Raw genomic sequence first — 56,571 nt, 5'->3', positions numbered from 1 at the left:
CGCGGACTCCTCCGCCTCCCCGAGGGCCTGTTCCGCCTCGGCCACGGCGGCCTCGGCCTGCCTGATCCGTTCGGCGTACCGGGCGTCCAGCGCGGCCGTCCGCTCGGCGTCCGCGCGTTCGGCCTCGTCCCACTGCGCGGCGTGCTCCCGGGACTGTTCGGCGAGCACGCCGGTGGCGCGTTCCCGCGCCTCGCGCAGCACCGCGAGGGTCTCGGCGCGCCCGGCCTTCACCGCGCGCCGGGCGCCGACGCGAATGGCGTCGGCCTCGGCCTGCGCGGCCAGGAGCGTCCTGCGGGCGTGTTCGTCGGCCTCCGCGCGGAGCGCGTCCGCCGCCTCCTGCGTCTCCCGGCGCAGCCGCCCGGCGCGCGCCTGGGCCCGCTCGACCTCCTCCTGGGCCTCGCGCCGGGTACGTTCCCGCAGGTCCGCCGCCTCCTCCAGCACCAGCCGGTACAGGCGCCGGGCGCGGTCCCCGAGCGTCTCGTACGTCGGCGGAGCGAGCTGGGCGACGGCCTCGCGCAACTCCACGACCTCCGCCTCCATGTCCTTGGCGAGCACGGTCAGCCGGGCGGCACGCTCCCAGGCGGCGTCCCGGTCGTCGGACAGCGCCTCCAGAAACGCGTCGACCTGGTCGGGGCGGTAGCCACGCCCCCGGACGGTCACGAAGCCGTGCGTCGGCACCGATGCGCTGCTCACCCTGGGGACCCCTCTCCAACGGACTAAACGGACCGGACATACACGACATAATGATTTCGCGCATATCTTGATGGATCGGACGTGGGCAGTCATAACGCGACACTCCGCAGTGACGTCACGGCCACCCCGGAAACACGTCGGGGCCTTTCCGGGTGGGCGGGGGGGGGGCCCGGGGAGTTTCGGGGGGGGTTTCCCCCCGGAGGAATCTCTCCGGTGTGGTTCCACAAAACCCCCCCCACCCCCCCCCCCCCCCCCCCCCCCCCCCCCCCGACGGCGTTGCAGCGGGTGCTCTCCATCGGGAGCGCTGCATCGGGTGCGTTACAACAACCCGTCCCACATCTGCTCCAGCAGCACCGACCACCAGCTCTCCGGCGAACCGAGCGCCGCCGGGTCGAGGGCGGCCAGCTGCGCCTGGAAGTCGACGGTCCAGCGGCCCGCCTGCTCCTGGTTCAGCCCGTACCTGAGGCGCCACATCCGGCCCAGCAGCGCCAGGCACCGCGCGAACTCCGGCAGCCCGGTGTTCACGAACTGCGGCGGCACCGGCGCACCGCCCGGCCCCGCCTCCACCGGCACGGCCACGATGTTCGCGGTCCCGTACTGCACACAGATCGCCTTGCCGAAGTCGGTCCCCATGACGAGGTACGACCCCGCGTCCGCCGCCGGCTGCACCCCGCGCTCCGCCGCCAGCTCCGCCAGCGTCGGCACCGGGCGGCCCGGCTGCGCCTGCGCCCAGAAGAAGGGGCCCATGTCCAGCGGCAGCCCCGCGACGACCAGGGTGTGCGCCACGATCGGCGGCACCCCCTGCCGGGACACCGCCTGCTGGTCGAACCGGAAGACCCCCGGCCCGAACGCCGCGGCCAGCTCCTGCGCGATGCCCTCCGGCGGGACGGGCGGCGCGGGCTGCACCGGCGGCAACGGCGCCCGCACCGGCGCGGGCCGCGCGGGACCGTCCGCCACCTGGTGCAACTCACCCTGATGCGCCAGCAACTGCTGCATGCCCTGCTGCCGGCTCGCGTGGTCCGTGCCGTACGGCGCGATGCTCGTGATCCGCGCCTGCGGCCACTGCTCGCGGATCATCCGCGCGCAGTAGGCACCCGGCAGAGCGCACGACTCCAGCTCCGTGTGCAGCTCCAGCACCTGGTCCGGCGGCACGTTCATGGCCCGCAGCTCGTGGAAGATCTGCCACTCCGGGTGCGGCGTGCCCGGCGCCGAACGCCGGATCAGCTGCTGCTCGGAGCCGTCCTGGGCGCGGTAGCGCAACACGGCCTGGTAACCGGGCCCGACCGTCGGCTGCCCCTGCTGCGGGTACCCGTACGCCGATCCCGGCCCGGGCACCGGCCCACCCGCCGGCGGCGGCATCGCGCCGGGCGGCATCGGGGGCTGGACGCCGGGGGCACCGGGAGCACCCGGGGCCGCGGGGGCGCCGGGCGCGCCGGGGGGCATACCAGGGGCGCCCGGCATACCGAGCGCGCCGGGGGCGGGCGGCGGGGGCGGAGGTGCACCGGGACCGGCCACCGGGGGAGCGGCCAGCATGGTCTCGGCGTGGTGAACGGCACCGCGACCACCGCCGGGGGCGCCGGGGGCACCGGGGGCGGCGGGGGCGGCGGGGGCGGCGGGAGCGCCGGGGGCGGCCGGGGGCTGCGGCGCACCAGGGGCACCGGGGGCAGCCGGGGGCTGCGGCGCGCCCGGAACACCGGGAGCAGCGGGAGGCTGCGGCGCACCCGGCCCACCCGGAGCCTGCGGCGCACCCCCGCCCAGCTGGCTCGGATCAGCCAGCACCGTGGCCGCATGGTGCACGTTGCCCGGGGGCGCTGCAGGCGGCTGGGGGGCGCCCGGAGTGTTCGGCGCGCCGGGCGCCTGCGCTCCCTCCGCGCTCCCCGGACCGGCGGGCGTACCCGTACCGCCCTGGTCCTCAGACCCCTCCGGCCCGAGCGACGACATGAGCTGGGTCGGCACGTAGCCACCCGCGGGCGCACCCGGCGCGGGCGGCGGCGTCGCACTCCCCGGGCGCGCACCCGGCGTACCCGGGGCCCCCGGCGGAGGAGGCGGCGCACCCACTCCACCGCGCGCCTTCTTCGGCGGCGGCGCGGCCTTGCTCGTCGCGGCGTCCGCGATGTCCCCGGCGTTCGGCGCGAGCCGACGCCCGGGCGCACCCGGCCCCGCCGGCGGCGGCGTGTCCGACGCACCGCCCGGCGCCTGCGGATAGCCGTACGACGCGGCACCCGGCGGCGGAGGCGGCGTACTCCCGTGCGGAGCACCCTGCGGCGGAGGCGGCGTACTCCCCTGCGAAGCACCGTGCGCCGAAGGCGGCGGCGTACTCCCCTGCGGATAGCCGTACGACGCGGCACCCGGCGGCGGAGGCGGCGGCGTGCTGCCCTGCGGAGCACCCTGCGGCGGAGGCGGCGGCGTGCTGCCCTGCGGAGCACCCTGCGGCGGAGCGTACGGCGGCACGCCCTGCGGAGGGGTGCCCGGAGCCGCGGGTGCCTGCGGATGGCCGTACGGGGGCGTACCGGGCACCGGCGGGGGCGTGCCGCCCTGGCCGGCGCCCGGCGCGCCCGGCAGGTCGAGCGCGGGCGCGACCGCCGTCGGCGGCAGCTGGCTGCCGCCCGACATCAATGCCGTCGGCGCGTCCGGCGCCACTGCCGGCGGGCGCGGCGCCGCGTCGTCCACCTCGCTCAGCGGCGGTGCGAACACCGTCGCGGGCAGCGGCACGGAACGGTCCTCGTCGCCGGTCTCCGCGTTGGTGTCGGTACCGGCCCAGGGCGTCGCCCCCGCGGGCACGTCCGCCGGAGGAGCCGCCCCCGACGGACCGGCCTGCGTCTGCGCCAGACCGCCCGCGCCCGGAGAAGCCGCGCCCGGAGCCGACCCCCCATCAGAAACCGAAGCCGCCGCGCCCGGAACCGGGGCCGAAGCCCCCGCTCCCGTGCCCGCCTCCGTGCTCTCCGGCCGCCGCTCCCCGATCCCCAGCTTGTCCGCCGCCTCCTGCAACCACTCCGGTGGAGTCAGCAGGAACGACGTCTGGTTCAGGTCCAGGCGAGCCGCCGCGGGCGCCGGAACCGCGTCCTGCGGCTCCTCCGCACGGCCGTACTCCTCCTCGTACCGGCGGATCACCTCTCCCACCGGCAGCGCGGGCCACAGCGTCGCCTCCCCGCTGTCCCGGGCGATGACCAGCCGCTGGCCGCCCGCGTCCGAACGCGGGCCCTCCGCCCGGTCCTCGCCCCACACCACGAACCCGAGCTCGAACTCCCGCACCCGCACCTCGCGATGCTGGTACGCGGGCACATCGCCGTTGATCCACTCCTCGGCGCGCTCCTGCGCCTGCGCGTAGGTCACCATCGCCAGCTCACTCCCCCACCGGGCCGGAAGACGCCGAACCGGAAGTCACCGGGACGACACGGGCGAAACCGCCGTCCACCATCAGCTGCGCCACCGTGTCCAGCTCCGGCGGACTGCCGGCCAGCCGGGACAGGAAGACGTCGAAGTCGTCACCGCACGGCAGCAGCAGACGCTCCACCCGCTCCGCCGGCGACCACGACGGGTCCACGTCCCGCACATCGTCGTACGCGCAGAACCACACCGAACCCGGCCGCTCGCCCTTCACCCTCACCGCGAGCAGCCCGCCCTGCACGAAGGCCACCGCCAGGTAATCCTTCGTCAGGTGGTCACGCAGACACTTGTTCACATACACCAGGTCGTTGACCGCGGCCTCGTCCCGCACCGTGAAGAACGGCTGGTCCACCAGCAGACCCAGCTCGGCGTCCAGCGCCGTACCCACCGGCGCGCAGCCGCCCGCCGCCTTCAGGAACGAACGGTACGCACCCGGCAGCCGGTACCCGAGGTCCTCCTCGACCCCCTGCACCTGCGCCTCCGTCACCGCCACACCCGACTTCGGCAGCCCGAAGTGCGCCGGCCGCGACTCCTGCAACGGCCGCGTACCCCGCTTGCCGTGGTCCACCGGCGCCGTCGCCACCCCGCCGTGATGCCGCAGCAGCGCCTTCACCTCGACCGGGATCAGCTCCAGCCGCCGCGTCCCCGCCACGTGATGCCACGTCCAGCCGTGCGGCGTCGCCACGTCCGGCACCGTGTCCCACAACTCGTGCCCCGCCGCCGCCAAGGCCGCGTTCGCCGACACGTAGTCCGTCAGCCGCAACTCGTCGACGCCGAAGCCCTCCGGCGGCTCGGCGATCTCCACCGCCACGCGCGCGTACGGCGAGAAATCCGGGTAACCCCGCTCATCGACCCGTACCCCTCTCGGGTGACGTGCCGCCCGGACCGGATCCGGAAAGTGCACGACCTGCCCGGCATAGGCCGAGTTCGGCGGCGCGGCTTGTCCCCCAGCGTGGCCGCTGGGCGGTGCCCCCAGCCCGAGCCGACCTGTCGTCATGGCGGTTGCCCCCTGCGGCGTTGTCTTGGGCCTGAACGGCGGTGTCGATCGCGGATGGCGACAGCCTATGCGGTACGCGCACCCCGGTCACCGGCCCACCACAACCCCGCGCACCCCACAGGCCCACCCCCGTGACCAGCCGTCACCCCACCGTCACGCCACGCCCTGAACGGGCGTGTCGCACCGCCCCAGCTTCCGCACCAGCCACGGCATTTGGCACCCTGTGTCCTTCGGGGGGATGCCCGGGGAGGGAACAACGATCATGAACGCCTTGCAGACCGGAGGTACCGACGTGCGGGCCGGCGACCCTCGCATCAACTGGAGCGGCACCGACACACCCCCCGCCCCCGCCCTCCGTCACCGCCGCGACGGCATCCTGCCCACCGTGGCCGCCGCCCTCTCCGTCCGCGGCGCCACCCTCACCGGCACCGCCGCCCGCAGCGACCAGCCCCCCGCCCTGCACCCCCTCGTCCAGGACTTCCTGGACACCCTCACCAGCGCCCAACGCGACCGCTTCACCGGCCGCTGCGCCGAAACCATCCTCATCTCCCGGCACATCGCCACCGCCGACGCCGCCCGCAGCAAACGCGCCGCCCGCAGACCCATGACCAACGGCGAAGCCCGCAAAGCCCTCAAGCACGCCAAGCTCACCGCCCGCCGCATACGCGAGGACGGCGACCCCCTCCACGGCAGCTTCGCCACCCCCTGCCGCGCCTGCACCGCCCTCAGCGCCCACTTCGGCGTCCGCATCGTCGACCCCACCGCACCCGACGCCTGAACCACCACCCCCCGCACGACCCCGCCGGCACGACGATCGAAGGGCAGATGCACCCCGACCGCACCTCGTCCCCCAAGCTCTCCACTCCGTTCGAGCAGGGGGCACCCCTATCCCGCTTCCCCGTCCCCGTCGACGCCGCCCTGCGCGCCGCCGGCTGGCAACCCGGACGCTGGGACATAAAGCAGGCGGAGATCTGGGCCGACGCCCTCCGCGCCCACACCTCACCCGCCGGACACCGGCACACCGTCTTCCCCGCCGCGGTCGAAGCCTGGGCCGAATTCGGCGGCCTCACCATCACCCCCGGCGGTCCCGGCCGCCAGATCGCCCCGGCCGCTCTCCACCTCGACCCCCTGCACGGCCTCCACCTCGCCCGCACCCTCGGCGACCTCGGCCGCGCCCTCGGCACGGAACTGTGCCCCCTCGGCGAGGAGACCGACACCGCCGCCCTCCTCGCCATCGACGCCGAAGGCCGCGTCTACACCATCGACCACACCGGCGACTGGTACCTCGGCCCCGACATCGACCACGCCCTCGCCACCCTGATCACCGGCATCCCCCCCGTACGCCTCACCGCCGGCTGAACCGGACAGCGGGCGCCTACGCCGCCGGGATCACCGCCGACACCCGAAAACCCCCGGCATCCGTCGGCCCCGACACGAACACACCGCCCAGCGCCACGACCCGCTCACGCATCCCCACCAGGCCGTTCCCACCCGACGGCAACCCCGCCGCCGACGCCGACGCAGGCTCCGGCGGCGGCTCGTTCTCCACCTGCATCGCGATCTCCGACACCCGGTGCGCGAGCCGCACGTGCGTCTTCGCCCCCGCCGCGTGCTTGTGGACGTTCGTCAGCGCCTCCTGCACCACCCGGTACGCCGTCTGCTCGACCTCCGCCGCGTACGACCGCACCTCCCCCTCGACCGACAGATCCACCACCATCCCCGCGGCAGCCGACTGTCCGATCAGTTCCTCCAGCTCCGACAGACACGGCCCCTCCGCCGCACCCGCCTCCTCGGCGGCCCGCGACGCCGCCTCCGCGGCCGCCGCCGCAGCCGCCTCTCCGACTGCCGCCAACGGCACCCCCACAGCGCGCCGGCCCGCGTCCTCCCCGGCCCGCAGCACCCCGAGCATCTCCCGCAACTCGGTCAGCGCCTGCCGCCCCATGTCCCCCACCAGGGCCGCGTTCCGCACCGCTTTCTCAGGATCCTTCCGTGCCACCGCCTGCAGGGCAGCGGCATGCACCACCATCAGACTCACCCGGTGCGCGACCACGTCGTGCATCTCCCGGGCGATCCGCGTCCGCTCCTCGTTACGCGCCCACTCGGCCCGCTCCTCCGCCCGCTCCGCGAGCAGCTGGAGCTCCCGCTCCAGACTGTCCGCCCGCTCCCGCAGGCTCTCCATCAACCGCCGCCGCGCCCCCACGTACAGACCCAGCAGCACGGGCGGAGCCGTCAGCCCCAACGCCGTCGTCACCGCCGCGAACGGCACGAACCAGTCACCCAGCGTCAGATCCCCGCGCGCCATGTCCTGCCGGACCCGCACGAACGTCACCACCGCCGTCCCCAGCAGCGACATCCCCGCCAGCGCACCGATGATCCGCCGTGGCACCTCCGCCGCCGCCAGCGTGTACAGACCGACCACGCCCATGAGGAAACCCATCTCGGCGGGCGTGACCGCGATCGACACCAGCACCACCGCGATCGGCCACTTCCGGCGCACCAACAGCACCGCACCCGCGACCAGACCGAACACGATCCCCACCGACGCCGGGATCCCCGCCTCCCGGGCGAACGGAATGCCCTCCGCCGCACACTCCACGGCGGACACCAGCGCGAGCGCCCCGTCGAACACCGCACTACGCCGCCGCGGCCACCACCAAGGGCCGGTCAGCCCCCTGGCGTGGTCTTCCCCCGTCGTGGTCATACCTCCAGCCTACGGGCGAGGGGTACGGCTCTTCCGGTGACTTTACGGGGGGACCTGTCAGGGCCGCCCGGCCATCTCCGTCACCAAAGCGCCGACTTGTACCGTCGCATGGGAGGCGCTCGGTACGGCATAGTGTTGGGTGCCGACTCGGCGACCTAACCGAATGTCCGGTTCAGCCGAGTTTCATCCCCCATGGTGTAACCAGGCAGCACTGAGGGTTTTGGTCCCTTAAGTTCAGGTTCGAATCCTGATGGGGGAGCTGCTCGCTCACGGGCCCTGACACCACCCGTCAGGGCCCGCACTCATATCCCCCCGAACCCGCCCCGGTATCCTGCGGCTGTCACCCCCACCCTCCACAGCCGAAGGGCAACCCCGTGAGCGCCATCCGCCCGGCCGCCGTCGTCGTTCTCGCAGCGGGTGAGGGCACCCGTATGAAGTCGGCCACACCGAAAGTCCTGCACGAGATCTGCGGCCGCTCCCTCGTCGGCCATGTGCTGGCCGCCGCCCGAGAGTTGGACCCGCAGAACCTGGTCGTCGTGGTCGGCCACGCCCGTGAGCAGGTCAGCGCGCATCTCGCCGAGATCGACCCGGACACCAGGACGGCGGTCCAGGCGGAGCAGAACGGCACCGGGCACGCCGTACGGATGGGCCTGGAGGAGCTGGGCGGGGCCGTGGACGGGACCGTCGTGGTCGTGTGCGGGGACACCCCGCTGCTGACCGCCGACACGCTGAAGCAGCTCGCCGGGACACACAGCGCCGACGGCAACGCCGTGACCGTGCTCACGGCCGAGGTGCCGGACGCGACCGGTTACGGCCGGATCGTGCGGGACGAGGCGACGGGTGCCGTCACCGCGATCGTGGAGCACAAGGACGCGTCCGAGGCGCAGCGGGAGATCCGGGAGATCAACTCCGGGGTGTTCGCGTTCGACGGCGCGCTGCTCGCGGACGCGCTGAAGAAGGTGCGGACGGACAACAGCCAGGGTGAGGAGTACCTCACGGACGTCCTCGGGATCCTGCGGGAGGCCGGCCACCGGGTGGGCGCCTCCGTGGCCGCCGACCACCGCGAGATCGCCGGGATCAACAACCGGGTGCAGCTGGCCGAGGCCCGGCGGATCCTCAACGAGCGGCTGCTGAACCGGGCCATGCTGGACGGCGTCACGATCGTCGACCCGGCGACCACGTGGGTCGATGTGACCGTGACCTTCGAGCAGGACGCCGTCGTGTACCCCGGCACGCAGCTCATGGGGTCCACGCACCTGGGCGAGGGTGCCGAGGTCGGGCCCAACAGCCGGCTGACCGACACGAAGGTGGGCGCGGGGGCCCGGGTGGACAACACGGTGTCGGACGGGGCGGTCGTGGGCCCGCAGGCGTCCGTGGGGCCGTACGCGTATCTGCGGCCCGGGACCCGGCTCGGCACCAAGGGCAAGATCGGGACGTACGTCGAGACGAAGAACGCGTCGATCGGTGAGGGCACGAAGGTGCCGCATCTGTCGTACGTGGGGGATGCGACGATCGGTGACTACACGAACATCGGCGCGGCGAGCGTGTTCGTGAACTATGACGGGGAGCACAAGCACCACACCACCGTCGGGTCGCACTGCAAGACGGGTTCGGACAACATGTTTGTGGCTCCTGTCACGGTCGGGGACGGTGCCTACACCGCCGCCGGGTCCGTGATCACGAAGGATGTGCCGCCCGGTTCGCTGGCCGTGGCCCGTGGCCAGCAGCGGAATATCGAGGGTTGGGTGGCTCGCAAGCGTCCGGGGAGCGCGGCGGCGAAGGCGGCCGAGGCGGCGTCCCGGCAGGGTGAGAGCGAGGACTGACGGGAAACGGGTGCGCCAAACACGGCGTACCGTGATAAGTGCACATCCGCACGTGTGCACCCGCACCCTTACCAGCTGATACGGCCTCTCATGCCCAGTCGGGAGGTCGCCGAGCAGCCGGCTGGCTGAGACAACCTCTGAGGAGACAGTGCTGTGACCGGGATCAAGACGACCGGCGAGAAGAAGTTGATGTTCTTCTCCGGCCGCGCCCACCCCGAGCTTGCCGAGGAGGTCGCCCAGCAGCTGGGTGTCGGGGTCGTCCCGACGAAGGCCTTCGACTTCGCGAACGGTGAGATCTACGTCCGTTACCAGGAGTCGGCGCGTGGTGCGGACTGTTTCGTGATCCAGAGCCACACGGCTCCGATCAACCAGTGGATCATGGAGCAGCTGATCATGATCGACGCGCTGAAGCGTGCGTCGGCCCGTTCCATCACGGTGATCGTGCCGTTCTACGGTTACGCGCGGCAGGACAAGAAGCACCGGGGTCGTGAACCGATCTCGGCGCGTCTGATCGCGGATCTGATGAAGACGGCGGGTGCGGACCGCATCCTGACCGTGGATCTGCACACGGATCAGATCCAGGGCTTCTTCGACGGTCCGGTGGACCACCTGTTCGCGCTGCCGCTGCTGGCGGACTACGTGGGCAAGAAGGTGGACCGGGACAAGCTGACGGTCGTGTCTCCGGACGCGGGCCGGGTGCGGGTGGCGGACCGGTGGTGCGACCGGCTCGGCGCGCCGCTGGCGATCGTGCACAAGCGCCGTGACAAAGACGTGGCGAACCAGGTGACGGTCCACGAGGTCGTGGGTGAGGTCAAGGGCCGCGTGTGTGTCCTGGTCGACGACATGATCGACACGGGTGGCACGATCTGCGCCGCTGCCGACGCGCTGTTCGCGCACGGCGCCGAGGACGTCATCGTCACCGCGACGCACGGTGTGCTGTCGGGACCGGCGGCCGACCGGCTGAAGAACTCGCGGGTGAGTGAGTTCGTGTTCACCAACACGCTGCCGACGCCGGCGGAGCTGGGCCGGGATCTGGACAAGATCACGGTGCTGTCGATCGCTCCGACGATCGCGAGCGCGGTGCGTGAGGTGTTCGAGGATGGTTCGGTGACCAGCCTCTTCGACGAGCAGTGAGGTTTCTGCAGCTCCTTCCGCACCCCCTGCTGTGATCGTTTTGGGTACGGCCTCCCCCTCCGAGTAGACTGCTGCAGTTGCTCGGCGAGGGAGGCCGTACTCGTGTACGGCGGTCCGTTATCGACGCGCTCTTCGTAGCAGGCCGTTCGTGGCCGGGTGACCACGTCCGTTCCGAGATCCTACGAGGAGTGATCCATATGTCCGAGGTGAAGCTCAGCGCCGAGACCCGCACCGAGTTCGGCAAGGGTGCGGCCCGCCGCATCCGCCGTGACAACAAGGTGCCGGTCGTTCTGTACGGCCACGGCTCCGACCCGCTGCACCTGACCCTGCCGGGCCACGACCTGCTGCTGGCGCTGCGTACGCCGAACGTCCTGATCTCCCTGGACATCGACGGCAAGGCCAACGAGCTGGCGATCCCGAAGGCCGTGCAGCGTGACCCGCTGAAGGGCTTCCTGGAGCACGTCGACCTGCTGCTGGTCAAGCGGGGCGAGAAGGTCAACGTCGACATCCCGGTGCACACCGAGGGCGAGCTGGCCCCGGGTGGCAACCTGCTGGAGCACGTCCTGGACGCGCTGCCGGTGGAGACCGAGGCCACGCACATCCCCGAGTCGGTCACCGTCTCCGTCGAGGGCCTGGAGGCCGGTGCCTCCATCCTCGCCAAGGACATCACCCTCCCGTCCGGCACCACGCTGGCCGTCGAGGAGGACGCGGTCGTCCTTCAGGTCCTGGCCGCGCAGGCCGAGGAGACTGAGGGTGAGGCCGCCGAGGGCGAAGAGGCCGCCGAGGCCTGATCCTCGCCGTCGTCATCATCCGGTCAGCCGCTGCTTCCCTCGCCGGGGGCAGCGGCTGGCGCGTATCAAGGAGACATGGACGTGACCACCCCCGCCAGTGATCCCTGGCTCATCGTCGGGCTCGGTAATCCCGGGCCGGAGTACGCCATGAACCGGCACAACGTCGGCTTCATGGTGGCGGACCTGCTCGCGGACCGGATCGGGGGGAAGTTCAAGCGGGCGGGCAAGGCCCAGGCGCAGGTGCTGGAGGGGCGGATCGGTCCGGCGGGGCCGGGGAGCCGCCGGGTGATCCTGGCGAAGCCGATGTCGTACATGAACCTGTCCGGCGGCCCGGTGAACGCGCTGAGGGACTTCTACAAGGTTCCGGTGGCGAACATCGTGGCGGTCCATGACGAGCTGGACATCGACTACGGCACGCTGCGGCTGAAGCTGGGCGGCGGTGACAACGGGCACAACGGTCTGAAGTCGATGACGAAGGCGATGGGGCCGGACTACCACCGGGTGCGCTTCGGGATCGGCCGGCCGCCGGGGCGGATGCAGGTGGCCGACTTCGTGCTGAAGGACTTCTCGTCGGCGGAGCGCAAGGAGCTGGACTACTTCGTGGACCGTGCGGCGGACGCGGTGGAGTCCTTGGTGACGGAGGGTCTGGAGCGGGCGCAGAGCGCGTACAACTCCTGACTTGTCCGGGCTTGGCGTCCGCGGAGTTGACCGGCCGTAGGGGTATGGCCAATGATCCCGGCCATGCCTGCCACAGCCAGTACCGCTCGTCAGGCGTCCGTGTCCGCGTTGCGGTTCGGGCGGGTCGCGACGATGGGCGCGCTCGCCGTGCTGATCCTGTTCGCCGGGGTGTGGGGTTCCTGGGGGACCGCCCAGCACGTGATGCTGACCAAGGGACGCGAACGGGGCACGGTCCGCGTGACGCAGTGCGCGGGGCGCGTGTGCAGCGGCCCGTTCACGCCCGCGTCCGCGGGGGCGCGGCCACGCGCGCGCGTGGAGATCGCGCAGTCCGTCGCGGTGCGGACGGGGACGACGTACGACGTGGTGCTGAAGCCGGATTCCGGGGACGCGGTGCGGTCGGGTCCGGCGGGGATCCTGTACGCCTGGGTGCCGCTGGGCGGGGCGCTGCTGCTGGCCGCTGTGGTGGTCGCGGGCGGGATGCGGCTGGTCCGGCCGGCGTGGGTGCTGGGGCTGTCGGGCGCGGGGCTGCTGACGGCGGCGTTCGTGGCCCTGCAGTGAGCTGAGGCGGAAAAGGGGCGCCCCCGGGGTCGTACGACCTCGGGGGCGCCCTTGTGTGTCCGTGCGGGGTCAGCCGGTGTTGCGCAGGCCGGCTGCCACGCCGTTGACGGTGAGGAGCAGGGCGCGGGAGAGCAGCGGGTCGGGGTTCACGCCGGCCGCGGCGGCGTCGCGCTGCCGCTTGAGCAGGGCGACCTGGAGGTAGGAGATCGGGTCCAGGTAGGCGTCGCGGATGGCGAAGGTCTGCTTGAGGACGGGCTGGGCGTCCAGCAGTTCCTCTTCGCCGGTGACCCGGAGGACCTCGCGGACGGTCAGCTCGTGTTCGGCCTTGATGGTGTCGAAGACGTGCTTGAGTTCGTCCGGGACGAGGGTGTCGACGTAGTGCTGGGCGATCCGCAGGTCCGTCTTGGCGAGGGTCATCTCGACGTTGGAGATGAAGTTGCGGAAGAAGTGCCACTGCTGGTGCATCTCGTCGAGGACGGTGTCCAGGCCGGCCTCGCGCAGGGCCTTCAGGCCGGAGCCGACGCCGAACCAGCCGGGGACGATCTGCCGGGACTGGGTCCAGCCGAACACCCACGGGATGGCCCGCAGTCCGTCGAGCGAGACGCCCGAGCCGGGGCGGCGCGAGGGCCGCGAGCCCAGGTGCAGGTCGGCGAGCTGGTCGACGGGGGTGGAGGCGAGGAAGTACGTCGGCAGGTCGGGGTCCTCGACCAGGCGGCGGTAGGCGGCGTGGGCGGCGTCGGAGACGACGTCCATGGCCGCGTCCCAGCGGGCGAGGGCCTCGTCGGACTGGCGGGGGGCGGTGTGCAGGGCGGAGGCCTGCAGGGTGGCCGCCACCGTCAGTTCCAGGTTCTCCCGGGCCAGCGACGGGATGAGGTACTTGTCGGAGATGACCTCGCCCTGCTCGGTGACCTTGATCTCGCCCTCCAGGGTGCCCCAGGGCTGGGCGAGGATGGCGTCGTGGGAGGGGCCGCCGCCGCGGCCGACGGTGCCGCCGCGGCCGTGGAAGAGGCGCAGGCGGACGCCGTAGCGGTGGGCGACGTCGCGCAGCCGGCGCTGGGCGCGGTGGATCTCCCACTGGCTGGTGGTGATACCGCCGAACTTGGAGGAGTCGGAGTAACCGAGCATGACCTCCTGGACGTCGCCACGCAGCGCGACCAGGCGCCGGTACGACGGGTCGGAGAGCATGTCCTCCAGGATCGTGTCGGCGGCCTTCAGCTCGTCCGTCGTCTCCAGCAGCGGGACGATGCCGATCTTGGCCCAGCCGGCGTGCAGGTCGATGAGGCCGGCCTCGCGGGCGAGGACGGTCGCGGCGAAGACGTCGTCTGCGCCCTGGCACATCGAGATGATGTAGGACTCGATGACCTCGGGGCCGAAGACCTCCAGGGCCTTCTTGACCGTCTGGAAGACGCCGAGGGTCTTCTGCCCGGCGGCGTCGACGGGCGCCGGGGTGGGGGCGAGGGGGCGCCGGGAGCGGAGTTCCTTGGCGAGGAGCTTGGCCCGGTACTCGCGGGGCATGTCGGCGTAGCGCCAGGACTCCTCGCCGAGCCGGTCGAAGAGCTGACCGAGGGCGTGGTGGTGGGCGTCGGCGTGTTCGCGGACGTCCATGGTGGCGAGCTGGAGACCGAAGGCCGCGAGGGTGCGGATGGTGCGGGCGAGACGGCCGTCGGCGAAGAGGCCGCCGCGGTGTTCGCGCAGCGAGGCCTGGATGATCCGCAGGTCGTGCAGCAGTTCGCTGGTGCCGAGGTAGTCGCGGCCGTCCTCGTGCGGGGTGCCCTTGGCGAGGCGCTGCTTGGTGTTCTCCAGCTTCTGCCGGATGCAGGTGGCCTTGAGCCGGTAGGGCTCCTCGGCGTTGAGGCGCTTGTAGCGGGGGCTGATCTCGGGGAGCCGGTCCAGGTCGGCCTGGAGGGAGTCGAGCAGCTCCTGGGTGGCGCCGGTGTAGCGGATGGAGTTGGACAGCAGGCCGCGCAGCTCGTCGATCGTCTCCAGGGCGTCGTTGATGCCGTGCTCGTGCTGGAGGATCAGGACGTCCCAGGTCACCTGGGGGGTGACGTTGGGGTTGCCGTCGCGGTCGCCGCCGATCCAGGTGCCGAAGGTGAGGGGGCGGGTTTCGTCGGGCAGCTTGACGCCGACGCGCTCCAGTTCCGCGGTGAGGTCCTCCAGGACGTCACCGACCGCGCCGGCGTGCAGCTCGTCGAGGTAGTAGATGGCGTTGCGGGCCTCGTCGGCCGGTTCGGGCCGTACGACGCGCAGCTCGTCGGTCTGCCAGACGAGGTCGATGTTCTCGGCGAGGCGGACGTCGTGGCGGCGCCGGTCGGAGTCGAGGACGGGCTCTTCCAGGAGCGCGGCGATGCGCCGGAGCTTGTTGAGGACGGACCGGCGTGCGGCCTCGGTGGGGTGTGCGGTGAAGACCGGGCGGACGTTCAGGTGCCGCACGGTCTGCTTCAGGTGCTCGGGGTCGGCGTCCTTGAGCCGGTCGGCGGTGCGGGAGAGCAGACCGCCCTCGGCGGCGCGCCGGGCGCGCAGCTCCCGCCCGCGGTGCACCTGTTCGGTGATGTTGGCAAGGTGGAAGTACGTGGAGAACGCGCGGACCAGCTTGGCCGCGGTCTCCAGTTCGGTGCCGCGCAGCAGCTCGGCGGCGGCCTCGCCGTCCTCGCGGGTGAGGCGGCGGACCTTCTCGACCAGTTCGAGGAGTTCCGGGCCTTCCTGCCGGACGAGGGTCTCCCCGAGGAGATCACCCAGCCGGCGGATGTCGGCACGCAGCTCGCTGCTGGTCGTGGTGGTCTGGTCGTCGGCACTGCTCACAGGTGCGGCTCCTTGCAGTGTTGAAGCTCGTCTGGGAGGGGAACCCGGCCGGCTGCCAGCGGCGGGACGCCGCATACGGGCCGGTGCGTCCGGGAAGGAAACTTCAGCGGACCGCGCTGTCCGACCGAGTCCAAGGATAGGTGGCCATGTGGACGCGCAGGGTCTGGGGCTCTTGCCGCCACACATGGCGCTGCCATACTTACGACGCCGTAGGTTACGGAACCGTAGGGAAAGTACCGTCGAGTCCCGCTCGGTCCCGGAGGCCCGGCAACTGCCTCGACCATCGACCCCACAGGGGACGCGCATGACCTCAAGTTCCGATGTGATCGAAGAAGCCCGTAAGGCCACCGACACACCCCCTCCCTCCGCCACGCTGGGCGGCGAGCAGAAGCGTTCGATCGAACAGATCACGCTGCTCCTGTTCATCACCGTGCCGTTCCTGGCGCTGGTGGCGGCGGTGCCGCTGGCCTGGGGCTGGGGGGTGAGCTGGCTCGATCTGGGCCTGCTGGTGTTCTTCTACTTCCTGGGGTGCCACGGCATCACGATCGGTTTCCACCGGTACTTCACCCATGGTTCGTTCAAGGCCAAGCGGCCCCTGCGGATCGCGCTGGCGATCATGGGGTCGCTGGCGGTCGAGGGCCCCCTGGTGCGCTGGGTGGCCGATCACCGCAAGCATCACAAGTTCTCCGACGCGGAGGGTGACCCGCACTCGCCCTGGCGGTTCGGCGAGACTGTTCCGGCGCTGATGAAGGGCCTGTGGTGGGCGCACATCGGCTGGATGTTCGACGAGGAGCAGACCCCGCAGGACAAGTACGCGCCGGATCTGATCAAGGACAAGGCGATCCGGACGATCTCCCGCCAGTTCGTGCTGTGGACCTTCGTGTCCCTGACCCTGCCCCCGCTGATCGGGGGCCTGGTGACGATGTCCTGGTGGGGCGCGTTCACCGCGTTCTTCTGGGGTTCACTCGTGAGGGTGGCACTGCTGCACCATGTGACCTGGTCGATCAACTCGATCTGTCACGCGGTCGGCAAGCGGCCGTTCAAGTCGCGGGACCGCTCGGGCAACGTGTGGTGGCTGGCGGTCCTGTCCTGCGGGGAGTCCTGGCACAACCTGCACCACGCCGACCCGACCTCGGCCCGGCACGGCGTGATGCGCGGCCAGATCGACTCCTCCGCGCGGTTCATCCGCATCTTCGAGGTGCTCGGCTGGGCGTACGACGTGCGCTGGCCGTCACGCTCGCGTATCGATTCGCGCCGTAACACCGGCGGCGAGGGCTCCCGGCGCGGGAAGGAGACCGCGAAGGCGGCATGATTGACGCCGTGGCGACCGACTCCAGCAGCACCTCAGGCAACGACAAGCAGCGGCGGACCCGCCGGACCCGTATGACCGGTGCCGAGCGCCGCCAGCAGTTGCTGGAGATCGGTCGCACCCTCTTCGCGGCGAAAGGTTTCGAGGGCACCTCGGTGGAGGAGATCGCGGCGAAGGCCGGGGTGTCCAAGCCGGTGGTGTACGAGCACTTCGGCGGCAAGGAGGGGCTGTACGCGGTGGTGGTGGACCGCGAGATGCGGCGCCTGCTGGACATGGTGACCAGCTCCCTGACCGCCGGGCACCCCCGCGAGCTGTGCGAACAGGCGGCCTTCGCGCTGCTGGACTACATCGAGGAGTACACGGACGGCTTCCGCATCCTGGTCCGTGACTCCCCCATCCCGCAGTCCACGGGGTCCTTCGCCTCTCTGATCTCCGACATCGCCACGCAGGTCGAGGACATCCTGGGCCGCGAGTTCAAGTCCCGCGGCTTCGACCCCAAACTGGCCCCGCTCTACGCCCAGGCCCTGGTCGGCATGGTCGCCCTGACCGGCCAGTGGTGGCTGGACGTACGCCGCCCGAAGAAGGCGGAGGTCGCGGCCCACCTGGTGAACCTGGCCTGGCACGGGCTGGACGGGCTGGAGCCGAAGCCCCGGCTGATAGGCCACCGCAAGGCGTAGGGCGCAGGTCAGCGGGGCTGGAGGAACTCCAGGCGGTTGCCGACGGGGTCCTCGCAGTGGAAGCGCCGGTGCCCGGGAAGACGATCGTCCCAGCTGACCGGGGCCCCATGGGCGGCCAGCCGGGCCGCGTAGGCCTCGATGTCCGTGACCCGCACCCCCGGGTGGGCCTTCTTCGCGGGACGGAAGTCCTGTTCGATGCCCAGGTGGAGCTGGACGAACCCCGCTTCGAACCAGCAGCCGCCGCGCGCCGCGAGCGCCGGCGGTCGGGGGATCTCGGTCATGCCGAGGACACCGACGTAGAACGACCGCAGCTCGGGCTCCGAACCGGGCGGGGCGGCCAGCTGGACGTGGTCGACGGCGACCAGCATGTCCCTCACGCCCCCTTCACCGCGACGGCGAACAGCCGGCGGAAGGGGAGGACGGTCCCGTACGGCGCGCTCGGGTACGCCTCCCGCAGCAGGTCCCGGTATGCGGCGAGAAACGCGTCGCCGGCCTCGGGGTCGTCGGCGAGGGTGGTCAGGACGGGGCGCAGGCCGGTGCCCTTGGCCCAGTCGAGGACCGGGTCCTCTCCCCGCAGGACGTGGAAGTAGGTCGTCTGCCACACGTCGGCCGTGCAGCCGAGGCGGGTGAGGCGGTCCAGGTAGGCGCCGGGGGTGTGGACGGAGTCGGTGCGGCGCAGGACGCCGGCGAGGCGGTCGCGCCAGCGGGGGGTGTCGGCGAGGTCCCGCATCAGGGCGTGCAGCGGTGCGTCGATGTTGTCGGGGACCTGGAAGGCGAGGGTGCCGCCGGGTTCCAGGGCGGCTATCCAGTCCGGGAAGCGGTCGGTGTGGCCCGGCACCCACTGGAGGGTGGCGTTGGAGACGATCAGGTCGTACGGCTCGGTGGGCGTCCAGGTGCGGATGTCGGCGTGGGCGAAGTCCAGGCGGCCGCCGGCCGTGGGGCCCTCGTGGTCGACGTGGGCCTTGTCGAGCATCTCGGGCGAGTTGTCGTAGCCGGTGATGTGGGCGGTGGGCCAGCGGTCGGCGAGCAGGGCGGTGACGTTGCCGGGGCCGCAGCCGAGGTCGGCGATGCGGGGGCGGTCGCCGGGGAGCGCCGGGATCCGGGCGAGGAGGTCGGCGAAGGGCCGGGCCCGGTGCCCGGCGTGGCGGAGGTACTGGGCGGGGTCCCAGCTGGGCGTCGTCATGCCTTCCACTCTCCCCGCCCATTTATCTCGCCGTCAAGAGACTCGACATCAAGAGACTTCACGTCGACACAACCACTACACTGATCTCCATGGAGGACGAGGTCGATCGGCTGGTCGCAGCGTGGCGCCGGGAGCGTCCGGACCTCGACGTGGAGCCGCTGGAAGTGCTGAGCCGGGTGAGCCGACTCGCCCGGCACCTGGACCGCGCCCGCCGGCTCGCCTTCTCCGAGCACCAGCTGGAGCCCTGGGAGTTCGACGTGCTGACCGCGCTCCGGCGCGCGGGCACGCCGTACCAGCTCTCCCCGGGCCAGCTGCTCACGCAGACCCTGGTCACCTCGGGCACCATGACCAACCGCATCGACCGGCTGGCGAAGAAGGGCCTGGTGGAGCGGCTGCCCGACCCGAGCGACCGGCGGGGCGTGCTGGTCCGGCTGACCGACGAGGGCCGGGACCGCGCGGACCAGGCGCTGGCGGGGCTGCTGGAGCAGGAGCGGGCGATCCTCGGCGAACTCTCCCGCGCCCAGCGCGCCGAACTCGCCGGCCTGCTACGCCAGCTGACCGCCCCGTTCGACAACATCCCCGGTTAGGGGCCTGCCGGGCGGATCCTGCCAGAGACGCGGGGCCTGGCACGCACATCTGCGGCGTTGTCGTCACTCGCCGACGCTCCGCGTCGACTCCCTCCTCCGCCTTGCAGCTGCACGCACCAGACCCCGCTCACGTGAGTCGATCAGGCACTGTTCGTTTCCTCCGGCATGATCCGCCCGGCAGACCCCAGATCCGCCGGGCCCACGCCCGCGCGCCGGGCCAGGGCGACGGCGGCCAGGGTGGAGTGGACGCCCAGCTTGCCGAGGACGTTCTGCATGTGGGTGCGGACGGTGTGCGGGGAGAGGAACAGCCGCTCGGCGACGGCCTTGCGGCCGAGCCCGGCGACCATGCAGCGCAGCACCTCCCGTTCCCTCGGGGTGAGGGACTCCACCAGCCGCTCGCTCTCGGTGCGGTGCTTGCGGGCCGCCGTCAGCTCCTTCAGCACCCCGGTGAGCAGGGCCGGCGGCAGATGGGTCTCGTCGCGCAGCACCCCCCGGATCACCGTCAGCAGCCGGGACAGCGAGCAGTCCTTGGCGACCCAGCCGGAGGCCCCGGCCTGCAGCGCGAGAGCCGCGCGGCGCGGGTCGTCCTTCTCGGCGAGGACGACGATCCGTACGGCGGGCTGGGCGGCGCGGACCCCGGCGACCAGCGAGATGCCGTCGACCAGGCCCTCCTCGTCGCCCTCCTGCACGGGTACGGCCGGGCGGACGCCGGGCAGCCGGCCGCCCAGGTCGGCATCGACCAGCAGCACGTCGTAGCGTCTGCCCTCGCCGGCCGCGCGCTCCAGGCAGCGCAGCGCGGCCGGGCCGCTGCCGGCCGCGGCGACGTCGACGTCGGGCTCGGCGGCGAGCGCGGCGGCGAGCGACTCGGCGAAGATGCGGTGGTCGTCCACGACCAGGACTCGGATGCGAACCACGTAACCCCCTTCCCCAGGCTCCGCGTGGAGCAGGGGATACCAAGGTCCGGAAAGCTCCGGAATAGGCCGGCCCGGAATAACCCGGATATGGATCCGGAGAACGACGACCAACACGGGTACGACACCCGCGGACAAGGACGCGCGCCGCACGGCCGCCGCCGTTGCGGAGACTGCTACCCCCACCGCGGGTGCCGTACCCGCCTGTCTCGCCCCCTGAGGCGGCACCGGCCCCCACCGGTGCTGTTCCACAGAGTACGGATGGGAGCACGCAGCGGAAGGAGATTTGCAGAACTGGCCGTCCGGCGCGTTTATGGTGTGCCGCATGTTTCGTATTGAGGCGGAAGTCGACAAAGATCGACGGGATCTGCTGCACTCGCGGCTGCGGGACACCAACACGGCGGCCTCCCCGGTGCTCGCCGCCCTGCGCGGCACACCCGGCGAACGCGAGGTCCCCCTCCACGTCTGGGCCCTGGACTCCTCCGGCGGCCTGGCGGGCGGCCTGGTCGGCCACACCTGGACGACCTGGCTGCACGTCACCTACCTGTGGGTCGACGCCGTCCACCGCGGCGCCGGCCTGGGCGCGCGCCTCCTCGCCGAGGCCGAGCGCATCGCCGCCACCGACCGCGGCTGCACGGCGTCCCGCCTGGAGACCTGGGACTTCCAGGCCCCGGAGTTCTACAAGAAGCAGGGCTACGAGGTGGTGTGCGTGATCCCCGACTACCCGCCGGGGATCACGGAGTACACACTGACGAAGCGGCTGGTCTGACGCGACCTCAGAGCAGCCGGCGGGCGCCCGCCGCGGGGACCGCCTCGAAGACGCGCGGTGCCGTGTAGGCCGCCGCCGCGAAGGCCTCCTCGACCGCCTTGGTGAGGGTGTCGACGTCCGTCGCCTCCGCCAGGACGATCGCCGAGCCGCCGAAGCCGCCGCCGGTCATGCGGGCGCCCAGGGCGCCGGCGGCGAGGGCGGTGTCCACGACCAGGTCCAGCTCCGGGCAGGAGATGCGGAAGTCGTCGCGGAGGGAGGCGTGGCCCTCGGTGAGGACCGGGCCGATGGCGCGGGTGTCGCCGGCGCGGAGCAGGGCGACGGTGCGCTCGACCCGTTCGTCCTCCGTCACCACGTGCCGGACCAGACGGATCACCTCCTCCTCGTCGCCGAGGCGGGCGAGGGCCGCGTCCAGTTCGCCGTACGGGATGTCCCGCAGGGCATCGACGCCGAGCAGGGCCGCGCCCTTCTCGCAGCCGGCCCGGCGCTTGCCGTACTCGCCGCCGCTGTGGGCGTGCTTGACCTGGGTGTCCACGACCAGCAGCCGCAGGCCCTCGGCCGCGAGGTCGAAGGGGATCTGCTGCTGGGACAGGTCACGGGTGTCCAGGAACAGCGCGTGGCCCTGCTCGCAGCAGGCCGACGCGGTCTGGTCCATGATCCCGGTCGGCGCGCCGACGTAGACGTTCTCGGCGCGCTGGCACAGGCGGGCCAGCTTCCACCGCCGCAGGCCCAGGTCGTACAGGTCGTTCAGCGCCAGGGCGATCACGACCTCCAGGGCGGCCGAGGAGGAGAGGCCGGCGCCCGTCGGGACCGTCGAGGACAGGTGCACGTCCGCGCCGGTGATCTCGTGGCCCGCCTCGCGCAGGGCCCAGACCACGCCCGCCGGGTACGCCGTCCAGTGCTGGTCGGTTCCGGGCGCGAGGGCGTCCAGGCGCAGCTCGACGACCCCGCCCTCGATGTCCGCCGAGTGCAGGCGCAGCACGCCGTCGGTGCGGCGGGAGACCGCCGCGAGCGCCTGGTGCGGCAGCGCGAACGGCATGACGAAGCCGTCGTTGTAGTCGGTGTGCTCGCCGATCAGGTTGACCCGGCCCGGCGCCGCCCACACGCCCTCCGGCTCCGCCCCGTACAGCTCGGCGAAGCGGTCCGCGACCTGCTGTGCCCCCACTAGTGCTCCCTTGTGATGCTCTGCGCGAACTCCCACGCGTCCGCGACGATGCCCGCGAGATCCGCGCGGGTCGGGTTCCAGCCCAGTTTCTCGCGGGCGGTGTCCGCGGAGGCGACCAGGACGGCCGGGTCGCCACCCCGGCGCGGGGCGACCACCTCGGGGATCGGGTGGCCGGTGACCTCGCGGACGGTCTCGATGACCTCCCGGACGGAGAAGCCGTTGCCGTTGCCGAGGTTGCAGATCAGGTGCTCGCCCGGCCGGGCGGCGGTCAGCGCCAGCAGATGGGCGTCGGCCAGGTCGGCGACGTGGATGTAGTCGCGGACGCAGGTGCCGTCGGGGGTCGGGTAGTCGTCGCCGTAGACGGAGATGGCGTCGCGGCGGCCCTGGGCGACCTGGAGGACCAGGGGGATGAGGTGCGACTCGGGGTCGTGGCGCTCGCCGTACGCGCCGTAGGCGCCGGCGACGTTGAAGTAGCGCAGGGAGACCGCGGCCAGGCCGTGGGCGACCGCCTCGCTGGTGATCATGTGGTCGACGGCGAGCTTGGAGGCGCCGTAGGGGCTGGTGGGCCGCGTCGGGGCGGTCTCCGGGATCGGGGTCCGCTCCGGCTCGCCGTAGGTGGCCGCGGTGGAGGAGAACACCAGCTTGCGGACGCCGGCCTCGCGCATCGCGGCGAGCAGCGCCATGCTGCCGCCGACGTTGTTCTCCCAGTACTTCTCCGGCTTCACCACCGACTCGCCGACCTGCGAGAACGCGGCGAAGTGCAGCACGCCGTCGAAGGAGGGGTCGAGCCACTTGGCGGCGTCGCGGATGTCGCCCTCGATGAACGCGGCACCGGCGGGCACGCCCGCGCGGAAGCCGGTGGAGAGGTTGTCGAGGACGGTGACCTCGTGGCCCGCCTCCAGCAGGTGCTGGGCCACCACACTGCCGACGTATCCGGCCCCACCCGTCACCAGGTACTTCATGAACTCGCTACCTCTCGCAGTCGCTCGGCCGCGCGCTCCGGCGGCACGTCGTTGATGAACACGTTCATGCCGGACTCGGAACCCGCGAGAAACTTCAGCTTGCCGGAAGTGCGGCGGATGGTGAAAAGCTCTAGGTGGAGCGCGAAGTCGTCGCGCGTCACGCCGTCGAACTCGTCCAGCGCGCCGAACGGGGCCTGGTGCCAGGCCGCGATGTACGGCGTCGGAGGTTCCACCTCGCCGAAGATCCGGTCGAAGCGCCTCAAGAGTTCCAGATAGACCTGGGCGAACTCTGTGCGTGCCGCCTCGTCCAGCGCGAGCAGATCGGGCACGCGGCGCTTCGGGTACAGGTGGACCTCGTACGGCCAGTGCGCCGCGTACGGCACGAAGGCCGCCCAGTGTTCACCCTCAAGGACGACCCGCTCACCGGCGAGTTCCCGCGCGAGGACCGCGTCGAACAGGTTCTCCCCGCCGGTGGCCTCCTTGTGGGCGGCGAGCGAGCGGAGCATCAGCGCGGTGCGCGGGGTGGTGAAGGGGTAGGCGTAGATCTGTCCGTGCGGGTGGCCGAGGGTCACGCCGATCTCGGCACCGCGGTTCTCGAAACAGAACACCTGCTCGACGGAGGGCAGATGCGACAGCTCCGACGTGCGGTCCGTCCACGCGTCCAGCACCAGCCGCGTCTGGTCCTCGGTGAGGTCCGCGAAGGAGGCGTCGTGGTCGGAGGTGAAGCAGACGACCTCGCAGCGGCCGGAGTCGCCGGCGAGGGAGGGGAACCGGTTCTCGAAGACGACGACGTCGTACGAGGAGTCGGGGATCTCGCTGAGCCGGTCGCCGTGCGTGGGGCACAGGGGGCACTCGTCGGCCGGCGGGTGGTAGGTGCGGCCCTGGCGGTGGGAGGCGACGGCGACCGAGTCGCCGAGCAGCGGGTCGCGGCGGATCTCGGAGGTGGTGACCGTACGGTCCAGCGGGCGCCGGTCGACCGCGTCGCGCACGGTGTCGTCCCGCAGGTCGTAGTAGATCAGCTCACGACCGTCGGCCAGCCGGGTCGAGGTCTTCTTCACGCCGGACTCCTTGTTCGGGCCCTGGGTGTGTCCGCACGGCCCACACCCCATCACTCAACACAATCAAACATAACAGACCACAACTCGACAACGCCTCCGTCGATCACAATCAAACAAAGAACACCAGCAGAAGTGTTCAATTAACGAACACGGCGGCGTAGGTTCCGCTCTGGATCAGTTCGCGCAACGAAGCGAGTTCTCATGCAAACCCCCACATACGCCCCCACCTATCTGGCGGCGGAGCTACGACTCCCCACCAACTGGCTGGACTACACGATCCTGGCGATCTACTTCGTCGTCGTCCTCGGCATCGGCTTCGCCGCCCGCCGGTCGGTCAAGACGAGCCTCGACTTCTTTCTCTCCGGACGCTCGCTGCCCGCCTGGATCACCGGCCTCGCCTTCATCTCGGCGAACCTGGCGGCCACCGAGATCCTCGGCATGGCCGCGAACAGCGCCCAGTACGGCGCCTACACCGTCCACTGGTACTGGATCGGCGCCATCCCCGCCATGGTCTTCCTCGGCCTGGTGATGATGCCCTTCTACTACGGCAGCAAGGTCCGCTCGGTCCCCGAGTTCCTGCTGCTGCGCTTCGACCGGGCCGCCCACCTGCTCAGTTCGATCCTGTTCGCGTTCGCCGCGATCCTCATCGCGGGCGTCAACCTCTACGCCCTCGCGATCGTCGTCGAGGCCCTGCTCGGCTGGCCGCAGTGGGTCGCCATCGTCGTCGCCGGCGCCTTCGTCCTCGCGTACATCACCCTGGGCGGTCTGTCCTCGGCGATCTACAACGAGGTCCTCCAGTTCTTCGTGATCCTCGCCGCGCTCATCCCGATCACCGTCCTCGGCCTGAAGAAGGTCGGCGGCTGGGGCGGGCTGACCGACAAGCTCACCGCGACCCACGGCGCCGACTTCACCACGGCCTGGGGCGGCACCGGCATCGGCCACGCCAACCCCCTCGGCGCCAACTGGCTCACCATCGTCCTCGGCCTCGGCTTCGTGCTCTCCTTCGGCTACTGGACCACCAACTTCGCCGAGGTGCAGCGCGCCCTGTCCGCGAAGAACCTCTCCGCCGGCCAGCGCACCCCGCTGATCGCCGCCTACCCGAAGATCTTCATCGTCTTCCTGGTGATGATCCCGGGCCTGGTCGCCGCCGCGCTGATCCCCAAGTTCGGCACCGCCGGGTCCGGCTACCAGTACAACGACGCCATCCCCTTCCTGATGCAGGAACTGCTGCCCAACGGTGTGCTCGGCATCGCCGTCACCGGTCTGCTGGCGGCCTTCATGGCGGGCATGGCGGCGAACGTGTCGTCGTTCAACACGGTGTTCACCAACGACATCTGGGCCAAGTACGTGGTGCGGGGGCGTGAGGACGGCTACTACGTCCGCTTCGGGCGCCTGATCACCGCGATCGGCGTCTGCGCCTCCATCGGTACGGCGTTCCTGGCGTCCTCGTTCTCGAACATCATGAGCTACCTGCAGACGCTGTTCTCCTTCTTCAACGTGCCGATGTTCGTCGTGTTCATCGTCGGCATGTTCTGGAAGCGGGCGTCCGCGGCGTCCGGGTTCTGGGGCCTGCTCGCCGGCACCACCGCCGCGATGATCAACTACTTCGTCTTCTACAAGGAGGGCATCATCTCGATCCCCTCCGACCAGGGCGCCAACTTCGTCTCCGCGATCGCCGGCTTCGTCGCCGGCGCGGTGGTGATGGTCGCGGTGTCCCTGTTCACCAAGCCGAAGCCGGCTCAGGAGCTGCAGGGCCTCGTCTACGGCACCCGCTCCCCCGGCATGTCCGAACCGCCCGCCGAAGGCGACGACGCGTGGTACCGCAAGCCGGCCCTGCTGGGCTGGGGCGCGGTCGTTCTCGCCGCCGCCTGCTACATCCCGTTCTCGTTCTGACGCGGGAGGATCGAGGAAACCATGACCGAGCATCCTGAGCGCCCCGACCGTCACCACTACACCGAGGAGGAGGTGGCGCGGGAGGTCGCCGAACTGGAGACCAAGTCCGCGACGGCGGCCCGGATCTTCGACCTGCGCCGCATCATCGGCGGACTGTTCGTGGTCTACGGCGTCATCGTCACGATCACCGGGATCACCGACTCCCAGGCCGCGATCGACAAGGCCGAGGGCGTCAACATCAACCTGTGGACCGGGATCGGCATGCTGCTCCTGGGCATCTTCTTCCTGGCCTGGCTGAAGCTCCGCCCCACGCCTCCGCCGCTTCCTCCGGAGGGCCTGCCGGAGGAACGAGAGGGGGCCTGACGCTCCGTTCCCGACTGAGGGCACGCGGGGGACATACGGCCGTACGTCGGCTGCGGGCGCGCGGGGGCTGGTCGCGCAGTTCCCCGCGCCCCTTCGGGGCGCTCCCCGCCGGCCGTAGCCTGGGGGCAGCCGTACCCGCGTAGCCCGCCCGTACCCGCCCCGCCCCAGCGCAGGGCGTCTAATCGGGGACCGTGCCCGGCAGGGGGCCCGCGCGGTCCAGTAGGCCGGTCCTCGCGGCCAGCGCCGCCGCCTCCAGCCGGGACCCCACCCCCAGCTTCATCAGCACGCGTTGGACATGCGTACGGGCCGTGCTCGGGGCGATGCCCATGCCCGCCGCGATCCGCCGCGTGTCCTCCCCGTCCGCCACCCGGACCAGCACCTCCACCTCCCGCGGCGTCAGCATCTCCAGCAGCCGCTGGGCCTCGTCGTCGGGCTGGGCGGCCGGGTTCAGCAGTTCACTGAACGCGCCCTGGAGCAGCAGCGGAGCCACCGCCGCCTCCCCGGCCCGGGCCTTCATGATGGCCCGCTCGACCCCCTCGATCCGCTCGTCGTGCCGCACGTACCCCGACGCCCCCGCGGCGAAGGCCGCCGCGATCCCGCGCGGCGACGGCACCGGGCCCAGCACCAGCACCGCCACCTGCGGACGCTCCCGCTTGATCTTCACCACCGGGTCGAAGACCCCCGGCTCGGCCGGCGCCGCCGTACCCAGCAGGCACACCTCGGGCGCCCGCGAGATCACCAGGTCCGCCGCACCCGCCGCCGGCGCCGCCGCGGCGACCACCCGGTGCCCGCGCAGCTTGAGCGCCGACGCCAGCGCCTCCGCGAGCAGCCGATGGTCGTCCACGACCATGAGCCGCACTCCCATACCCCAACCCCCCAGTCCCCCCGGCACCCCCGCCCTTCATGCCCCCGGAAGCTACACGCTTGTTCGACGTCGCGCTGCCCCTCTTCATGAGAAGTGCCCCGGATCGATGAAATCCGGGGCACTTCTCGGCAAGTCACCCATTCGAGCGAGACCGGCGAACGGCGGGGCCGAAGGGTCAGCCGTCCGTGCCGAAGGCCATCACCAGGTACTCCTTGCTGTAGGAGGACATGCCCCGCTCCTTGGCCCACACGGCGGACATGTACAGCCGGCCCTTGCCGAAGAGCAGCTCCGCGTACTCCGGCAGCAGGTTGGTCTCCGAGTCCCGCACGCTCTTCGTGGACGGGTTCTCCAGCAGCGTGGTCGCCTTGAACGAACCGCCGTCGATGCTGACGACCTGGCCGCCCTTGTTGTAGGGCGGCGCCTTGTAGGCGAGCAGGTTGCGTCCGTCCAGGCGCAGCGGGGAGAGGGTGTAGCCGTCCCCGGCCTCGGCGCGCTGGCCGGTCGGCTTGCCGGTCTTCAGGTCGAAGGCGACGATCTCGTTGGTCTTGGAGAACTCGCCCGAGCCGTCGTGCGACTCGGTCATCAGGTACAGCCTGCCGTTGCCCGCGACGACCTGCTTGCAGGCCTCGATCCGGGTGATGCCGTCGCAGCGGCCGCCGTAGGTGTCGCCGGGCGCGGAGATGCGGGCGAGCAGCTTGCCGGTCTTGTTGTCGATGGAGAAGTAGTCCGAGACACCGCTGCCGTCACCCGCGCTCTGGCCGACGTCGGCCGCGACCACCAGCGGGTCGGTGGAGACGATGGAGGGGTAGTCGACGCCGTCCGGCATCCGGTACTCGGAGATCACCTTGCCGTTGGCCGGGTCGATGGTCTGGATGTTCAGCTGCGGGCTGTCGTACTCACCGCACTTGCGCACCGCGACCAGCCGGGTGCCGCCGCCGTACCCCACGTCACGGCAGGTGTCGTCCGGCTTGGGCTGCCACAGCGCCTTGCCGGAGCTGATGTCGAACGCGGCGCCGCCGTCGGAGCTGCCGACCGCGACGGTGTGCTGGGCGACCGTCACGTTCTGGTAGGTGATCGGGAAGTCACCGGACTCGACGGTCTTCGTCCACAGCTTCTTGCCCGCGGTGAGGTCGATCGCCGCGATCTGGCTGCAGCCCGCGGAGGAGCCCTTCGCGGGCATCTTGGGCTGGAAGGTGATCGCGGTCAGGCCGTCGGAGGTGACGTGGCGGCTGCCCGCGCAGATCGGACCGGGCAGCTTGAGCGTCCACAGCTCGGTGCCCTTGGCCGGGTCGTAGCCGACGATCTCCGCGATGCCGCTCTTGGCGTAGACGGTGTCCGTCAGCCAGGAGCCCACGGTGCTGACCGTGTCGTCCGCCTTGGGCAGCGGCACCTCGAAGAGCACCTTGGCGGCCGGGTCGGACGGCGCCTTCTCCTTGCCGCCACCGCCGCCGGTGCCCCCGGAGCCGTCCTTGCCGCCCGTGCCGCCGCTGGAGGAGGCGGTGTTGTGCTGCTTGTCGTCGTCCCCGGAGGACTTGGCGTACCAGATGCCGCCGCCGATGATCAGCGCTATGGCGACGACCGCCGCGACGACGATGAACAGCACGGTGTTGTTCCGCCCGCCGCCGCCCGGCACCGGCTGGGGCGCCATCGGCATGGTCGGCGGCTGCCCCTGGCCCGGATAGCCGTACCCCGGCTGCCCGCCCGGCATGGGCTGCGTGGGCTGGGCGTAGGGGTTGGGCGGCTGGGCACCGTAGGCCGGGGGCTGCCCGGCGGGGTGGGCCGGCGGCTGCGGGGCGTACGGGTTCTGCTGCGCGCCCGGGTAGCCGTAAGCGGGCTGCGGCGGCTGGGCGGGCGGCTGCGGGGGCGGGACCGGCGGGTAGCCGTACCCCGGCTGCGGCGGCTGGCCGGCCGGCGGGTTCGGCGGCTGGTGCGGCGGCTGACTCGGGGGCTGGTTCGGTGGCGGCGGGGGCGGCTGGGTCATGGTTCGGGTACCTCGGGGACGCTCGGAAGGCCGTACGGCGACGGGGGACTCGGGAGGGACGGGCTCGGGACCGGCAGGGGCGCCGGGCTCAGTTGCCGAAGGCCATCATGAGCTTCTCCTTCGAGTCGTCGTCCCCGGACAGCCGGCCGGAGGAGATGAAGAGCCGCCCGCCGGTCCAGTCGACGACCCCGTCGTAGAAGGTGTTCTCCACCTCGGCGGCGCCCTGCGGGTTCTGCAGCAGCCGGGTCGTCTTGTGGGAGGAGCCGGTGACCGGGATCGACACCACCTGGCCGCCCGTGTCGTACGACGGCTGCACGTACGCGATGAGCTTGCCGTCCTCGACCTTCACCGGCGACATCGGCTCGTCCGCCGGGGAGTCGACCCGCCACTTCGCCTTGCCGTCGGCCAGGCTGATCGCGACGATCTCGTTGGCGCTGATGGTGGAGTCGGTGGGCAGGTACAGCATGTTCGCGTCGACCGCGACACCCTGGCAGCCCTGCAACTCCCGCTCCAGGACGGCCCAGCCGCACCGCGGGGCGAACTTCTCGTTCACCTTGACCTCGGAGCGGAACTTGCCGTCCTTGGTGAAGGTGGAGATGTTCCAGGTCTTCTTGTCCCGGTTGGTCAGGTAGACCACGAGCGGGTCGACCGAATACGTCCGGGTGACCTCCCAGCCCTTCTTGACGGTCTGGGTCCAGCGCACCTTGCCGGTGGCCGGGTCGAGTTCCTGGATCTCCTCGTGCTCCTTGGCGGTGCCGGCGCCGCAGGAGGCGACCTGGATCAGCCGGCTGGTGCCGCCCGCGAAGGCGACCGGGAAGCAGGCCGCGCCGTACTTCTTCTTGTCGTAGAGCTTCTTGCCGGTGCCGAGGTCGTACGCCGTGCCCGACTGCGAGCGGCCCACCATCAACGTCTTCCCGCTGACCGTGAGTTCGACGGAGAGCGCGCTGTCGAACAGCCCGCCGTCGGCGACCTCGGCGGTCCAGCCCTTCTCGCCGGTGCGCAGGTCCAGCTGCTGGAGCTGGTTGCACTTGGCGCGGTCGCCGCCGCCGTTCATGTACGCCACGACGACCTTGTCGTCGGCGGACTTCTGCGGGGTGACCGCGCAGATCTTCTGCGGGAAGGTCAGCGGACCCCAGGCGGTGCCGCCGTCGGCGGCGCGGAAGGCGAAGACCTGCTTGTACGCCGCCTTCACCGCCGTGTCGCCGCTGATCCACATGCCGGGCGCGTCGGCGCCGGAGGCCGGGGCGTCCGGTGCCGGCTTGTACCAGAGCACCTTCGCCTCGCCGGCCTGGCGGCCCTTGTTGAGGTTCTCCGGGTCCGCGCCGCCGGACGTGGTCGGCGAGGAGGTGGCGGAGTGCTTGGGGTCGTCGCTGTGCTGGGCGACGGGCTTCTTCTTGCCACCGCCGTCGTCGTCGCCGCCGGACACCGCGAACACCGTGCCGCCGATGACCAGCAGCGCGGCCACCGCGGAACCGATGATCAGCGCCGTCTTCTTCCGGGAGCCCCCGGGGGCCGGGGCGGGACCGCCGGGCACGGTGCCGGGCATGCCCGGGTACGGCGGCTGCGGGTGGCCGTAACCGGGCTGCGGGGCGCCGTACGGGCCCGGCTGCTGCTGGGGTTGCTGCGGATAGCCGTAGGGACCCGGGGCGGCGCCGTAGGGACCCGGCTGCTGGGGCTGTTGTGGGTAGCCGTAGCCCGGCTGGGGCGGCTGCGGGGGTGTGGCCGGCGGCTGGGGCGCGCCGAAACCTCCCTGCGCCGGCGGGACCTGGGGGGCGGCGCCGAAACCGCCCTGCGCCGGTGGCGTCTGCGGGGCCGGGCCGAAACCTCCGCCCTGCGGCGGCTGGTCCTGCGGTGCTCCGAACCCGCCCTGCGGCGGCTGGTCGGGCGGCTGAGTCATCAGCGCTCTTCCCCCTCGTTCACTGATTTTTAGCCACGCCCTGAGGTTCGTGACGGACCCAAGGTCGCTTACAGACAGTTCTCAGACGGCTCTTTCTATCACCCGGCACAGACAGCACACGGGGCCGCGTCCTCCCCTGTTCCCAAGGGAGGACCGGCCCGTGATGCCGTTGTTATGCGCCTTCACGCCCCCTTCACGCGACGCGCGTCAGGCGTCCTCCGCCAGTTCCAGCCAGCGCAGCTCCAGTTCCTCGCGTTCCCCGGCGAGATCCCGCAGCTGGGCGTCCAGTTCGGCCACCTTCGCGAAGTCGGTGGCGTTGTCGGCGATCTGGGCGTGCAGCTTGGACTCCTTCTCGGAGATCTTGTCCAACTGGCGCTCGATCTTCTGGAGTTCCTTCTTCGCGGCGCGCTGGTCGGCGGCGCTCTTCTCGGTGGTGGCCGGCTTGGGTGCGGCGGCGGTCTGCGCGGCGACCGCCTCCTCCATGCGCCGGCGCCGCTCCAGGTACTCGTCGATGCCGCGCGGCAGCATCCGCAGGGCGCCGTCGCCGAGCAGGGCGAACACCCGGTCCGTGGTGCGCTCCACGAAGAACCGGTCGTGGGAGATGACGATCATCGAGCCGGGCCAGCCGTCGAGGACGTCCTCCAGCTGGGTCAGGGTCTCGATGTCGAGGTCGTTGGTGGGCTCGTCCAGGAAGAGGACGTTGGGCTCGTCCATGAGCAGCCGCAGCAACTGAAGCCGACGCCGCTCACCACCGGAGAGGTCACCGACCGGCGTCCACTGCTTCTCCTTGCTGAAGCCGAACGTCTCGCACAGCTGCCCGGCCGTCATCTCGCGCCCCTTGCCGAGGTCGACGCGCTCCCGGACCCGCTGGACGGCCTCCAGCACCCGCCAGGTCGGGTCGAGTTCGGCGACCTCCTGGGAGAGATAGGCCAGCTTGACGGTCTTGCCGACGGTGATACGGCCACCGGCGGGCTGCTCCTCGCCCTCGGTCCGCGCGGCCTCGGCCATGGCCCGCAGCAGCGAGGTCTTCCCGGCCCCGTTGACCCCGACCAGACCGATCCGGTCCCCCGGCCCGAGCTGCCAGGTGACGTGCTTGAGCAGCACCTTCGGCCCGGCCTGCACGGTGACGTCCTCCAGGTCGAAGACGGTCCTGCCGAGCCGCGAGGAGGCGAACTTCATCAGCTCGCTGCTGTCCCGGGGCGGCGGCACGTCCGCGATCAGCTCGTTGGCGGCCTCGACCCGGAAGCGCGGCTTCGACGTACGCGCGGGCGCGCCGCGCCGCAGCCAGGCCAGTTCCTTCCGGATCAGGTTCTGCCGCTTGGCCTCCTCGGTCGCGGCGATCCGCTCCCGCTCCGCGCGCGCGAAGACGTAGTCGGAGTAACCGCCCTCGTACTCGTACACATCGCCGCGCTGCACGTCCCACATGCGCGTGCACACCTGGTCCAGGAACCACCGGTCGTGCGTCACGCACACCAGCGCCGAGCGCCGGTTCCGCAGGTGCTCCGCCAGCCAGGCGATGCCCTCGACGTCGAGGTGGTTGGTGGGCTCGTCCAGGACGATCAGGTCCTGCTCCTCGATGAGCAGCTTGGCCAGCGCGATCCGGCGCCGCTCACCGCCGGAGAGCGGCCCGATGACGGTGTCCAGACCCTTCGGGAAGCCCGGCAGGTCCAGCCCGCCGAACAGTCCGGTCAGTACGTCCCTGACCTTGGCGTTGCCGGCCCACTCGTGGTCGGCCATGTCACCGATCACCTCGTGACGCACGGTGGCGGCCGGGTCGAGGGAGTCGTGCTGCGTCAGCACGCCGAGGCGCAGCCCGCCGGAGTGCGTCACCCGCCCGGTGTCGGCCTCCTCCAGCTTGGCGAGCATCCGGATGAGGGTGGTCTTGCCGTCGCCGTTGCGTCCGACGACCCCGATCCGGTCCCCTTCCGACACGCCGAGCGAGACGCCGTCCAGCAGGGCACGGGTGCCGTACACCTTGCTGACGTTCTCGACATTGACCAGGTTGACGGCCATTTCACTCCTGTGCGCGGGGTCGGTCAGCCTTCTAGCGTAGGCCCTCGGGGACGAGGGGCGGGGCGCGAGGGGCTTGTCACTCTTTGTGATGACGTGATCGGGAACGGGCCGCTACCGTGGAGGGCAGGCAGCAGGATCCCGTCCATGGGAGGAACCATGACCGCCGAGTCCGTGAAGCACCACCACCACTGGCCGGTGCCCCCGCCGGACGGCTACACCGTGGACGACCTGTTCACGCTGCCGGATCTCCCGCCGCACACCGAGCTGATCGACGGGAGCCTGGTCTTCGTGAGTCCGCAGCGTCACTTCCACTACGCCGCGATCCACCTGCTGGCGAACGGACTGCGCAGCACCCTGCCGTCCGGCTTGAAGGTCGCATGTGAGATGACGGTCGTACTTGACCCGCGTAACGGTCCGGAACCGGACATCTCCGTGGTCCGCAAAGAAGCCTTCACCGGCCAACGTCAGACCTACTTCGCAGCGCCCGATGTCCTGCTCGCCGTCGAGGTGGTCTCACCGGACTCCGAAGCCCGCGACCGCAACTCCAAGCCGCAGAAGTACGCCGCAGCAGGCATCCCCCACTTCTGGCTGGTCGAAATGACAGGCCAGGACGACCACATGGCGGTCCAGGTGTACGAACGTGGCGAGGCCACCGGCATCTACGCGCTGACCGGCATCTACCACGACCACCTCAAGACCAGCGTGCCCTACGACATCGACATCGACCTGAACGCCATCGACCGGTACTGAGCCCGTCAGAGCACCGTCGCCCCCGCCACCGGCCCCGCCGCCACCCGCACCGCCCTGCACGTCCCCGACACCCTCAGGGCCCCGGCCACCTTCTCCGCCGCCTCGGCATCCCGCGCGAGGAACGCCGTCGTAGGCCCGGAACCGGAGACCAGCGCGGCCAGCGCACCCGCCCCCCGACCCGCATCCAGCGTGTCCGCCAGCTCGGGGAACAGGGACAGCGCCGCAGGCTGAAGGTCGTTCGAGACGGCCGCCGCCAGCCCCTCCACGTCCCCCTTCGCCAGCGCCTCCAGCAACTCCTCCGAAGCCACCGGCTCCGGAACCTCCCGTCCTTCCGCCAGCCGGTCGAACTCCCGGAACACCGCCGGGGTCGACAGTCCCCGCCCGGCCATCGCGAACACCCAGTGGAAGGCGCCGCCGGCCTCCAGGGCGGTCAGCTGCTCACCGCGCCCGATGCCGAGGGCCGCGCCGCCGACCAGGCTGAACGGAACGTCGCTGCCCAGCTCGGCGCAGATCGCGAGCAGCTCGGCCCGCGAGGCACCCGTACCCCACAGCCGGTCGCAGGCGAGCAGCGCGCCCGCGCCGTCCGCGCTGCCGCCCGCCATGCCGCCGGCGACCGGGATGTCCTTGGCGATGTGGATGTGGACGTTCGGCTCGATTCCCCGGCGCGCGGCGAGGGCGATCGCGGCGCGGGCCGCGAGGTTGGTGCGGTCCAGGGGGACCTGGCCGGCGTCCGGGCCGTCACAGGTGACGCGGAGTTGGTCGGCCGGGGTCACCGTGACCTCGTCGTACAGGCCGACGGCGAGGAAGACGTTGGCTAGGTCGTGGAAGCCGTCGGGGCGGGCGGCGCCCACCGCGAGCTGGACGTTGACCTTGGCCGGTACCCGTACCGTGACGCTCACGCGCCCGCCTCCTTGTGCTCCGCGATCCGCGCGAACTCCTCCACCGTCAGCGCCTCCCCGCGCGCCTGCGGGGAGACCCCGGCCGCGACCAGGGCCGCCTCGGCCGCCGCCGCGGACCCGGCCCAGCCGGCGAGGGCGGCCCGCAGGGTCTTGCGGCGCTGGGCGAAGGCCGCGTCGATCACGGCGAAGACCTGCTCCTTGGTGGCGGTGGTCTTGATCGGCTCGGTCCGCCGGACCAGCGAGACCAGGCCGCTGTCGACGTTCGGCGCGGGCCAGAAGACGTTGCGGCCGATGGCTCCGGCCCGCTTCACGTCGGCGTACCAGTTGGCCTTCACGGACGGCACGCCGTACACCTTGTTGCCGGGTGTGGCGGCGAGCCGGTCGGCGACCTCGGACTGCACCATGACCAGCGTCCGCTCGATGCTCGGGAAGGTGTCGAGCATGTGCAGCAGGACGGGGACGGCGACGTTGTAGGGCAGGTTCGCGACCAGGGCCGTCGGCGCGGGGCCGGGCAGCTCGGTGACGTGCATCGCGTCGGAGTGGACCAGCGCGAAGCGGCCGGCGCGGTCGGGCATGCGCGCGGTGATGGTGGCGGGGAGGGCCGCCGCGAGTACGTCGTCGATCTCGACGGCGGTGACCCGGTCGGCGACCTCCAGCAGCGCGAGGGTGAGCGAGCCGAGGCCGGGGCCGACCTCCACGACGACGTCGTCCGGGCGGACCTCGGCGGTACGGACGATACGGCGGACCGTGTTCGCGTCGATCACGAAGTTCTGGCCGCGTTGCTTGGTGGGGCGGACACCGAGCGCTGCCGCCAGCTCACGGATGTCGGCCGGCCCGAGAAGGGCGTCGGGGGTGGGGCTGCTCACGGGACAAGGGTACGGGGGCGGACGGAGCGCGCTTGCCAGGTGCCTGGAGGCCTACCCGCGCAGCCTCGCACCGCAGTGCGGCCAAGGGCTCGTCCCCCTGCGTACGTACAGCTTCTTCGCGCGGTACGTCTGTTCCTCCGCCGACGCGTCCTGGGGGCGCCCCTTGCCGCCGAGGCTGTGCCAGGTGCGGGTGTCGAACTGGTAGAGCCCGCCGTACGTGCCGGAGGGGTCGACCGCGTGCGGCCGGCCCCCCGACTCGCACACGGCGAGCGCGTGCCAGTCCAGGTGGTCCGCGCCGGACACGGAGTCGGGCCGCGGCTTGGTGCCCACCCGCACCACCTGCTTGCGCGGCAGGCGCACCACCTCGGATCTCTCCAGGCGTGGCTTCTGCCGGACGCCGTTGACGGTGCGCAGCAGGTACGTGGTGCGCCGCAGCCCGGGCTGGCCGGGCCGGTCGACGACCTCGGTGCCCTTGAGGAGCGAGGGATCCTCGGTGCGCTCGACCCGGAACGGGATGTGCTCCTCGCGGACCTCGTGGGTACGGGTCACCCGCAGCACGGTCACCGTCTGCCCGTCGCGCGGGAAGCTGTCCGGCGGGACGGAGGTGGTGTCCTGGCCGCGCAGGGTGATCCCGGCCTCCTCGACCGCCTCCCGGACGGTGGCCGCGTTGGTGCGGATGGTGCGGGTCCGGCCGTCCGCCATGACCGTGACCGCGCGCTCGGTGCGCACGTCGAGCGCGAGCCCGGCGCGTCCGATGCGCTGGGAGCGCGAGGCCGACAGGTACGCGCCCTCGGCGCGCACCCCGAGTTCGTCCAGCGCGCCTTCCACCGTGTGCGCCGTCGTCCACACCTCGTGCCGCCGGCCGTCCAGCGTGAGCCGTACGGGGCGCCCGTACCGCACCGCGACCTCGTCGCCGCTGGCGAGCGCCGTGCCGGGGGCGGGGGCGATCATGTCGTGCGTCCCGACGCGCACACCCTCCTCGGCGAGGAGTTCGTTCACGTCGTCGGCGAAGGTGTGCAGGCTGCGCTGCCTGCCGTCGACGCTCAGCTCGATCGCCTTGTCCTCGGCGACGAAGGCGGTGGTGCCGCCGGCCAGGAAGGCCACGACCAGCGCCTGCGGCAGCAGCCGGCGCATGGGGGACTCCGGGCGCTCGGAGTCGCGGGCCCGGCGCCGGCGTGCGGCCCGCCTGTCGGCCTCGGCGGGCGGCTCGGCCTGCGGGACGGCCGGCTCCGCCTCCGGGACCACCGGCTGCGGTGCGCCGGCCGTCTGCCGGGGCAGCGGCGTCATCGGCTCGGTGACGAAGTACGCCTCGGCCTCGTAGGCGGGCCGGTAGGTGTCCTTGCCGAGGCCGTACGGCAGTGTCTCCGCGGTGTGGACGGAGGCCTCGGGACCGTAGGGGTCGTACGTCTCGTAACTCGACTTGCTCACGCCGACACGCTCCAGGGGGCCACAGGGGGTCCGGTTCGGGCCCCCAGAACCTAGCGGAGGGTCGGTCACTCTCCAAAGCGGCTCGACTACGTACTGTTGCGCCCCGAACGGGTGATCAGTAGTCGAAGGCGCGGGCGGTGTTCGCCGCGAGGGCCGTGGCCAGCGCGTCCTCGTCGATGCCGCGCACGGCGGCCATCGCGCGCACCGTGACGGGGATCAGATAGGGCGCGTTGGGGCGCCCGCGGTACGGCGCCGGGGTGAGGAAGGGCGCGTCGGTCTCCACGAGGACCAGCTCCAGCGGGGCGACGGCGAGGGCGTCCCGCAGGTTCTGGGCGTTCTTGAAGGTGACGTTGCCGGCGAAGGACATGAAGTAGCCCTCGCGGGCGCAGATCCGGGCCATCTCGGCGTCGCCGGAGTAGCAGTGGAAGACGGTGCGCTCGGGGGCGCCCTCCTCCTTCAGGACCCTGAGGACGTCGGCGTGGGCGTCGCGGTCGTGGATGACGAGCGCCTTGCCGTGCCGCTTGGCGATCTCGATGTGGGCGCGGAAGGACCGCTCCTGGGCGGCCTTGCCCTCGGGGCCGGTGCGGAAGTGGTCCAGGCCGGTCTCGCCGACGCCCTTCACCTGCGGCAGCGCGGCCAGCCGTTCGATCTCGGCGAGGGCCTCGTCCAGCGCCGCGTCGCCGCCCGCCGGCCGGGCACCCTGCCGGGACCAGCCGTCGGGGTCGCCGTGGACGATGCGCGGGGCCTCGTTGGGGTGGAGGGCGACGGCGGCGTGCACGCTCGCGTGGGCGGCGGCGATCTCGGCGGCCCACTGCGAGCCCTTGATGTCGCAGCCGACCTGGACGACGGTCGTCACGCCCACGGAGGCGGCCTTCGCCAGGCCCTCCTCGACCGTGCCGGACTGCATGTCGAGGTGGGTGTGGGAGTCGGCGACGGGCACCTGGAGGGGCGCCGGGAGCGGCGGGGCCGCCTTCTTGTCGTCGTGCTTCTTGTCGTCGTGTTCGGAGCTGGGGCCGGCGTTCGAGGGCATGCCCCGATCCTACGAAAGGGGCGTGCCCGCGCCGTCCGCCGCCCGGCTCAGCCGGTCCTGCGCTGGAAGGGGTGCAGGAGGTCGGAGAGGTGCCAGTGGCGCGGCTCCTCGGCCCGCCCCGGTACCTGCGGCAGCCGGCCCGGGCCGGCCGGCGGCACCCGGTGGTGCTGCCGCCCGGCCGCGTCGCGCACCGAGGAGACCTGGCCCGCGCGCATGATCCGCACGACGTGGCCGTCACAGTTCTGGCAGGTGGGCCGGCTGAGCGGCGACGGCACCACCCGGCCGTCGGCCACGTACAGCACGAACTCCTCCCCCTCGGCGTTCGTGTGGTGCTCTATCTCGTACGACTGCTCCCAGCCGTGCCCGCAGCGCATGCAGGCGAACGAATACGACTCGTGAACGACGGCCGTGGCCGTACCGCGGAGCCCGGTCTGCCCAGCTATGTCACTCATGCCAGCTCCCTGTTGCACGGGTGCGTCCCTCTTGGACGGGTGCGTCCCTTCGACCAGTGGACGCCTCCGCCGGCGTGAATGCATCAGGCCTGTCGAGTGTTGGAGCCGTTTTGGACATCGCTTGCCGAACCGACTCGAATGAGACGGCTGGGCTTTGCCATCGACGCCGGCCTTTTGCCCTCCCATGGGGCGCGCGCTCAGCCGAGACGGTCCCCGCTCAGGAGGGGGTGGGCGCCTGGCTCGGATCCGCCTTCTTGGCCTGGACCACGGCGTCGAACACGACCCGCTTCGGCAGCCCCGCCTCCACCGCCACCGCCGCGATCGCCTCCTTGCGGCGCTCGCCGGCCTCCTCCCGCACCCGTACCCGGCGGACCAGCTCCCCGGCGTCGAGTTCCTCCGGCCCGGTCTCGGGCGCGCCCTCGACCACGACGGTGATCTCCCCGCGCACGCCCTCGGCGGCCCACCGCGCCAGCTCGGCCAGCGGACCGCGCCGTACCTCCTCGTAGGTCTTGGTCAGCTCGCGGCAGACGGCGGCGCGCCGGTCCGCGCCGAAGACCTCGGCCATCGCGGCGAGGGTGTCGTCGAGCCGGTGCGGGGCCTCGAAGTAGACGAGGGTGCGCCGCTCGCCCGCGACCTCGCGCAGCCGGGACAGCCGCTCGCCGGCCTTGCGGGGCAGGAAGCCCTCGAAGCAGAACCGGTCGACGGGCAGCCCGGACAGGGCGAGCGCGGTGAGCACGGCGGACGGCCCCGGCACGGCGGTGACCTTGATGTCCCGCTCCACGGCGGCGGCGACCAGCCGGTAGCCGGGGTCGGAGACGGAGGGCATGCCAGCGTCGGTCACCAGCAGCACGCGCGCACCGCCGAGCAGCTCCTCGACCAGTTCCGGTGTCCGGGCGGACTCGTTTCCCTCGAAGTACGACACCACGCGGCCCTGGGGGGTGACGCCCAGCGCCTGGGTGAGCCGGCGCAGCCGCCGGGTGTCCTCGGCCGCGACGACGTCGGCGCCGGCCAGCTCCTCGGCGAGCCGGGGCGGCGCGTCCGCGATGTCACCGATGGGGGTACCTGCCAGGACAAGGGTTCCAGTCACACCCCCATCCTCCCAGGAGTTCCGGTGCCGCTTCCGGGCGCCCGCGAGCGGGGGGAATCCGACTGTCTCCCGACCGGTACCGCACATGCACGGGACTCGCACAGGCCGGTTCCCTACGATGGCGCGGTGACCAGTACCGCGTCCTCCATGGACCTCCGGCAGGACCAGGCACCGCACGACCGGCGGCCGTCGTGGCAGCAGCGGCTGCGCCGATTCGGGTACGCGCCGGCCTCGGACGCCCCCGCGGGTGACGTCCGCGACCGGCTGGTGCCGCCGTACGCCGAGCCGAGCCCCCGGCTGTGGCGGGTGCTCGGCGTGCCGCCGGTCCTCGCCGAGCGGCTCACCCGCTGGTCCGGCTGGGTCGGGCCGCTGCTGGTGACGCTGCTGGCGGGCGTGCTGCGGTTCTGGAACCTGGGCAGTCCGCGCGCGGTGATATTCGACGAGACGTACTACGCCAAGGACGCGTGGGCGCTGGTCCACCGCGGTTTCGAGGTCAGCTGGGACCAGTACGGCAAGAACGCCAACGACATGGTGCTCCAGCAGGGCGGGCACCTGGGGGTCCCGACGGACCCGGCGTACGTGGTGCACCCGCCGGTCGGCAAGTACGTGATCGGGCTCGGCGAGCTGGTCTTCGGGTTCGACCCGTTCGGCTGGCGGTTCATGACGGCGCTGCTCGGCACGCTGAGCGTGCTGCTGGTGTGCCGGATCGGCCGCCGGATGTTCCGCTCGACGTTCCTCGGCTGCCTCGCGGGCGCGCTGATGGCGGTGGACGGACTGCACTTCGTGATGAGCCGGACCTCGCTGCTCGACGGTGTGCTGATGTTCTTCGTGGTGGCCGCCTTCGGCTGTCTGGTCGTGGACCGGGACCGGGCGCGGGAGCGGCTGGCCGCCGCGCTGCCGGTGGGGCCGGACGGCCGGGTGCGGCCGGACGGGCAGGTCGCGGACGCCTTCCGCTTCGGGTGGCGGCCCTGGCGCTGGACGGCCGGCGTGATGCTGGGCCTGGCCGTGGGCACGAAGTGGAACGGCCTGTACATTCTCGCCGCGTTCTGTGTGATGACGGTCCTGTGGGACGTCGGCACCCGCAAGGTGGCCGGCGCGTACCACCCGTACCTCGCGGTCCTGAAGTACGACACGGGTGCCGCGTTCGTGGCGACCATCCCGGTGGCGCTGGTGGTCTACGTCGCCTCCTGGACCGGCTGGATCCTCTCCCCGGCCGACGGCACGGGCGGCTACTACCGCAACTGGGCGGCCACCGACGGCAAGGGCGGCACCTGGGCGTTCCTGCCGGACTGGCTGCGCAGCCTGTGGCACTACGAGCACGAGGTGTACAAGTTCCACGTCCACCTCGACCAGCCGCACACGTACCAGTCCAACCCGTGGAGCTGGATCGTGCTGGGCCGCCCCGTCTCGTACTTCTACGAGTCCCCCTCCCCCGGCGCCGACGGCTGCCCGGCGGACGCGGGCCAGAAGTGCGCCCGGGAGGTGCTGGCGATCGGCACGCCGCTGCTGTGGTGGGCGGCCTGCTTCGCGATCGGCTACGTGCTGTGGCGCTGGGCGTTCCGCCGCGACTGGCGGGCCGGCGCGATCGCCTGCGGCATCGCGGCGGGCTACCTCCCCTGGTTCCTCTACCAGGAGCGCACGATCTTCCTCTTCTACGCGGTCGTCTTCCTGCCGTTCCTGTGCCTGGCGGTCGCGATGATGATCGGCGCGATCGTGGGCCCACCGAGATCCAGCGACACCCGCCGCGTGATCGGCGCGACGGCGGCGGGCGTACTGGTCCTGCTGATCGCCTGGAACTTCATCTACTTCTGGCCGCTGTACACGGGCCAGGCCATCCCGATCGACTCCTGGCGGTCGCGGATGTGGCTGGACACCTGGGTGTAGCGGGCACAGCCGCACACGCCAGGTTTCGCCACCCGGACTCAACGCTTCATCTCCGTTCGGACAACAATCGGCAACTCCGGTCACAAGTGCCCCGCAACCGCTTACAGTGCTCCCTGCACCTGTTTTGAACGTGTTCAACAGGTCGAACGGGAGGGGAAGTCCGCGTCATGCGCAACGGGGTCAAGGCGGCCGTCGTCGGGGGTGTGTGCGTCACGCTGCTCGGCGGGGCCGGATACGGGGTGTACACCATCGCGTCCGCGCTGGACGGTGACGCCGGCACGGGGGGCGTGGCGTCCGTGAAGACCGGCCCGCCCAGCGGCTCCGAGGTGAAGGAGGCGACCGGCGCGTTCTTCGCCGCCTGGGAGAAGGGCGACACGGTCTCGGCGGCCTCGTGGACGAACTACCCGCAGGCCGCGCAGCAGTTGCTGACGGCCTTCGCCGACGACGCGCACATCGGCAAGGTGCGGATCACGCCCGGCAGACCGGCCGGCGACACGGTGCCGTTCACGGTGCGGGCGACGGTGTCGTACGACGGCGTCTCCCGGCCGTTGTCGTACCGCAGCACGCTGACCGTCGTACGCGGCGAGACCTCGCACCGCCCGCTGGTCGACTGGCAGCCCTCCGTCGTGCACCCCCGCCTGCGCAAGGGGGACACGCTCAGCACCGGTGAGTCCAGCGCGCCGGAGATCGAGGCCGTGGACCGTGACGGGAAGGTGCTCACCCGGGTGACGTACCCGTCCCTCGGTCCGGTCCTGGACGAGCTGCGCAGACGGTACGGCGACAAGACCGGCGGCCGGCCGGGAGTCGAACTCGTGGTCCGGCACCAGGCGGCGGCGGACGGCAGCCAGCCCGCGGACACCCCGCTGCTCACCCTCGCCAAGGGCAGGCCCGGCAAGCTCCCGACGACGCTCAGCGCGAGCGTGCAGGCGGCGGCCGAGGCGGCCGTGGAGAAGTACCCCGAGTCCTCCGTCGTGGCCCTCAAGCCCAGCACCGGCGAGATCCTGGCCGTCGCCAACAACCGCAAGGACGGCTTCGACGCGGCCCTCCTCGGCGAACGCGCCCCCGGCTCCACCATGAAGATCATCAGCGCGGCGACCCTCATCGACAACGGCCTGACCACGGCGAACGGCCCGGCGCCCTGTCCGCCGTCGGCCGTCTGGCAGAGCCAGACCTTCCAGAACCTCAAGGGGCTGGCGCCGAACGAGCACGCCACCCTCGCTGACAGCTTCGCCCGCTCCTGCAACACGGCGTTCGTGAAGTTCGCGGACGAGGTGAAGGCCGACTCCCTCACCCGGGAGGCCCAGGACCGGTTCGGGCTCGGGCGGAACAACTGGCAGGTCGGCGTGCCTACCTTCGACGGCCGGGTCCCCGCCTCCGGCGGCCCGGACACCGCGGCCAACCTGATCGGCCAGGGCCAGGTCCAGATGAGCCCGCTGAACATGGCGTCCGTGACGGCGACCGCGAAGACCGGCACCTTCCGCCAGCCGCTGATCGTGCCGCTGAAGCTGGACGGCCGGACCCCCGCACGCGCGCGTGGCCTGTCCTCGGGCACGACCCAGCAGCTGCGCGCCCTGATGAGCCGCACCGCGCGCAGCGGCACCGCGGCGGGCCTGCTGGGCTCGATGAGCGGGGACGTCGGCGCGAAGACCGGCTCAGCGGAGGCCGACGGGGTGGCCGGGTCGGACAGCTGGTTCGCCGGGTACCGGGGCGACATGGCAGCGGCGGCCATGGTCCAGGACGGCGGGCACGGGGTCGACGCCGCCGGGCCGATTGTCGCAAGCCTGCTACGGATCGCCGGCTGAGATCACCCGCGGAGGCGGGGACTTTAAGGTGAGTGCCGTCGTTGGGGAAGTGTGAGGGCTGCGGGGACCCTGGGGAAAGGTGCGGAGGAACTGAGGCTGTGGGGAAGAGAAGGCGCGTCGCCGAGCGACGGAAGACCCGCCCCGCCGTGCTCGGCGGGATGATCGCCGTGGTGGTCGGCGGCGCCGGGCTCGGCGTCTACGCGCTGTACGGCGGGGCCGCGGCCGACGAGCGGACCGCCGCCACGGCCGACCACCAGGCCGTCCGGACCGGCCCGCTCACCGCGGCCGAGGTCCGCACCGCATCCACCCGTTTCCTCACCGCCTGGCAGCAGGGCCGGGTCACCGAGGCGGCCGCCGCCACCGACGACCCGTCCGCCGCCGGCAAGCTCCTGACCGGTTACGCCAAGGACGCCCACCTGAAGGACGTCACGCTCACCCCGGGCAGGGCGAAGGGCGCCACGGTCCCGTTCTCCGTGAAGGCGACGGTGTCCTACCGGAAGCTCAGCAAGCCGCTGGGGTACGGCAGTTCCCTCACCGTCGTGCGCCGGGCGAGCGACGGCAGGCCGCTGGTCGACTGGCGCTCCGCCGTGGTCCACCCGGACCTCCGGGACGGCGACACGCTCGTGACCGGCGAGTCCGGCACCCCGCCGGTCAAGGCGCTGGACCGGGACGGCGGCGAGATCACGGCCGCCAGGTATCCGTCCCTGGGCACGGTGCTGGACGGCCTGCGGGAGAAGTACGGCAAGAAGGCGGGCGGCACGGCGGGCGTCGAGCTGCGCGTGGTGCGCGGCAAGGCGGCCAAGGCCGCGAAGCTGTCCGACAAGACCCTGGTGGAGCTGAGCAAGGGGACGCCGGGCACGGTGCGGACGACGCTCAGTCCCACCCTGCAGACGGCGGCCGAGCAGCAGGTGGACAAGCGCGCGCGTGCCTCGGTGGTCGTGCTGCGGCCCTCGACCGGTGAGATCCTCGCGGTCGCCAACAGCGGGCACGGCTTCAACACCGCCTTCCAGGGCTCCCTCGCGCCCGGCTCCACGATGAAGGTCATCACCTCCTCGCTGCTGATCGAGAAGGGCCTCGCCTCGGCGGACAAGGGGCATCCCTGTCCGAAGACCTCCAAGTACGGCGGCTGGACGTTCCACAACGACGACGACTTCGAGATCAAGGGCGGCACGTTCAAGGCGAGCTTCGCCCGGTCCTGCAACACCGCCTTCATCAGCCAGGCGAAGAAGCTGGAGAACGACGACCTGACCAAGCAGGCCCAGCAGGTCTTCGGGCTGTCCATGAACAACTGGTCGATCGGTGTGCCCACCTTCGACGGCTCGGTGCCGGTGCAGTCGGCGGCGCAGATGGCGGCCTCGCTGATCGGGCAGGGCGGGGTGCGCATGAACCCGCTGAACATGGCCTCGGTCGCGGCGACCGTGCAGTCCGGCGGCTTCCACCAGCCGTACCTGGTGTCCCCGTCGGTGGACCACCGCACGCTGGCCACCGCCTCGCGCACCATGTCGGCCGGGACGCTGTCCCAGCTGCGCGAGCTGATGCGGTACACGGCCGCCTACGGCACCGCCGCCGAGGCGATGTCGGGGCTCGGACCGGACTACGGCGCGAAGACCGGCTCGGCGGAGGTCGACGGGCAGAAGAAGCCGAACGGCTGGTTCACCGCCTACAAGGGCGACCTGGCCGCCGCGGGCGTGGTCCAGGCGGGCGGTCACGGCGGCGACACGGCCGGGCCGATCGTGGCGAAGCTGCTGAAGCTCGGGAGCTGACCGGCTCCCGGCGGGGTCAGCCTCGTACGGGCTTGGCGGGGTCAGCCTCGTACGGGCCTGGCGGTGTAGGTGCGGCGCAGGAACCGGAGCAGCGTCTTCGACTCGAACTGCACCACTTCGACGCCGTGGTCGGTGTGGAACTCGACCACGGCCTGGACGCGCCCGCAGGGCCACACCCGGACGTCGCCGCTCTCGGCCGGCGCCAGCAGCCCCCGTTCCAGGAGCGCGCGCGAGAAGGTCCACTCGTGCGGTCCGGGCAGGCCCACACGGACCGACCGGGGATCGGTGTCGGGGTCGTACCGCAACACGACGGGTACGGCCCCGGGGTCCTCCTCGTCCGTGACGATATGAGCGCGCGCGTACTGCTCGACTACAGACATCGGACCGCCCTCTCACGCACCGTGACGTATATGAAAGCTGTGCATCCGCTTTCCATCCAGAGTCGCACACTTTCCGGTTCGCGCCCCGGTGAGAGACGAGACCCTGTCTCTCTTGCAAGGAGTTCGCAACAAGGGCCTAAAATCGTCGGGTGCATGTACCTGACGGATTCATCGACGCCCCGACCTCGGCGGTCACCGGAGTGGTAGCCGCCGGCGCCCTCGCGGTCAGCCTGCGCGGCGCCCGCCGTGAACTCGACGAGCGGACGGCCCCGCTGGCCGGCCTGGTGGCGGCGTTCATCTTCGCCGTACAGATGCTCAACTTCCCCGTGGCCGCCGGAACCAGCGGCCACCTCCTCGGCGGGGCCCTGGCCGCGATACTCGTCGGGCCCTGTACGGCCGTGCTGTGCGTGTCGGTCGTGCTGCTCATGCAGGGTGTGCTGTTCGCCGACGGCGGGCTGACCGCGCTCGGCGTGAACATCACCGACATGGCGATCGTCACCACGATCGTCTCGTACGCCGTCTTCCGCGCACTGCTCGCCGTGCTGCCCCGCAAGCGGCGCTCGGTGACCGTCGCCTCCTTCGTCGCGGCGCTGGTGTCCGTGCCGGCCGCCGCGGTCGCCTTCACCCTGATCTACGCGGTCGGCGGCACCACCGACGTCTCCATCGGCAAGGTCGCGACCGCGATGATCGGCGTGCATGTGCTGATCGGCATCGGCGAGGCGGTCATCACCGCGCTCACCGTCGGCGCCGTCATCGCCGTACGCCCGGACCTGGTGCACGGCGCGCGCGGCCTGCGCCAGCGGCTCCAGTTGCGGGTGAACGGCGCACTGGTGGACGCCCCGGCTCCCACGGCGCCCGTGGCGGCGCGCACCTCGCGGCGCACGCTGTGGGTGACCGGCCTGGTCACCTCGCTCGTCCTCGCCGGCTTCGTCAGCTTCTACGCCTCCGCGGACCCCGACGGCCTGGAGAAGGTCGCGCACGACAAGGGGATCGACAAGAAGGCGAAGGAGCACGCCGCGTCGGACTCGCCGCTGGCCGACTACGGCGTCAAGGACATCTCCGACGCCCGGCTGTCCGGCGGCCTCGCGGGCGTGATCGGCGTCGGTGTCACGGTCGTCGCGGGCAGCGCGGTGTTCTGGGCCCTGCGCAGGCGCCGCAGCGACGACGTCTCTCCCGTGAACACCGGCGTCTGACGTGGGAGCGGGACACGCGCACCGGCTGTACCGGCACGGACACTCGCCCGTGCACGGCCTGCCGCCGCACACCAAGCTCGCCGCCGCGTTCCTCTTCGTGGTGGTCGTGGTGTCGACCCCGCGGGAGGCGATGTGGGCGTTCGCGGTCTACGCCGTACTGCTCGCCTGTGTGGCGTACCACGCGCGCGTGCCCGCGGGCTTCCTGCTCAGGAGGCTGCTGATCGAGGTGCCGTTCGTCGCGTTCGCGGTGCTCATGCCGTTCGTGGCGGAGGGCGAGCGGGTGCACGTGCTCGGGCTCTCGCTCAGTGTGAACGGGCTGTGGGGCGCCTGGAACGTGCTCGCCAAGGGCACCCTCGGCGTCGCCGCCTCCGTGCTGCTGGCCGCCACCACCGAGCTGCGTGAACTCCTGCTCGGGCTGCAGCGGCTGAAGCTGCCGCCGCTGCTCGTGCAGATCGCGTCCTTCATGATCCGCTACGGCGACGTCATCACCGACGAGATGCGCCGGATGCGGATCGCCCGGGAGTCGCGCGGCTTCGAGGCGAAGGGCGTACGGCACTGGGGCGTGCTCGCCAAGTCCGCCGGCGCGCTGTTCATCCGCTCCTACGAGCGCGGGGAGCGGGTGCACCTGGCCATGGTGAGCCGGGGGTACGCCGGTGCGATGCCGGTCATCGACGAGGTGACCGCGTCCGGCGCGCAGTGGCGGCACGCCCTGGCCCTCCCCTGCGCCGCCCTCGTCGTCTGCCTGCTGGGATGGATGCTGTGATGGTTCCTGTGACTGCTTCTCTGGAGGTCTCCGGCCTCGCCTTCGCCTACCCGGACGGGCACCAGGCCCTGTTCGGCGTGGACTTCTCCCTCGCCCGCGGCGAGCGGGTCGCCCTCCTCGGCCCCAACGGCGCCGGCAAGACGACCCTGGTGCTGCACCTCAACGGCATCCTGAGCGGCGGCACGGGCACGGTGACGGTGGCCGGGCTGCCGGTCGGCCGGCAGCACATGGCCGCGATCCGGCAGAAGGTCGGCATCGTCTTCCAGGACCCGGACGACCAGCTCTTCATGCCGACCGTGCGGGAGGACGTGGCGTTCGGGCCGGCCGCCGCCGGGATCAAGGGGGCGGCCCTGGAGGAGCGGGTGCGCACGGCGCTGGAGCGGGTCGGGATGCAGGACTTCGCCGACCGGCCGCCGCACCACCTGTCCTTCGGGCAGCGCCGCCGGGTCGCGGTGGCCACCGTGCTCGCCATGGAGCCGGAGATCCTCGTCCTGGACGAGCCGTCCTCCAACCTGGACCCGGCCTCCCGCCGGGAACTCGCCGACATCCTGCGCTCCCTGGACGTCACGGTCCTCATGGTCACGCACGACCTGCCGTACGCCCTGGAGCTGTGCCCGCGCTCGCTCGTCCTCAGCGACGGGGTGATCGTGGCGGACGGTCCGACCGGCGAGCTGCTGTCCGACGACGAGCTGATGCGGGCGCACCGGCTGGAGCTGCCGTTCGGCTTCGACCCGAAGTCCGTGACAATGGGCGCGTGACGAACGAGGACCCGGCCGTCGAGGGCTCGCTGCTGCTGGACGACCAGCTGTGCTTCGCGCTGTACGCGGCACAGCGCGCGGTGACCGCCGCGTACCGTCCGCTGCTGGACGACCTCGGGCTCACGTATCCGCAGTACCTGGTGCTGCTGGTGCTGTGGGAGCGCGGCGAGACCAGTGTGAAGGAGCTGGCGGGCGCCCTGCGGCTGGACTACGGCACCGTCTCGCCGCTGCTGAAGCGGCTGGAGGGCGCGGGCCTGGTGCGCAGGGAGCGCGCGCCGGGCGACGAGCGCTCGGTGCGGGTGGCGTGCACCGGGCGCGGCGAGGAACTCAGGGAGCGCGCGGCTCGGGTGCCCGGCGCGCTGCTCACGACCACGGGGCTCGGCGCCCAGGAGATCGCGCGGTTGCGCGAGGAGTTGTGGAAGCTCACCGAGCGCGCCGACGCGGCGGCCGACCGGCACTGATCCCGCGTTACCCGCGGTTGCCCACCCCTGTGGGTGAACTCTGACCTACCGGCCAGTACCTTGTGCACGATGTACTTGTGCGCCACTTGTTCCGGGGGAGGCCGGCCATGACCGAGGGCACCGCTGTCGACACGCGTCCGACGAAGATCATGTACGTCGCCGAGGCCACCGCCCACGGCGGCCGGGACGGCTACGTCACCAGCCAGGACGGCCGGATCGAGCTGAAGGTGGCGATGCCTCCGGAGCTGGGCGGCGACGGCAACGGCACCAACCCGGAGCAGCTGTTCGCGGCCGGTTTCAGCTCCTGCTTCCACAACGCGCTGATCCTGGTCGGCAACCGCGCGGGCTACGACCTGACGGGCTCCACCGTGGCCGCGAAGGTCGGCATCGGCCCGAACAGGCACCGCGGCTACGGCCTCGCGGTCGCCCTCAGCGTCTCCCTGCCGGTCCTGGACCCGGAGCTGGCGGCCCGGCTGGTGGACGCGGCGCACGAGGTCTGCCCGTACTCGAACGCGACGCGCGGCAACATCGACGTGTCGATTCTGCTGGGCTAGGCGTACTGAGGAATCCAAGGCCGCGCCCCCGTGTTTCACTCATGGTCGTAAGCGAGTGAAGGGACCCGGCGTGGATGTGAACGTGAACGGCACGGTGGCCGAGGGCTTCGAGCCGGTCAGGGAGGCGTTCGCCGCGAACTTCGCGCAAGCCGGCGAGCGCGGCGCGGCCGTCGCCGTCTACCGCGACGGACACCGGGTCGTGGACCTGTGGGCCGGGACGAAGGACGTGGACGGCACGGCTCCCTGGGAGTCCGGCACCGCGCAGGTCGTGCGCTCGGCCACCAAGGGCGTCGCCGCAGCCGCCCTCCTGCTCCTGCACCAGCGCGGTGAGCTGGACCTGGACGCCCCGGTCGGCACGTACTGGCCGGAGTACAAGGCGGCCGGCAAGGATCACACGCGCGTGCGGGACCTGCTGGCGCACCGCGCGGGCGTGCCCGTGCTGGACCGCCCGCTGACGCCCGCCGAGGCCGCCGACCCCGACCGGGGCGCCGCGGCCGTCGCCGCACAGGCGCCGGTGTGGGAGCCGGGCACGGACCACGGCTACCACGCCCAGACCTACAGCTGGCTCACCGGCGAACTGCTCCGCCGGGTCACCGGCCGCCCGGTCGGCGACTGGATAGCGGACGAGATCGCCCGTCCGGCCGGCGCGGACCTGTGGCTCGGTCTGCCGGAGTCGGAGCACGCGCGCGTGGGCCGCGTCGGCCCGGTGGAGGCGCCCGAGAGCGCGGGCGGTCTGCGGACCCGCCCCAAGCGCGCGGTCGCCGAGGCCTACGCCGACCCGGAGTCGCTGACCCGCCGCGCGTTCGCCGCGATCACCCCGCTTCCCGACGAGAACGACCCCGCGTACCGCGCCGCCGCCCTGCCCGCCTCCAACGGCATCGCCACGGCCGACGGACTGGCCCGCTTCTACGCCTCGCTCATCGGCGAGGTGGACGGCGGCACGCGGCTGTTCACCCCGGGGACCATGGAGCTGGCCCGGGCCGAGCGGTCCGCCGGGCCGGACCGGGTGCTGGTGGTCGGCACCCGGTTCGGCCTCGGCTACATGCTGCACGGCGCCGCGTCCCCGCTGCTCTCCCCCGCCTCCTTCGGCCACCCCGGCCGGGGCGGCGCGCTCGGCTTCGCCGACCCGGAGACCGGTGTCGCCTTCGGCTATGTCACCAACGGCTTCCGGCGGAGCGTGACGGCGGACCCGAGGGCGCAGGCGCTGGTACGAGCGGTACGCACGGCGCTCGCCTGATCCGCGGGCGCCCTCGGCACGCGCCGGGCGCGTGTCACACGTGGATGGGGTGCGAGGTCCGCCCGGACGCCTGGTCGATCTCCTCGTGGGCCTTGGTCAGCAGCTGCATGGCCAGTTCGTTCAGGGCACGGGCGCCGGCGATCTCCTCACCGACCCGGGGCTGGTTCGCGTCCACGCGGTGCCGGCTGGCACGGCCGTGGGCCCGCACCTCGCTGCCGTCGGGCAAGCGCACCAGAGCCACCGCGCGCGTGTGCTGATCGTCCTCCTGGAACTCGAGCTCGACGTGCCATCCCACAGCGGTGTGCATCATGACGACCACCTCCGAAAAACCGCTGATTCCAGGGTGCGCCACGGCACCCCGGCCCGTCATGTCGGGCTGGGCGGCCGCTAACCGGCGCGCAGCATCAGCCCGATCCCGACGACCACCAGGCCCGCCGCCACGATCCGGGGCGCGCCGAAGCGCTCCTTGAAGAACAGGGCGCCGATGGCCGCGCCGACGATGATGGACGACTCGCGCAGGGCGGCGATCGGGGCGAGCGCGGCGCGGGTCTGGGCCCACAGCACCAGGGCGTACGCGGCGACGGACAGGGCGGCGCCGAGCAGCCCGAGGGCGGCGTACGGCCGGAGCAGCCGTACCGTGTCGCCCCGCGCGCGGGCGTACAGGAACGCGGGCAGGACCGAGCCCTGGACGACCATGAGCCAGGCGATGTACCCGAGCGAGGTGTGCGCCGCCCGGACTCCCATGCCGTCGATGACCGTGTACGCGGCGATCGTCAGACCGGTGGCGAGGGCCGCGCCGATCGCCGCCCAGTCGGGCCGCTTCCCGCGCAGTCCCCACAGCCCGACCCCGCCGAGTCCCAGGCAGGACACGGCGACACCGGCGCCCGCCCAGGCGCCGGGCACCTCGTGCGCGAAGACGGCGGCGAGCAACGTCACGACGAGCGGGGCGCTGCCGCGCGCGATGGGGTACGCCTGCCCGAAGTCACCCAGCCGGAACGAGGTCATCAGCAGGGTGTAGTAGGCGATGTGCACGGCGGCCGACGCGAACAGGTACGGCCAGGCGGCCCCCGCCGGGAAGCCCGCGAACGGCGTGATCGCGAGCCCGATCACCAGGCCGCCACCGGATATGAGAGCGAACCCGACCAGCTTGTCGGTGATGCGGTGGGCGATGGCGTTCCAGCTGGCGTGGGTGACGGCGGCGACCAGAACGGCCGCCGCGACGGCCGGCGTCACGCCTGCTGCTCGCGCACGTCCACCAGCGTCGCGCCCGCGTGGGCGACGAGTTCCTTCGGCTCGACCGGAAAGACGGTGTACGGCGTCCCGGCCGCCGCCCACACCACGTCGTGCGCGAGCAGCGACCGGTCGGCGAGCACACGCGTGCGCGTACGGTGCCCGAAGGGCGGCACCCCGCCGATGGCGTACCCGGTGGTCTCCCGCACCACCCCCGCATCGACCCGGCCGACCTCCCCGGCCCCCAACTCCTCCCGCACCCGCTCCACATCCACCCGCGAGGCCCCGTCCATCAGCACCAGCACCGGCACCCCGTCGGCGGCGAACACCAGCGACTTGCAGATCTGACTCAACTCGCACCCGATGGCAGCGGCGGCCTCGGCAGCGGTCCGCGTCGCCTCCGGAAACCGCCGGCTACGCGCGAGCACCTCCTCCAGCCCGAGCGCCCGCAGCGCTTCGGCGAACCGGGGATGAGCCCCGAAGTCTTCGGCGTCAGTGGCGGCTTTCGTCGTCATGGTCGGCACGGTACGACATCGCCTGCGGCGAGCTCACGCGGATTTACCGGCCGTGATCAGCCGACGGCGAAAAGCCGGTGAGGGTGCGGCTCCGTCACCGCGGGCACCCTCACCGGCCGCTCGTTCAAGAGGCGTTGCGCGTCAGGCGCGTACCAGCTCCTTCTCCTCCTCCGGGTCGGCGTGGGCGCGCAGGCCCTCGCCCTCGACGTCCACGTTGGGCAGCGCGCGGTCGAGCCACTTCGGCAGCCACCAGGCGCGCTTGCCGAGGAGGGCGAGGACCGCCGGGACGATGGCCATGCGGACGATGAACGCGTCGAAGAAGACGGCGATCGCGAGGCCGAAGCCGATCATCTTGACCATCGACTCGCTGGAGCCGATGAAGCCGGAGAAGACGGCCATCATGATGACGGCGGCGGCGGTGACGACGCGGGCGCCGTGCTTGAAGCCGGTCACCACGGCCTGGCTGGGCCGCTCGCCGTGGACGTACGCCTCCCGCATGCGGGTCACGAGGAACACCTCGTAGTCCATCGCGAGGCCGAAGACGACGCCCACCATGAAGATCGGCATCATCGACATGACCGGCCCGGTCTCCTCGACGTTCATCAGGCCGGACAGCCAGCCCCACTGGAAGACCGCGACCACGGCGCCGAGGGCCGCCATCACGCTGAGCAGGAAGCCGAGGGCCGCCTTCAGCGGGACCAGGACCGAGCGGAAGACCACGATCAGGAGCAGGAACGCCAGGCCCACCACCAGGGCCAGGTACGGCAGCAGCGCGTCGTTCAGTTTCTGCGAGACGTCGATGTTCATCGCCGTCGAGCCGGTGACCAGGACCTGGGAGCCGGTCTCCTGGGCGACGTCCGCGCCCTTGTCGCGGATGGCGTGCACCAGGTCCTCGGTGGTGGTCGAGGACGGCTTGGAGTTCGGCACCACCGTGATCGTCGCGGTGTCGCCGGCCTTGTTGGGCGCGGCCGGGGTGACCGTGACGACGTCCTTCAGGCCCTTGATCTCCTCGCCGACCTTGGTGAAGGCCGCCTTGGGGTCGTCGCTGCCCTTGGCGTCGACGACGACCATCAGCGGGCCGTTGAAGCCGGGTCCGAAGCCCTCGGAGAGCAGGTCGTAGGCGCGCCGCTGGGTGGTGGAGACGGGCTGGGAGCCGTCGTCGGGCAGGCCCAGCTCCAGGGAGGCGGCCGGGACCGCCGCCGCGCCGAGGCCGAGGACGCCGAGCAGGAGGACGGCGACCGGGCGGCGGACGACGAAGCCGGCCCAGCGGGTGCCCATGTTCGGACGGCCCGGCTCCTTCGGCGTACGGCCGCCGCCGAGCAGCTTGCTCTTCTCGCCCGCCGGCTTGATCCGGCGGCCGGCGTAGCCGAGCAGCGCCGGGATCATGGTCAGGGCGATGAGGACGGCGATGGCGACCGTGCCCGCCGCCGCGACGCCCATCTTCGTCAGCATCGGGATGTTGACGACGGACAGGCCGACCAGGGCGATGACGACGGTCAGGCCCGCGAAGACCACCGCCGAGCCCGCCGTACCGACCGCGCGGCCGGCCGCGTCCTCGCGCTCGCGGCCCTCGGCCAGTTCGGCGCGGTAGCGGGAGACGATGAACAGGGCGTAGTCGATGCCGACGGCGAGGCCGATCATCGATGCCAGGGTGGAGGTTGTGGAGCCCAGGTCCAGGGCGCTGGCGAGCGCGGTGATCGTGGAGACGCCGATGCCGACCCCGATGATGGCGGTGAGCAGCGGGAATCCGGCCGCGAGCAGCGAACCGAAGGTGATCACGAGGACGACCGCGGCCACCGCGATGCCGATGACCTCGCTGGAGCCGGTCTCGGGGGTCGCGGTCAGCGCGTCACCGCCGACCTCGACGGTGAGGCCCGCGTCCCGCGCGTCCTGCGCGGCCTCCTTCAGGGCGTCCTTGGAGGAGTCCTCCAGCTCCATGCCGGAGACCTTGTACTTCACCGAGGCGTAGGCGATGGTGCCGTTCTTGCTGACGGCGTGCCCGGTGTAGGGGTCGGCGACGGAGGCGACCTCGGAGCCGCTGCCCAGCTCCTTGACGGTCTTGCGGACGGCCGCCTTGTTGGCGGAGTCCGTCATCTTCTCGCCCTGCGGGGCCTTGAAGACGACCCGGGCGGTGGCGCCGTCGGCGCTCATCCCGGGGAAGCGCTGTTCCAGCAGGTCGAAGGCCTTCTGGGCCTCGGTGCCGGGGATGGAGAAGGACGTGTTGCCGGCGGCCGGCGCGGAGGCGGCGCCCACCCCGGCGAGGGTGAGCAGCGCGACCCATATGAGGGCGACGAAGTGCCGTCGCCGGAAGGCGAGGCGGCCGAGTTTGTAGAGGAACGTGGCCACGGAGGCGTACTCCCGGTCAGTCGTTGGGTTCAGCTGGGCAGGGGCGATCAGCCCGACGACGTGAGCGGTGACGTCAGGTGGTGGGCTTGCTGGGGAGAGGGTTCAGCTCGTGGGAACGCCGAGGGCGGGGAGGACCACGGCGTCGATGTACGAAAGGAGGAAGGTCTGGGTCGGCGGCTGTTCGTCGATCATGGTGCGGGCGGCGAACGCGCCGACCATCATGTGCATCACGAACCCGATCGCGGGGTTGTCCGCACGGATCTCGCCCCGGTCGACCGCCCGTTGCAGCACGCGGCGGAAGTCCGCCATCTCCGGCTCGATGAGGTGCTCCCGGAACGCCTTGAGCAGATCCGGGTTGCCGTGCACCGCCATGGCCAGGCCCCGCATCAGCGCGGAACTCTGCTCCATCTCGCAGTCGTCCGCACGCAGGGTGAGCGCGTGCAGATCGCCCTTGAGGGAACCGGTGTCGACGTCCCCGACCCGGCCCGGCTTGTTGTGCCGCACGGCCTTGGCGACCAGTTCGGCCTTGCCGCCCCACTGGCGGTAGAGCGTGGCCTTGCTGGACCGGGTGCGGGCGGCCACGGCGTCCATCGTCAGGGCGTCGTAGCCGACCTCCCGGAGCAGGTCGAGCACGGCCTCGTACAGCTCGGCCTCGCGCTCGGGCGTGATCCGGCTGCGACGCGTCGCCGCCACGGCTTCGGTCATGCCCGTCACCTTCCCGCTCCGGAGTCTTCGTACATCCAAGAAGATACCCCCTGCACTTGCGAAACGAAACCGTTTCGTACGTGTGCTGGGTCACGAAGGTGAAGCCCCCATAAGTTGCTGGCGCCGGTGCACCGGAAAAGCATGGGGAGGTGAGCTATCTGCGCCTTCCCCACCTCAGTGGTGACCTGCTCTGCTTCGTCGCCGAGGACGACCTCTGGCTGGCCCCCCTCGACGCCCCGGGCCGCGCCTGGCGGCTCACCGCGGACCGCACCAAGGCCGGACACCCTCGCTTCTCGCCCGACGGCCGCCGGATCGCCTACACGACCTGGCGCAGCCTCGTCCCCGAGATCCACCTCGTCGACGTCGACGGCGGACCCGCCCGGCAGTTGACGTACTGGGGCAGCGCCGACACCCAGGTGTGCGGCTGGACCCCGGACGGCGACATCCTCGCCGTGGCCTCCCACGGCCAGCCCTTCTCGCACTTCACCTGGGCCTACAAGGTCCCCGCCGACGGCGACCCGGGCGGCCGGCTGCCCTGGGGCCCGGTCACCGACATCCAGGTCGCCGACGTGGACGGCGTCCACAAGACCCTGCTGCTCACCGGCACCCCGCCGCACGAACCGGCCGCCTGGAAGCGGTACCGCGGCGGTGCCATGGGCCGGCTGTGGCTGCACGGGCAGCGGCTGCTGCCGGACCTCGACGGCCATCTGGCCTGCCCCCTGTTCGTCGCCGGCCGGATCGCCTTCCTCTCCGACCACGAGGGCGTCGGCAACCTCTACTCCTGCGCCCACGACGGCACCGACCTGCGCCGGCACACCGACCACGACGCCTTCTACGCCCGGCACGCCTCCAGCGACGGCGAGCGGGTGGTCTACCAGTGCGCGGGTGACCTGTGGCTGGTGGACGACCTCTCCCCGGACGGCGTACCGCGCAAGCTCGACATCCGGCTCGCCGGGCCGCGCACCGGCCGCCGCCGCTACCAGGTGCCGGCCGCGCAGAACATCGACGGCATCTCGCCGGACGAGACCGGCCGGGCCAGCGCGGTCGTCGTCCGCGGCAGCCTGTACTGGCTGACCCACCGCGACGGCCCGGCCCGTACGATCACCGACACGCCCGGCGTCCGGGTACGGCTGCCGGAGATGCTGGGCTCCACCGGGCAGATCGCCTACGTCACCGACGCCGAGGGCGCGGACACCGTCGAGATCGTCCACCTTCCCCGCGCCACCGGCGGCCGCGCCCCCCGCCGGCCGGCCTCCGGCACCCTGGGCCGGGTC

The 56,571-nt window shown here is 71.9% G+C and carries 51 protein-coding genes (2 of these 51 running past the window's edge); 24 read left to right on the top strand and 27 right to left on the bottom strand.

The genetic code is table 11. The annotated features are described in order from the left end of the window. The 3 genes from ACZ4U1_RS11015 to ACZ4U1_RS11005 all read right to left on the bottom strand — a co-directional run. On the bottom strand, window positions 1-693 hold the 5' portion of the coding sequence (locus ACZ4U1_RS11015) for a DivIVA domain-containing protein (protein WP_467902090.1). 195 nt of this gene lie to the left of the window's left edge; the window shows 693 of its 888 coding nt (coding positions 1-693); its start codon is at window positions 691-693; its stop codon lies beyond the left edge, outside the window. Between the two features lie 318 nt (window positions 694-1,011). Beyond that, the gene (locus tag ACZ4U1_RS11010) at window positions 1,012-4,029 is read right to left on the bottom strand and encodes an SUKH-4 family immunity protein (protein WP_467902088.1); all 3,018 of its coding nucleotides are present in this window, start codon (window positions 4,027-4,029) and stop codon (window positions 1,012-1,014) included. A gap of 7 nt (window positions 4,030-4,036) precedes the next feature. Then, complete coding sequence (locus ACZ4U1_RS11005; RefSeq protein ID WP_467902087.1) at window positions 4,037-5,077, bottom strand: SMI1/KNR4 family protein; 1,041 nt, start codon at window positions 5,075-5,077, stop codon at window positions 4,037-4,039. 262 nt (window positions 5,078-5,339) lie between these two features. Between ACZ4U1_RS11005 and ACZ4U1_RS11000 the strand changes: the two genes are divergently transcribed. Beyond that, the gene (locus tag ACZ4U1_RS11000) at window positions 5,340-5,855 is read left to right on the top strand and encodes a YwqJ-related putative deaminase (RefSeq protein ID WP_467902086.1); all 516 of its coding nucleotides are present in this window, start codon (window positions 5,340-5,342) and stop codon (window positions 5,853-5,855) included. Window positions 5,856-5,902: 47 nt separating this feature from the next. Further along, entirely contained in the window at window positions 5,903-6,436 is a 534-nt protein-coding gene (locus ACZ4U1_RS10995) for an SUKH-3 domain-containing protein (RefSeq protein WP_467902085.1), read from the top strand. A gap of 16 nt (window positions 6,437-6,452) precedes the next feature. Here ACZ4U1_RS10995 and ACZ4U1_RS10990 read toward each other — a convergent pair whose 3' ends face one another. Further along, a complete protein-coding gene (locus ACZ4U1_RS10990) occupies window positions 6,453-7,778 on the bottom strand; it encodes a sensor histidine kinase (RefSeq protein ID WP_467902083.1) in 1,326 nt (441 codons plus the stop codon). A gap of 374 nt (window positions 7,779-8,152) precedes the next feature. Here ACZ4U1_RS10990 and glmU point away from each other — a divergent pair, with 374 nt between their 5' ends. The 5 genes from glmU to ACZ4U1_RS10965 all read left to right on the top strand — a co-directional run bounded on the left by glmU (window position 8,153) and on the right by ACZ4U1_RS10965 (window position 12,762). Further along, window positions 8,153-9,601: a bifunctional UDP-N-acetylglucosamine diphosphorylase/glucosamine-1-phosphate N-acetyltransferase GlmU gene (glmU, locus tag ACZ4U1_RS10985; RefSeq protein WP_467902082.1), complete on the top strand. Its 1,449-nt coding sequence runs from the start codon at window positions 8,153-8,155 to the stop codon at window positions 9,599-9,601. 153 nt (window positions 9,602-9,754) lie between these two features. Beyond that, complete coding sequence (locus tag ACZ4U1_RS10980; RefSeq protein WP_181793527.1) at window positions 9,755-10,735, top strand: ribose-phosphate diphosphokinase; 981 nt, start codon at window positions 9,755-9,757, stop codon at window positions 10,733-10,735. A 197-nt stretch (window positions 10,736-10,932) separates the two neighbouring features. Beyond that, window positions 10,933-11,526 carry a 50S ribosomal protein L25/general stress protein Ctc gene (locus ACZ4U1_RS10975; protein ID WP_467902080.1) on the top strand — a complete coding sequence of 198 codons (594 nt, stop codon included), beginning with the start codon at window positions 10,933-10,935 and terminating at the stop codon, window positions 11,524-11,526. Between the two features lie 75 nt (window positions 11,527-11,601). Beyond that, window positions 11,602-12,204, top strand: a complete 603-nt coding sequence (gene pth / locus ACZ4U1_RS10970) for an aminoacyl-tRNA hydrolase (protein ID WP_467902078.1) — start codon at window positions 11,602-11,604, stop codon at window positions 12,202-12,204. A gap of 51 nt (window positions 12,205-12,255) precedes the next feature. Then, window positions 12,256-12,762, top strand: coding sequence for a hypothetical protein (locus tag ACZ4U1_RS10965; protein WP_467902076.1), 507 nt, complete (start codon window positions 12,256-12,258; stop codon window positions 12,760-12,762). 69 nt (window positions 12,763-12,831) lie between these two features. Here the strand turns inward: ACZ4U1_RS10965 and ppc are convergent, their stop codons facing one another. Next, window positions 12,832-15,564, bottom strand: coding sequence for a phosphoenolpyruvate carboxylase (ppc, locus tag ACZ4U1_RS10960; RefSeq protein ID WP_467902075.1), 2,733 nt, complete (start codon window positions 15,562-15,564; stop codon window positions 12,832-12,834). Between the two features lie 304 nt (window positions 15,565-15,868). Between ppc and ACZ4U1_RS10955 the strand changes: the two genes are divergently transcribed. Further along, window positions 15,869-16,876: an acyl-CoA desaturase gene (locus ACZ4U1_RS10955; RefSeq protein ID WP_467902073.1), complete on the top strand. Its 1,008-nt coding sequence runs from the start codon at window positions 15,869-15,871 to the stop codon at window positions 16,874-16,876. Then, window positions 16,873-17,550, top strand: coding sequence for a TetR/AcrR family transcriptional regulator (locus tag ACZ4U1_RS10950; protein WP_030778996.1), 678 nt, complete (start codon window positions 16,873-16,875; stop codon window positions 17,548-17,550). The genes ACZ4U1_RS10955 and ACZ4U1_RS10950 overlap by 4 nt, the downstream gene beginning before the upstream one ends. 8 nt (window positions 17,551-17,558) lie before the next feature. Here the strand turns inward: ACZ4U1_RS10950 and ACZ4U1_RS10945 are convergent, their stop codons facing one another. Together ACZ4U1_RS10945 and ACZ4U1_RS10940 are read right to left on the bottom strand one after the other, a co-directional pair. Further along, a complete protein-coding gene (locus ACZ4U1_RS10945) occupies window positions 17,559-17,918 on the bottom strand; it encodes a VOC family protein (protein ID WP_467902279.1) in 360 nt (119 codons plus the stop codon). A 5-nt stretch (window positions 17,919-17,923) separates the two neighbouring features. Further along, window positions 17,924-18,733, bottom strand: a complete 810-nt coding sequence (locus tag ACZ4U1_RS10940) for a trans-aconitate 2-methyltransferase (RefSeq protein WP_467902070.1) — start codon at window positions 18,731-18,733, stop codon at window positions 17,924-17,926. An 89-nt stretch (window positions 18,734-18,822) separates the two neighbouring features. On the opposite strand from ACZ4U1_RS10940, the gene tamR reads away from it, so the two are divergent. Further along, window positions 18,823-19,320, top strand: a complete 498-nt coding sequence (gene tamR, locus ACZ4U1_RS10935; RefSeq protein ID WP_189294766.1) for a MarR family transcriptional regulator TamR — start codon at window positions 18,823-18,825, stop codon at window positions 19,318-19,320. A 140-nt stretch (window positions 19,321-19,460) separates the two neighbouring features. On the opposite strand, the gene ACZ4U1_RS10930 is transcribed toward tamR, so the two are convergent. After that, window positions 19,461-20,234: a LuxR C-terminal-related transcriptional regulator gene (locus ACZ4U1_RS10930; protein WP_467902069.1), complete on the bottom strand. Its 774-nt coding sequence runs from the start codon at window positions 20,232-20,234 to the stop codon at window positions 19,461-19,463. 310 nt (window positions 20,235-20,544) lie between these two features. On the opposite strand from ACZ4U1_RS10930, the gene ACZ4U1_RS10925 reads away from it, so the two are divergent. Then, a complete protein-coding gene (locus tag ACZ4U1_RS10925) occupies window positions 20,545-21,000 on the top strand; it encodes a GNAT family N-acetyltransferase (protein WP_467902068.1) in 456 nt (151 codons plus the stop codon). Window positions 21,001-21,007: 7 nt separating this feature from the next. Here the strand turns inward: ACZ4U1_RS10925 and galK are convergent, their stop codons facing one another. From galK to galT, 3 genes are read right to left on the bottom strand one after another with little or no spacing between them, the layout of a single operon-like run. Further along, window positions 21,008-22,162: a galactokinase gene (galK, locus tag ACZ4U1_RS10920; RefSeq protein ID WP_467902066.1), complete on the bottom strand. Its 1,155-nt coding sequence runs from the start codon at window positions 22,160-22,162 to the stop codon at window positions 21,008-21,010. Further along, entirely contained in the window at window positions 22,162-23,124 is a 963-nt protein-coding gene (gene galE / locus ACZ4U1_RS10915) for a UDP-glucose 4-epimerase GalE (RefSeq protein WP_467902065.1), read from the bottom strand. Before galE ends, galK begins: the two co-directional genes overlap by 1 nt. After that, window positions 23,121-24,182, bottom strand: a complete 1,062-nt coding sequence (galT, locus tag ACZ4U1_RS10910; RefSeq protein WP_467902064.1) for a galactose-1-phosphate uridylyltransferase — start codon at window positions 24,180-24,182, stop codon at window positions 23,121-23,123. Before galT ends, galE begins: the two co-directional genes overlap by 4 nt. A 201-nt stretch (window positions 24,183-24,383) precedes the next feature. Here galT and ACZ4U1_RS10905 point away from each other — a divergent pair, with 201 nt between their 5' ends. Then, the gene (locus ACZ4U1_RS10905) at window positions 24,384-26,075 is read left to right on the top strand and encodes a sodium:solute symporter family protein (RefSeq protein ID WP_467902062.1); all 1,692 of its coding nucleotides are present in this window, start codon (window positions 24,384-24,386) and stop codon (window positions 26,073-26,075) included. A gap of 21 nt (window positions 26,076-26,096) precedes the next feature. Then, on the top strand, window positions 26,097-26,438 hold the full coding sequence (locus tag ACZ4U1_RS10900) for a hypothetical protein (protein WP_467902060.1): 342 nt from the start codon (window positions 26,097-26,099) through the stop codon (window positions 26,436-26,438). Window positions 26,439-26,616: 178 nt separating this feature from the next. Here ACZ4U1_RS10900 and ACZ4U1_RS10895 read toward each other — a convergent pair whose 3' ends face one another. From ACZ4U1_RS10895 to ACZ4U1_RS10880, 4 genes are all read right to left on the bottom strand, one after another. After that, the gene (locus ACZ4U1_RS10895) at window positions 26,617-27,303 is read right to left on the bottom strand and encodes a helix-turn-helix transcriptional regulator (RefSeq protein WP_467902059.1); all 687 of its coding nucleotides are present in this window, start codon (window positions 27,301-27,303) and stop codon (window positions 26,617-26,619) included. 175 nt (window positions 27,304-27,478) lie between these two features. Beyond that, window positions 27,479-29,284, bottom strand: coding sequence for an outer membrane protein assembly factor BamB family protein (locus ACZ4U1_RS10890; protein ID WP_467902057.1), 1,806 nt, complete (start codon window positions 29,282-29,284; stop codon window positions 27,479-27,481). An 88-nt stretch (window positions 29,285-29,372) separates the two neighbouring features. Then, the gene (locus tag ACZ4U1_RS10885) at window positions 29,373-31,181 is read right to left on the bottom strand and encodes an outer membrane protein assembly factor BamB family protein (RefSeq protein WP_467902056.1); all 1,809 of its coding nucleotides are present in this window, start codon (window positions 31,179-31,181) and stop codon (window positions 29,373-29,375) included. Between the two features lie 207 nt (window positions 31,182-31,388). Next, window positions 31,389-33,194, bottom strand: coding sequence for an ABC-F family ATP-binding cassette domain-containing protein (locus ACZ4U1_RS10880; protein ID WP_467902055.1), 1,806 nt, complete (start codon window positions 33,192-33,194; stop codon window positions 31,389-31,391). Between the two features lie 156 nt (window positions 33,195-33,350). On the opposite strand from ACZ4U1_RS10880, the gene ACZ4U1_RS10875 reads away from it, so the two are divergent. After that, on the top strand, window positions 33,351-33,944 hold the full coding sequence (locus tag ACZ4U1_RS10875) for a Uma2 family endonuclease (RefSeq protein ID WP_467902053.1): 594 nt from the start codon (window positions 33,351-33,353) through the stop codon (window positions 33,942-33,944). A gap of 5 nt (window positions 33,945-33,949) precedes the next feature. Here the strand turns inward: ACZ4U1_RS10875 and ACZ4U1_RS10870 are convergent, their stop codons facing one another. The 6 genes from ACZ4U1_RS10870 to rsmI form a co-directional block, all read right to left on the bottom strand. Beyond that, complete coding sequence (locus ACZ4U1_RS10870; protein ID WP_467902051.1) at window positions 33,950-34,843, bottom strand: 4-(cytidine 5'-diphospho)-2-C-methyl-D-erythritol kinase; 894 nt, start codon at window positions 34,841-34,843, stop codon at window positions 33,950-33,952. Next, a complete protein-coding gene (gene rsmA, locus ACZ4U1_RS10865) occupies window positions 34,840-35,709 on the bottom strand; it encodes a 16S rRNA (adenine(1518)-N(6)/adenine(1519)-N(6))-dimethyltransferase RsmA (RefSeq protein ID WP_467902049.1) in 870 nt (289 codons plus the stop codon). The genes ACZ4U1_RS10870 and rsmA overlap by 4 nt, the downstream gene beginning before the upstream one ends. Before the next feature lie 51 nt (window positions 35,710-35,760). Then, complete coding sequence (locus ACZ4U1_RS10860) at window positions 35,761-37,137, bottom strand: ubiquitin-like domain-containing protein (RefSeq protein WP_467902047.1); 1,377 nt, start codon at window positions 37,135-37,137, stop codon at window positions 35,761-35,763. Window positions 37,138-37,252: 115 nt separating this feature from the next. Continuing rightward, the gene (locus tag ACZ4U1_RS10855) at window positions 37,253-38,167 is read right to left on the bottom strand and encodes a TatD family hydrolase (protein ID WP_467902045.1); all 915 of its coding nucleotides are present in this window, start codon (window positions 38,165-38,167) and stop codon (window positions 37,253-37,255) included. A gap of 47 nt (window positions 38,168-38,214) precedes the next feature. Beyond that, the gene (locus ACZ4U1_RS10850) at window positions 38,215-38,619 is read right to left on the bottom strand and encodes a hypothetical protein (protein ID WP_467902043.1); all 405 of its coding nucleotides are present in this window, start codon (window positions 38,617-38,619) and stop codon (window positions 38,215-38,217) included. Between the two features lie 217 nt (window positions 38,620-38,836). Further along, window positions 38,837-39,706 carry a 16S rRNA (cytidine(1402)-2'-O)-methyltransferase gene (rsmI, locus tag ACZ4U1_RS10845; protein WP_467902041.1) on the bottom strand — a complete coding sequence of 290 codons (870 nt, stop codon included), beginning with the start codon at window positions 39,704-39,706 and terminating at the stop codon, window positions 38,837-38,839. 126 nt (window positions 39,707-39,832) lie between these two features. Between rsmI and ACZ4U1_RS10840 the strand changes: the two genes are divergently transcribed. The 3 genes from ACZ4U1_RS10840 (at window position 39,833) to ACZ4U1_RS10830 (ending at window position 45,155) form a co-directional block, all read left to right on the top strand. Beyond that, entirely contained in the window at window positions 39,833-41,590 is a 1,758-nt protein-coding gene (locus ACZ4U1_RS10840) for a dolichyl-phosphate-mannose--protein mannosyltransferase (protein ID WP_467902039.1), read from the top strand. 167 nt (window positions 41,591-41,757) lie between these two features. Continuing rightward, window positions 41,758-43,392 (top strand): penicillin-binding transpeptidase domain-containing protein, encoded by a 1,635-nt coding sequence (locus ACZ4U1_RS10835; protein ID WP_467902037.1) that lies wholly within the window; start codon window positions 41,758-41,760, stop codon window positions 43,390-43,392. 98 nt (window positions 43,393-43,490) lie between these two features. Continuing rightward, window positions 43,491-45,155 carry a penicillin-binding transpeptidase domain-containing protein gene (locus ACZ4U1_RS10830; RefSeq protein WP_467902035.1) on the top strand — a complete coding sequence of 555 codons (1,665 nt, stop codon included), beginning with the start codon at window positions 43,491-43,493 and terminating at the stop codon, window positions 45,153-45,155. A gap of 41 nt (window positions 45,156-45,196) precedes the next feature. Here the strand turns inward: ACZ4U1_RS10830 and ACZ4U1_RS10825 are convergent, their stop codons facing one another. Then, window positions 45,197-45,535: an SsgA family sporulation/cell division regulator gene (locus tag ACZ4U1_RS10825; protein WP_467902033.1), complete on the bottom strand. Its 339-nt coding sequence runs from the start codon at window positions 45,533-45,535 to the stop codon at window positions 45,197-45,199. 149 nt (window positions 45,536-45,684) lie between these two features. Between ACZ4U1_RS10825 and ACZ4U1_RS10820 the strand changes: the two genes are divergently transcribed. From ACZ4U1_RS10820 to ACZ4U1_RS10795, 6 genes are all read left to right on the top strand, one after another. Further along, window positions 45,685-46,728 (top strand): energy-coupling factor ABC transporter permease, encoded by a 1,044-nt coding sequence (locus ACZ4U1_RS10820; RefSeq protein WP_467902031.1) that lies wholly within the window; start codon window positions 45,685-45,687, stop codon window positions 46,726-46,728. A gap of 1 nt (window position 46,729) precedes the next feature. Next, window positions 46,730-47,491 carry a cobalt ECF transporter T component CbiQ gene (gene cbiQ / locus ACZ4U1_RS10815; protein ID WP_467902029.1) on the top strand — a complete coding sequence of 254 codons (762 nt, stop codon included), beginning with the start codon at window positions 46,730-46,732 and terminating at the stop codon, window positions 47,489-47,491. Next, window positions 47,491-48,249: an energy-coupling factor ABC transporter ATP-binding protein gene (locus ACZ4U1_RS10810; protein ID WP_467902027.1), complete on the top strand. Its 759-nt coding sequence runs from the start codon at window positions 47,491-47,493 to the stop codon at window positions 48,247-48,249. Before cbiQ ends, ACZ4U1_RS10810 begins: the two co-directional genes overlap by 1 nt. Next, window positions 48,246-48,710, top strand: coding sequence for a MarR family winged helix-turn-helix transcriptional regulator (locus tag ACZ4U1_RS10805; protein ID WP_467902026.1), 465 nt, complete (start codon window positions 48,246-48,248; stop codon window positions 48,708-48,710). Before ACZ4U1_RS10810 ends, ACZ4U1_RS10805 begins: the two co-directional genes overlap by 4 nt. Before the next feature lie 107 nt (window positions 48,711-48,817). Beyond that, window positions 48,818-49,264 carry an organic hydroperoxide resistance protein gene (locus ACZ4U1_RS10800; protein WP_467902024.1) on the top strand — a complete coding sequence of 149 codons (447 nt, stop codon included), beginning with the start codon at window positions 48,818-48,820 and terminating at the stop codon, window positions 49,262-49,264. Between the two features lie 76 nt (window positions 49,265-49,340). Then, window positions 49,341-50,501, top strand: coding sequence for a serine hydrolase domain-containing protein (locus tag ACZ4U1_RS10795; RefSeq protein WP_467902277.1), 1,161 nt, complete (start codon window positions 49,341-49,343; stop codon window positions 50,499-50,501). Window positions 50,502-50,535: 34 nt separating this feature from the next. Here the strand turns inward: ACZ4U1_RS10795 and ACZ4U1_RS10790 are convergent, their stop codons facing one another. From ACZ4U1_RS10790 to ACZ4U1_RS10770, 5 genes are all read right to left on the bottom strand, one after another. Beyond that, the gene (locus ACZ4U1_RS10790) at window positions 50,536-50,811 is read right to left on the bottom strand and encodes a DUF1876 domain-containing protein (RefSeq protein WP_467902023.1); all 276 of its coding nucleotides are present in this window, start codon (window positions 50,809-50,811) and stop codon (window positions 50,536-50,538) included. A gap of 77 nt (window positions 50,812-50,888) precedes the next feature. Continuing rightward, on the bottom strand, window positions 50,889-51,734 hold the full coding sequence (locus ACZ4U1_RS10785) for an EamA family transporter (protein WP_467902022.1): 846 nt from the start codon (window positions 51,732-51,734) through the stop codon (window positions 50,889-50,891). Beyond that, window positions 51,731-52,246, bottom strand: coding sequence for a YbaK/EbsC family protein (locus tag ACZ4U1_RS10780; RefSeq protein ID WP_467902021.1), 516 nt, complete (start codon window positions 52,244-52,246; stop codon window positions 51,731-51,733). The genes ACZ4U1_RS10785 and ACZ4U1_RS10780 overlap by 4 nt, the downstream gene beginning before the upstream one ends. Window positions 52,247-52,387: 141 nt before the next feature. Continuing rightward, window positions 52,388-54,592, bottom strand: a complete 2,205-nt coding sequence (locus tag ACZ4U1_RS10775; RefSeq protein ID WP_467902020.1) for an MMPL family transporter — start codon at window positions 54,590-54,592, stop codon at window positions 52,388-52,390. 102 nt (window positions 54,593-54,694) lie between these two features. Then, window positions 54,695-55,297, bottom strand: a complete 603-nt coding sequence (locus ACZ4U1_RS10770; RefSeq protein ID WP_467902019.1) for a TetR/AcrR family transcriptional regulator — start codon at window positions 55,295-55,297, stop codon at window positions 54,695-54,697. Between the two features lie 149 nt (window positions 55,298-55,446). Here ACZ4U1_RS10770 and ACZ4U1_RS10765 point away from each other — a divergent pair, with 149 nt between their 5' ends. Continuing rightward, window positions 55,447-56,571, top strand: partial view of a S41 family peptidase gene (locus ACZ4U1_RS10765; RefSeq protein WP_467902017.1) — the start only. Its footprint extends 2,241 nt past the window's final position; the window shows 1,125 of its 3,366 coding nt (coding positions 1-1,125); it begins with the start codon at window positions 55,447-55,449; its stop codon lies off the right edge, out of view.

The organism is Streptomyces sp. NPDC028928 (assembly GCF_055564915.1).
This window is presented reverse-complemented; position numbering and strand designations above follow the sequence as displayed.

Excerpts from the sequence above, each read along its gene's own strand:
- ACZ4U1_RS10770 (WP_467902019.1), bottom strand. The coding sequence starts at position 55,297 with ATGACCGAAGCCGTGGCGGCGACGCGTCGCAGCCGGATCACGCCCGAG.
- ACZ4U1_RS10825 (WP_467902033.1), bottom strand. The coding sequence starts at position 45,535 with ATGTCTGTAGTCGAGCAGTACGCGCGCGCTCATATCGTCACGGACGAG.
- ACZ4U1_RS11005 (WP_467902087.1), bottom strand. The coding sequence starts at position 5,077 with ATGACGACAGGTCGGCTCGGGCTGGGGGCACCGCCCAGCGGCCACGCT.
- ACZ4U1_RS10955 (WP_467902073.1), top strand. The coding sequence starts at position 15,869 with ATGACCTCAAGTTCCGATGTGATCGAAGAAGCCCGTAAGGCCACCGAC.
- ACZ4U1_RS10895 (WP_467902059.1), bottom strand. The coding sequence starts at position 27,303 with ATGGGAGTGCGGCTCATGGTCGTGGACGACCATCGGCTGCTCGCGGAG.
- ACZ4U1_RS10810 (WP_467902027.1), top strand. The coding sequence starts at position 47,491 with ATGGTTCCTGTGACTGCTTCTCTGGAGGTCTCCGGCCTCGCCTTCGCC.
- ACZ4U1_RS10835 (WP_467902037.1), top strand. The coding sequence starts at position 41,758 with ATGCGCAACGGGGTCAAGGCGGCCGTCGTCGGGGGTGTGTGCGTCACG.
- ACZ4U1_RS11000 (WP_467902086.1), top strand. The coding sequence starts at position 5,340 with ATGAACGCCTTGCAGACCGGAGGTACCGACGTGCGGGCCGGCGACCCT.
- ACZ4U1_RS11010 (WP_467902088.1), bottom strand. The coding sequence starts at position 4,029 with ATGGTGACCTACGCGCAGGCGCAGGAGCGCGCCGAGGAGTGGATCAAC.
- galE (WP_467902065.1), bottom strand. The coding sequence starts at position 23,124 with ATGAAGTACCTGGTGACGGGTGGGGCCGGATACGTCGGCAGTGTGGTG.
- ACZ4U1_RS10950 (WP_030778996.1), top strand. The coding sequence starts at position 16,873 with ATGATTGACGCCGTGGCGACCGACTCCAGCAGCACCTCAGGCAACGAC.
- ACZ4U1_RS10945 (WP_467902279.1), bottom strand. The coding sequence starts at position 17,918 with ATGCTGGTCGCCGTCGACCACGTCCAGCTGGCCGCCCCGCCCGGTTCG.
- ACZ4U1_RS10925 (WP_467902068.1), top strand. The coding sequence starts at position 20,545 with ATGGTGTGCCGCATGTTTCGTATTGAGGCGGAAGTCGACAAAGATCGA.
- ACZ4U1_RS10875 (WP_467902053.1), top strand. The coding sequence starts at position 33,351 with ATGACCGCCGAGTCCGTGAAGCACCACCACCACTGGCCGGTGCCCCCG.
- ACZ4U1_RS10990 (WP_467902083.1), bottom strand. The coding sequence starts at position 7,778 with ATGACCACGACGGGGGAAGACCACGCCAGGGGGCTGACCGGCCCTTGG.
- ACZ4U1_RS10780 (WP_467902021.1), bottom strand. The coding sequence starts at position 52,246 with ATGACGACGAAAGCCGCCACTGACGCCGAAGACTTCGGGGCTCATCCC.
- ACZ4U1_RS10850 (WP_467902043.1), bottom strand. The coding sequence starts at position 38,619 with ATGAGTGACATAGCTGGGCAGACCGGGCTCCGCGGTACGGCCACGGCC.
- ACZ4U1_RS10995 (WP_467902085.1), top strand. The coding sequence starts at position 5,903 with ATGCACCCCGACCGCACCTCGTCCCCCAAGCTCTCCACTCCGTTCGAG.
- ACZ4U1_RS10890 (WP_467902057.1), bottom strand. The coding sequence starts at position 29,284 with ATGACCCAGCCGCCCCCGCCGCCACCGAACCAGCCCCCGAGTCAGCCG.
- ACZ4U1_RS10905 (WP_467902062.1), top strand. The coding sequence starts at position 24,384 with ATGCAAACCCCCACATACGCCCCCACCTATCTGGCGGCGGAGCTACGA.
- ACZ4U1_RS10900 (WP_467902060.1), top strand. The coding sequence starts at position 26,097 with ATGACCGAGCATCCTGAGCGCCCCGACCGTCACCACTACACCGAGGAG.
- ACZ4U1_RS10940 (WP_467902070.1), bottom strand. The coding sequence starts at position 18,733 with ATGACGACGCCCAGCTGGGACCCCGCCCAGTACCTCCGCCACGCCGGG.
- ACZ4U1_RS10975 (WP_467902080.1), top strand. The coding sequence starts at position 10,933 with ATGTCCGAGGTGAAGCTCAGCGCCGAGACCCGCACCGAGTTCGGCAAG.
- tamR (WP_189294766.1), top strand. The coding sequence starts at position 18,823 with ATGGAGGACGAGGTCGATCGGCTGGTCGCAGCGTGGCGCCGGGAGCGT.
- ACZ4U1_RS10965 (WP_467902076.1), top strand. The coding sequence starts at position 12,256 with ATGATCCCGGCCATGCCTGCCACAGCCAGTACCGCTCGTCAGGCGTCC.
- ACZ4U1_RS10885 (WP_467902056.1), bottom strand. The coding sequence starts at position 31,181 with ATGACTCAGCCGCCCGACCAGCCGCCGCAGGGCGGGTTCGGAGCACCG.
- ACZ4U1_RS10800 (WP_467902024.1), top strand. The coding sequence starts at position 48,818 with ATGACCGAGGGCACCGCTGTCGACACGCGTCCGACGAAGATCATGTAC.
- ACZ4U1_RS10790 (WP_467902023.1), bottom strand. The coding sequence starts at position 50,811 with ATGATGCACACCGCTGTGGGATGGCACGTCGAGCTCGAGTTCCAGGAG.
- ACZ4U1_RS10880 (WP_467902055.1), bottom strand. The coding sequence starts at position 33,194 with ATGGCCGTCAACCTGGTCAATGTCGAGAACGTCAGCAAGGTGTACGGC.
- pth (WP_467902078.1), top strand. The coding sequence starts at position 11,602 with ATGGACGTGACCACCCCCGCCAGTGATCCCTGGCTCATCGTCGGGCTC.
- ACZ4U1_RS10855 (WP_467902045.1), bottom strand. The coding sequence starts at position 38,167 with ATGCCCTCGAACGCCGGCCCCAGCTCCGAACACGACGACAAGAAGCAC.